General features: G+C 69.0%; 50 protein-coding genes, 2 pseudogenes and 1 riboswitch (1 of these 53 only partly in view). Of the genes and pseudogenes, 32 read left to right on the top strand and 20 right to left on the bottom strand.

The window, feature by feature from the left end:
* The 3 genes from AB0I18_RS02965 to AB0I18_RS02955 all read left to right on the top strand — a co-directional run.
* Positions 1–253, top strand: partial view of an ABC transporter ATP-binding protein gene (locus AB0I18_RS02965; RefSeq protein WP_363103581.1) — the final stretch only. 692 nt of this gene lie to the left of the window's left edge; the window shows 253 of its 945 coding nt (coding positions 693–945); its start codon lies off the left edge, out of view; it ends in the stop codon at positions 251–253.
* Positions 250–1,287 (top strand): ABC transporter permease subunit, encoded by a 1,038-nt coding sequence (locus tag AB0I18_RS02960; protein ID WP_363103580.1) that lies wholly within the window; start codon positions 250–252, stop codon positions 1,285–1,287. Before AB0I18_RS02965 ends, AB0I18_RS02960 begins: the two co-directional genes overlap by 4 nt.
* A 142-nt stretch (positions 1,288–1,429) precedes the next feature.
* Entirely contained in the window at positions 1,430–4,759 is a 3,330-nt protein-coding gene (locus tag AB0I18_RS02955) for a S8 family peptidase (RefSeq protein WP_363103579.1), read from the top strand.
* Positions 4,760–4,781: 22 nt separating this feature from the next.
* Here AB0I18_RS02955 and AB0I18_RS02950 read toward each other — a convergent pair whose 3' ends face one another.
* The 7 genes and pseudogenes from AB0I18_RS02950 to AB0I18_RS02920 all read right to left on the bottom strand — a co-directional run bounded on the left by AB0I18_RS02950 (position 4,782) and on the right by AB0I18_RS02920 (position 8,970).
* Positions 4,782–4,988, bottom strand: a complete 207-nt coding sequence (locus AB0I18_RS02950; protein ID WP_363103578.1) for a DUF397 domain-containing protein — start codon at positions 4,986–4,988, stop codon at positions 4,782–4,784.
* Between the two features lie 8 nt (positions 4,989–4,996).
* Positions 4,997–5,098 (bottom strand): annotated as a pseudogene (locus AB0I18_RS02945) (transcriptional regulator); the annotation flags it as partial.
* Between the two features lie 50 nt (positions 5,099–5,148).
* Positions 5,149–5,706, bottom strand: coding sequence for a hypothetical protein (locus tag AB0I18_RS02940; RefSeq protein WP_363103704.1), 558 nt, complete (start codon positions 5,704–5,706; stop codon positions 5,149–5,151).
* Between the two features lie 88 nt (positions 5,707–5,794).
* Positions 5,795–6,196 carry a hypothetical protein gene (locus AB0I18_RS02935; protein ID WP_363103577.1) on the bottom strand — a complete coding sequence of 134 codons (402 nt, stop codon included), beginning with the start codon at positions 6,194–6,196 and terminating at the stop codon, positions 5,795–5,797.
* A 28-nt stretch (positions 6,197–6,224) separates the two neighbouring features.
* Positions 6,225–7,817, bottom strand: coding sequence for a putative T7SS-secreted protein (locus tag AB0I18_RS02930; protein ID WP_363103576.1), 1,593 nt, complete (start codon positions 7,815–7,817; stop codon positions 6,225–6,227).
* Between the two features lie 89 nt (positions 7,818–7,906).
* On the bottom strand, positions 7,907–8,110 hold the full coding sequence (locus AB0I18_RS02925; protein ID WP_363103575.1) for a DUF397 domain-containing protein: 204 nt from the start codon (positions 8,108–8,110) through the stop codon (positions 7,907–7,909).
* An 8-nt stretch (positions 8,111–8,118) separates the two neighbouring features.
* On the bottom strand, positions 8,119–8,970 hold the full coding sequence (locus AB0I18_RS02920; protein WP_363103574.1) for a helix-turn-helix transcriptional regulator: 852 nt from the start codon (positions 8,968–8,970) through the stop codon (positions 8,119–8,121).
* 236 nt (positions 8,971–9,206) lie between these two features.
* On the opposite strand from AB0I18_RS02920, the gene AB0I18_RS02915 reads away from it, so the two are divergent.
* Positions 9,207–9,623: an ATP-binding protein gene (locus AB0I18_RS02915; protein ID WP_363103573.1), complete on the top strand. Its 417-nt coding sequence runs from the start codon at positions 9,207–9,209 to the stop codon at positions 9,621–9,623.
* An 8-nt stretch (positions 9,624–9,631) separates the two neighbouring features.
* On the opposite strand, the gene AB0I18_RS02910 is transcribed toward AB0I18_RS02915, so the two are convergent.
* Genes AB0I18_RS02910 through AB0I18_RS02895 form a run of 4 tightly spaced genes read right to left on the bottom strand, consistent with a single transcriptional unit; the run spans position 9,632 to position 13,132 of the window.
* Positions 9,632–10,696 carry a hypothetical protein gene (locus AB0I18_RS02910; protein ID WP_363103572.1) on the bottom strand — a complete coding sequence of 355 codons (1,065 nt, stop codon included), beginning with the start codon at positions 10,694–10,696 and terminating at the stop codon, positions 9,632–9,634.
* Between the two features lie 2 nt (positions 10,697–10,698).
* Positions 10,699–11,337: a hypothetical protein gene (locus AB0I18_RS02905; protein WP_363103571.1), complete on the bottom strand. Its 639-nt coding sequence runs from the start codon at positions 11,335–11,337 to the stop codon at positions 10,699–10,701.
* Between the two features lie 44 nt (positions 11,338–11,381).
* Complete coding sequence (locus tag AB0I18_RS02900) at positions 11,382–12,470, bottom strand: hypothetical protein (protein WP_363103570.1); 1,089 nt, start codon at positions 12,468–12,470, stop codon at positions 11,382–11,384.
* Positions 12,470–13,132, bottom strand: a complete 663-nt coding sequence (locus tag AB0I18_RS02895) for a hypothetical protein (RefSeq protein WP_363103569.1) — start codon at positions 13,130–13,132, stop codon at positions 12,470–12,472. The genes AB0I18_RS02900 and AB0I18_RS02895 overlap by 1 nt, the downstream gene beginning before the upstream one ends.
* Before the next feature lie 320 nt (positions 13,133–13,452).
* Between AB0I18_RS02895 and AB0I18_RS02890 the strand changes: the two genes are divergently transcribed.
* From AB0I18_RS02890 to AB0I18_RS02870, 5 genes are all read left to right on the top strand, one after another.
* Positions 13,453–16,464 (top strand): BTAD domain-containing putative transcriptional regulator, encoded by a 3,012-nt coding sequence (locus tag AB0I18_RS02890; protein WP_363103568.1) that lies wholly within the window; start codon positions 13,453–13,455, stop codon positions 16,462–16,464.
* Entirely contained in the window at positions 16,461–17,207 is a 747-nt protein-coding gene (locus AB0I18_RS02885) for an A24 family peptidase (protein WP_363103567.1), read from the top strand. Before AB0I18_RS02890 ends, AB0I18_RS02885 begins: the two co-directional genes overlap by 4 nt.
* Positions 17,208–17,332: 125 nt before the next feature.
* Complete coding sequence (mqnC, locus tag AB0I18_RS02880; RefSeq protein WP_363103566.1) at positions 17,333–18,532, top strand: cyclic dehypoxanthinyl futalosine synthase; 1,200 nt, start codon at positions 17,333–17,335, stop codon at positions 18,530–18,532.
* A 17-nt stretch (positions 18,533–18,549) separates the two neighbouring features.
* On the top strand, positions 18,550–18,999 hold the full coding sequence (locus tag AB0I18_RS02875) for a hypothetical protein (protein WP_363103565.1): 450 nt from the start codon (positions 18,550–18,552) through the stop codon (positions 18,997–18,999).
* Between the two features lie 71 nt (positions 19,000–19,070).
* The gene (locus tag AB0I18_RS02870) at positions 19,071–19,763 is read left to right on the top strand and encodes a demethylmenaquinone methyltransferase (protein ID WP_363103564.1); all 693 of its coding nucleotides are present in this window, start codon (positions 19,071–19,073) and stop codon (positions 19,761–19,763) included.
* Between the two features lie 24 nt (positions 19,764–19,787).
* Here AB0I18_RS02870 and AB0I18_RS02865 read toward each other — a convergent pair whose 3' ends face one another.
* Entirely contained in the window at positions 19,788–20,126 is a 339-nt protein-coding gene (locus AB0I18_RS02865) for a PASTA domain-containing protein (protein ID WP_363103563.1), read from the bottom strand.
* Positions 20,127–20,349: 223 nt separating this feature from the next.
* Positions 20,350–20,856 carry a GNAT family N-acetyltransferase gene (locus tag AB0I18_RS02860; RefSeq protein WP_363103562.1) on the bottom strand — a complete coding sequence of 169 codons (507 nt, stop codon included), beginning with the start codon at positions 20,854–20,856 and terminating at the stop codon, positions 20,350–20,352.
* A 137-nt stretch (positions 20,857–20,993) separates the two neighbouring features.
* Between AB0I18_RS02860 and AB0I18_RS02855 the strand changes: the two genes are divergently transcribed.
* Both AB0I18_RS02855 and AB0I18_RS02850 read left to right on the top strand, forming a co-directional pair.
* Positions 20,994–22,298, top strand: coding sequence for a geranylgeranyl reductase family protein (locus tag AB0I18_RS02855; protein WP_363103561.1), 1,305 nt, complete (start codon positions 20,994–20,996; stop codon positions 22,296–22,298).
* 109 nt (positions 22,299–22,407) lie between these two features.
* Positions 22,408–24,282 (top strand): FAD-dependent oxidoreductase, encoded by a 1,875-nt coding sequence (locus AB0I18_RS02850; RefSeq protein WP_363103560.1) that lies wholly within the window; start codon positions 22,408–22,410, stop codon positions 24,280–24,282.
* Between the two features lie 168 nt (positions 24,283–24,450).
* Here AB0I18_RS02850 and AB0I18_RS02845 read toward each other — a convergent pair whose 3' ends face one another.
* Positions 24,451–25,293, bottom strand: a complete 843-nt coding sequence (locus tag AB0I18_RS02845; protein ID WP_363103559.1) for a C40 family peptidase — start codon at positions 25,291–25,293, stop codon at positions 24,451–24,453.
* Between the two features lie 782 nt (positions 25,294–26,075).
* On the opposite strand from AB0I18_RS02845, the gene AB0I18_RS02840 reads away from it, so the two are divergent.
* The 14 genes from AB0I18_RS02840 (at position 26,076) to nuoN (ending at position 42,216) form a co-directional block, all read left to right on the top strand.
* Entirely contained in the window at positions 26,076–26,435 is a 360-nt protein-coding gene (locus AB0I18_RS02840; protein WP_033319564.1) for an NADH-quinone oxidoreductase subunit A, read from the top strand.
* A gap of 65 nt (positions 26,436–26,500) precedes the next feature.
* The gene (locus AB0I18_RS02835) at positions 26,501–27,055 is read left to right on the top strand and encodes an NADH-quinone oxidoreductase subunit B (RefSeq protein ID WP_018528252.1); all 555 of its coding nucleotides are present in this window, start codon (positions 26,501–26,503) and stop codon (positions 27,053–27,055) included.
* Complete coding sequence (locus AB0I18_RS02830) at positions 27,052–27,792, top strand: NADH-quinone oxidoreductase subunit C (protein WP_363103558.1); 741 nt, start codon at positions 27,052–27,054, stop codon at positions 27,790–27,792. Before AB0I18_RS02835 ends, AB0I18_RS02830 begins: the two co-directional genes overlap by 4 nt.
* Positions 27,789–29,111, top strand: a complete 1,323-nt coding sequence (locus AB0I18_RS02825; protein ID WP_363103557.1) for an NADH-quinone oxidoreductase subunit D — start codon at positions 27,789–27,791, stop codon at positions 29,109–29,111. The genes AB0I18_RS02830 and AB0I18_RS02825 overlap by 4 nt, the downstream gene beginning before the upstream one ends.
* Positions 29,112–29,173: 62 nt before the next feature.
* Positions 29,174–29,998, top strand: a complete 825-nt coding sequence (nuoE, locus tag AB0I18_RS02820) for an NADH-quinone oxidoreductase subunit NuoE (protein WP_363103703.1) — start codon at positions 29,174–29,176, stop codon at positions 29,996–29,998.
* On the top strand, positions 29,998–31,350 hold the full coding sequence (gene nuoF / locus AB0I18_RS02815; RefSeq protein WP_363103556.1) for an NADH-quinone oxidoreductase subunit NuoF: 1,353 nt from the start codon (positions 29,998–30,000) through the stop codon (positions 31,348–31,350). Before nuoE ends, nuoF begins: the two co-directional genes overlap by 1 nt.
* Positions 31,347–33,851 carry an NADH-quinone oxidoreductase subunit G gene (locus AB0I18_RS02810; RefSeq protein WP_363103555.1) on the top strand — a complete coding sequence of 835 codons (2,505 nt, stop codon included), beginning with the start codon at positions 31,347–31,349 and terminating at the stop codon, positions 33,849–33,851. Before nuoF ends, AB0I18_RS02810 begins: the two co-directional genes overlap by 4 nt.
* Positions 33,848–35,236, top strand: coding sequence for an NADH-quinone oxidoreductase subunit NuoH (gene nuoH / locus AB0I18_RS02805; protein ID WP_363103554.1), 1,389 nt, complete (start codon positions 33,848–33,850; stop codon positions 35,234–35,236). The genes AB0I18_RS02810 and nuoH overlap by 4 nt, the downstream gene beginning before the upstream one ends.
* Positions 35,229–35,870 carry an NADH-quinone oxidoreductase subunit NuoI gene (gene nuoI, locus AB0I18_RS02800; protein WP_363103553.1) on the top strand — a complete coding sequence of 214 codons (642 nt, stop codon included), beginning with the start codon at positions 35,229–35,231 and terminating at the stop codon, positions 35,868–35,870. Before nuoH ends, nuoI begins: the two co-directional genes overlap by 8 nt.
* Positions 35,867–36,712, top strand: a complete 846-nt coding sequence (locus AB0I18_RS02795; protein WP_363103552.1) for an NADH-quinone oxidoreductase subunit J — start codon at positions 35,867–35,869, stop codon at positions 36,710–36,712. The genes nuoI and AB0I18_RS02795 overlap by 4 nt, the downstream gene beginning before the upstream one ends.
* The gene (gene nuoK / locus AB0I18_RS02790; protein WP_033319573.1) at positions 36,709–37,008 is read left to right on the top strand and encodes an NADH-quinone oxidoreductase subunit NuoK; all 300 of its coding nucleotides are present in this window, start codon (positions 36,709–36,711) and stop codon (positions 37,006–37,008) included. The genes AB0I18_RS02795 and nuoK overlap by 4 nt, the downstream gene beginning before the upstream one ends.
* A gap of 14 nt (positions 37,009–37,022) precedes the next feature.
* Positions 37,023–38,969: an NADH-quinone oxidoreductase subunit L gene (nuoL, locus tag AB0I18_RS02785; RefSeq protein WP_363103551.1), complete on the top strand. Its 1,947-nt coding sequence runs from the start codon at positions 37,023–37,025 to the stop codon at positions 38,967–38,969.
* Positions 38,970–38,974: 5 nt separating this feature from the next.
* Positions 38,975–40,570 (top strand): NADH-quinone oxidoreductase subunit M, encoded by a 1,596-nt coding sequence (locus tag AB0I18_RS02780; RefSeq protein ID WP_363103550.1) that lies wholly within the window; start codon positions 38,975–38,977, stop codon positions 40,568–40,570.
* Complete coding sequence (gene nuoN, locus AB0I18_RS02775) at positions 40,567–42,216, top strand: NADH-quinone oxidoreductase subunit NuoN (RefSeq protein ID WP_363103549.1); 1,650 nt, start codon at positions 40,567–40,569, stop codon at positions 42,214–42,216. The genes AB0I18_RS02780 and nuoN overlap by 4 nt, the downstream gene beginning before the upstream one ends.
* 74 nt (positions 42,217–42,290) lie before the next feature.
* Here nuoN and AB0I18_RS02770 read toward each other — a convergent pair whose 3' ends face one another.
* Positions 42,291–42,851, bottom strand: coding sequence for a hypothetical protein (locus AB0I18_RS02770; protein ID WP_363103548.1), 561 nt, complete (start codon positions 42,849–42,851; stop codon positions 42,291–42,293).
* A 311-nt stretch (positions 42,852–43,162) separates the two neighbouring features.
* On the opposite strand from AB0I18_RS02770, the gene recQ reads away from it, so the two are divergent.
* Positions 43,163–45,214 carry a DNA helicase RecQ gene (gene recQ / locus AB0I18_RS02765; protein WP_363103547.1) on the top strand — a complete coding sequence of 684 codons (2,052 nt, stop codon included), beginning with the start codon at positions 43,163–43,165 and terminating at the stop codon, positions 45,212–45,214.
* A 55-nt stretch (positions 45,215–45,269) separates the two neighbouring features.
* Here recQ and fahA read toward each other — a convergent pair whose 3' ends face one another.
* Positions 45,270–46,490: a fumarylacetoacetase gene (gene fahA / locus AB0I18_RS02760; protein WP_363103546.1), complete on the bottom strand. Its 1,221-nt coding sequence runs from the start codon at positions 46,488–46,490 to the stop codon at positions 45,270–45,272.
* A gap of 226 nt (positions 46,491–46,716) precedes the next feature.
* Between fahA and AB0I18_RS02755 the strand changes: the two are divergent.
* Positions 46,717–47,520, top strand: a pseudogene (locus AB0I18_RS02755) (HAD family hydrolase); the annotation flags it as partial.
* Positions 47,521–47,647: 127 nt separating this feature from the next.
* On the opposite strand, the gene AB0I18_RS02750 reads toward AB0I18_RS02755, so the two are convergent.
* Positions 47,648–48,424 carry a LysM peptidoglycan-binding domain-containing protein gene (locus tag AB0I18_RS02750; protein WP_363103545.1) on the bottom strand — a complete coding sequence of 259 codons (777 nt, stop codon included), beginning with the start codon at positions 48,422–48,424 and terminating at the stop codon, positions 47,648–47,650.
* A gap of 4 nt (positions 48,425–48,428) precedes the next feature.
* Positions 48,429–48,578: riboswitch (cyclic di-AMP (ydaO/yuaA leader) on the bottom strand.
* Between the two features lie 617 nt (positions 48,579–49,195).
* Here AB0I18_RS02750 and AB0I18_RS02745 point away from each other — a divergent pair.
* The 5 genes from AB0I18_RS02745 to AB0I18_RS02725 all read left to right on the top strand — a co-directional run bounded on the left by AB0I18_RS02745 (position 49,196) and on the right by AB0I18_RS02725 (position 54,778).
* Positions 49,196–50,206, top strand: coding sequence for a polyprenyl synthetase family protein (locus tag AB0I18_RS02745; protein ID WP_363103544.1), 1,011 nt, complete (start codon positions 49,196–49,198; stop codon positions 50,204–50,206).
* Between the two features lie 148 nt (positions 50,207–50,354).
* Positions 50,355–51,311, top strand: coding sequence for a CHRD domain-containing protein (locus AB0I18_RS02740; RefSeq protein WP_363103543.1), 957 nt, complete (start codon positions 50,355–50,357; stop codon positions 51,309–51,311).
* 248 nt (positions 51,312–51,559) lie between these two features.
* The gene (locus tag AB0I18_RS02735; protein ID WP_363103542.1) at positions 51,560–52,783 is read left to right on the top strand and encodes a sigma-E factor regulatory protein RseB domain-containing protein; all 1,224 of its coding nucleotides are present in this window, start codon (positions 51,560–51,562) and stop codon (positions 52,781–52,783) included.
* A 74-nt stretch (positions 52,784–52,857) separates the two neighbouring features.
* Positions 52,858–53,886, top strand: coding sequence for an ABC transporter ATP-binding protein (locus AB0I18_RS02730; RefSeq protein WP_363103541.1), 1,029 nt, complete (start codon positions 52,858–52,860; stop codon positions 53,884–53,886).
* Positions 53,873–54,778 (top strand): ABC transporter permease, encoded by a 906-nt coding sequence (locus tag AB0I18_RS02725; RefSeq protein WP_363103540.1) that lies wholly within the window; start codon positions 53,873–53,875, stop codon positions 54,776–54,778. Before AB0I18_RS02730 ends, AB0I18_RS02725 begins: the two co-directional genes overlap by 14 nt.
* 39 nt (positions 54,779–54,817) lie before the next feature.
* On the opposite strand, the gene AB0I18_RS02720 is transcribed toward AB0I18_RS02725, so the two are convergent.
* The 3 genes from AB0I18_RS02720 to AB0I18_RS02710 form a co-directional block, all read right to left on the bottom strand.
* On the bottom strand, positions 54,818–55,399 hold the full coding sequence (locus AB0I18_RS02720; protein WP_363103539.1) for an NAD(P)H-dependent oxidoreductase: 582 nt from the start codon (positions 55,397–55,399) through the stop codon (positions 54,818–54,820).
* A gap of 177 nt (positions 55,400–55,576) precedes the next feature.
* The gene (locus tag AB0I18_RS02715; RefSeq protein ID WP_363103538.1) at positions 55,577–56,539 is read right to left on the bottom strand and encodes a M28 family metallopeptidase; all 963 of its coding nucleotides are present in this window, start codon (positions 56,537–56,539) and stop codon (positions 55,577–55,579) included.
* 217 nt (positions 56,540–56,756) lie between these two features.
* Positions 56,757–57,306, bottom strand: a 550-nt coding sequence (locus tag AB0I18_RS02710; RefSeq protein WP_363103537.1) for a sigma factor-like helix-turn-helix DNA-binding protein, incomplete at its 5' end; no start/stop codon positions are given.

The raw sequence follows: 57,306 nt of genomic DNA, 5'->3' as shown, positions 1-57,306 counted from the left end.
CCACGCCGTGCTGACCGGGGTCCACTCCGACGGGCGGACGCCCCCGGAGCTGGCGTACCACACGGTGGTCGAAACCCGTACCAGCGGACGGCAGTTCACCTCGCTGGTCCGCCCCGACGGGCCGCTCACCGGCCCCTGGCAGGCGAGCACCCCGAACCTGGAGGAACTCCTGCTCGCCTATCTGCGCTCGCCCGAGGCCCCACCGCTGATCGGTCCCAGCTCCTACGTCGCCCCGCAGGCGGTGGCGGCATGAGCACGATGACCAGCACCGGCAGCACGCCTTCCGGCTCCGGCCGCACCTCCTCCGACTCCGCCCGCGCCGAAGCCGACCGTGGCCGCGGGCTCCGGCTCCGGCTCAGCGGCATGAACTGGCTCGTCTGGCGTCAGCACCGCGCCGCCTACTGGACCCTCCTGGCCGCCTCCGCCATCACCGTCGCGGTGATCGTCTACCAGCGCCAGCAGATGATCACGTACCTCGACGGGTACGGCTATCCCGACCTGAAGTCCGGCTGGGAGGAGAGGTTCGACCAGGGGCCGCTCGACGCGGCCTCCCAACTGCTCGCGCTCCTGCCCGTCCTGATCGGTGTCTTCGTCGGTGCGCCACTGCTCGCCGGCGACCTGGAGAACGGCACCGCCAAGCTCGTCAACGCGCAGTCCGTCAGCCGCGTCCGCTGGCTCACCACCAAGCTCGGTATGACCGCGCTCGTCGTCGTGGTGAGCACCGCGGCGGTCTCCGCGGTGTTCACCTGGTGGTGGTCACCGGTCAAGTCGTCGTCGTACGTTCTGAGTTGGTCCGACGCCGCCGGCTTCGACAGCAGCGGTCCGGTACCCGTGGCGCTCACCCTGTTCACCGTCGTCGGTGGTGTGGCGATCGGCATGCTGCTGCGCCGGACCCTGCTGTCCATGGTCGTCACCCTGGGCTTCGCCGTCGCCGTGCAGGTGGTCTGGTCGTACTTCCGGATGTCCCTCGGGAACGCCATCACGGTCACCACCCACAACGGTGTCGGGAGCAACTCCCAGCCGAACGTGCCCGACTCCGCCTATGTCGTGGACCAGTCCTACCTCACGGCCTCCGGCGACCTAATGGGCTGGGGCAGCTGCAACGAGCAGACGGAGAAGGCTGCCAACGCCTGCCTGGAGAAGGCGCAGGTCGTCGGCTGGTCGTTCGAGTACATCCCGATGTCCCAGATGTCCTCCATGCAGTGGCTCGGCGCCTCGATCCTGCTGGCCCTGACCGCCGGCATCGCGGCATTCGTCATCTTCTGGGGTCGCAAGCGCCTCGTCTGACCATTCGACAGGCGCCTCGTCCGACCCGATCTTCCTCGCAGTCCCAGTGCTCCCTTTCCCACGCGGCCGAGCGGCCACAGCGTCGCTCGGCCGCGCCCTGACGCTGCCTCAGAAATGCCATAAAAGCCATGAAAGGCCTGAGTTGAAGTCGCACAAGCGCAGAAGACGAGCGATCGTCACCGTCCCGTTGGCGACCGCCCTGGCGGCGGCGCTCGGCACCGGTCTGCTGGCGTACACGCCCGACAGCGCGGAAGCCGCCCAGGCCGGGCCCGCTGTCGGCGCGCCCGCGAGGACCGTCACCCTCGTCACCGGCGACAGGGTGACCCTCGACGCCGAGGGCAAGGTCACCGGTGTGGTGGCCGCCGAAGGCCGCGAGGGGATGGCCTTCCGCGTCCAGCAGGCCGCGGGCCACGCGTACGTCCTGCCGCGCGACGCCGAACCGCTGATCGCGAACGGGACCGCCGACCGGCGGCTGTTCGACGTGACGCGACTGGTGAGTGCGCGCTACGACGACGCCCGCCGCTCCGACCTGCCGCTGATCGTCACCTACGACAAGGGCAGGTCCGTATCGGCGAGTACGTTCCGCGGCTCGGGCGCGACCGTCCGGCGGGATCTGCCGAGCATCAACGGCGACGCCGTGCGGGCCCGTAAGTCCGAGGGCTCCGCGCTGTGGGAGACCCTTACCGGCGCGACCGGCTCCGCGAAGGTGAAGAAGATCTGGCTGGACGGCAGGGTCAAGGCGACCCTGGACAAGAGCGTGCCGCAGATCGGTGCGCCCGCGGCGCACGCGGCGGGACACGACGGCAAGGGCGTCAAGGTCGCCGTCCTCGACACCGGCATCGACGCCACCCACCCGGACCTCAAGGACCGTATCGACGCGGTGAAGAACTTCTCCACCGCCGCGGACACCGTCGACCGCGCGGGCCACGGCACGCACGTGGCCTCGACGATCGCGGGCTCCGGAGCCGCGTCCCCCGCGGGCACCAAGTACGCGGGGGTCGCGCCCGGCGCCCGTCTCCTGGTCGGCAAGGTGCTCGACGACGAAGGCTCGGGCGAGGACTCCGGCGTCATCGCGGGCATGCAGTGGGCCGTCGCGCAGGGCGCCGAGGTCGTCAACATGAGCCTGGGCGGCGAGGACGGCCCCGGCCTCGATCCCGTCGAGCAGGCCGTCAACGACCTGTCGGCGACCTCCGACGCCCTGTTCGTCATAGCCGCCGGCAATGAGGGCCCGGGAGAGGGCACCATCGGCACTCCCGGCAGCGCGGCCGCGGCGCTCACCGTCGGCGCGGTCGACCGCCGGGACGCCGTCGCCGAGTTCTCCAGCCGGGGCCCCACGGCAGACGGCTTCCTCAAGCCCGACGTCACCGCGCCGGGCGTGGGCATCGTCGCCGCCAAGGCCGCCGAAGGCGACATGGGAGACCCCGCCGCCGACGGCTATGTCTCCATGAGCGGTACGTCGATGGCGACTCCGCATGTGGCGGGCGCCGCGGCGATACTGGCGCAGAAGTACCCGGGCTGGACCGGCAGGCAGATCAAGGCCGCGCTCACCGCCTCCGCGAAGCCGGCCGCCGCCACCTCCGCGTACACGCAGGGCACCGGCCGGGTGGACGCCGCCAGGGCGATCACTCAGCAGCTCACCAGCAGCCCGACCGCGCTGAGCTTCGGGACGCAGGAGTACCCCCACACCGACGACCAGCCTGTGGCCAAGGACGTCACGTACCGCAACGCGGGCAGTGAGCCGGTCACCCTCGACCTGGCCACCGAGGCGTACGGCGACGACGGAAAGCCCGCCGCCGAGCGCCTGTTCACCGTCTCGCCGCGTCAGCTCGTCGTCCCGGCGGGCGGTGAGGCGACCGCCACCGTGACCGCAGACACCCGCGTGGGCACGGCAGAGGGCAGCTTCGGCGGCTCGGTGACCGCCACGACCGCCGACGGCACGACGACCGCGCGCACCTCCCTGGGCGTGGTCCGCGAGGTCGAGTCGTACGACCTGACCATCAAGCACCTCGACCTCAAGGGCAAGGCCCTCGGTGACGCCTTGACGAGTATCTACGGCCTGGACAACGACATCTGGACGGAGGCCTCCGACGAGAAGGACGGCGCGGTCACCATCCGTCTGCCGAAGGGGCGTTACGCCCTGGAAGGCGTGCTCCGCACCTCCGGTACCGGAGGGTCCGTGCTGCTGTACCCGAAGTTCGCGCTGACCAAGGACACGACCCTGGTCATGGACGCCCGGAAGACGAAGCCCGTCAAGATCACCGTGCCGGACGGCGCGGCCAAGCCCGCGGGCGCGATGTTCTTCTTCCACATCGACGTCAACAACAAGCCGTACACCTCTGTGTACGACGCCCGCTCCTTCGGCAGCATCCGCGTCGGACAGCTCGGCGCCTCGGCGCCGGCCGCCGAGGTGTCCGCGATGTACCACGGCATCTGGACCCGCAAGGCCGTCAACTACCGGCTGGCCTGGAACCGTACGGGTGACCTGTCCGGCTTCACCGAGAACGTGAAGCGCGCCCAGCTCACCAAGGTCAAGGTCGTCGTCGGTACGCCCGTCAAGGGCAAGACCACGACCATCGCCGCCGCACCGCTGATGCACGGCGGCTTCTACAACCAGCACTCGACCGAGGGCCGTCTGCCGCTGACCGGCACCGACTACGTGCTGCCCAACGGGATCAAGTGGTTCTACCAGGCCAGCCAGTTCGGCGCCCCAGACGCCGAGGGCGAGCCGACGTGGGAGAGCACGCAGGCCGGCGTCCCCAGGGCGTACGCGGCGGGCAGGGACCACACCCAGCGCTTCAACATCGGCGTCTTCGGCCCGTCCCTCCCCTCGGGCCCCCTCGCGACCGTCCTCGACCGGCCCGAAGCGGTACGCGTCGGCGACACCTTCACGGCGTACGTCCCGCTGTTCTCCGACGGCGTCGGCAACCTGGGGACCTCCGACCAGACCAAGGCCAGGAGCTCGCTCCACGCCGACGGCGAGAAGATCTTCGCCGTGGACGATGCACTGAACGGCGACTCGTACACGCTTCCCGCCGGCAAGCGCACGTACAAGCTCGACGTGGACGTCTCCCGCGCCGCGGCGCAGGCCGCGGTCAGTACCCGTACGACCGCCACCTGGACCTTCGCCTCGGCGCACGTCTCCGGTGACACTCCCCAGCGGCTGCCGCTGACGGTCGTCCGCTACACGCCCAAGCTGTCGACGGCCAGCACCGCCGAGGCCGGTACGACCCTCACCGTGCCATTCAGCCTCCAAGGCGCGGCCACCAAGGTCGCCACCCTGCGCAAGCTGGCCTTCGCCGTCTCGTACGACGACGGCAGGACCTGGAAGAAGACCACTGCGGCGAACGGCAAGCAGCTCAAACTGCGCAGCCCCGCCAAGCCCGGCCCGGTCTCGCTCCACGCCACCCTCACCGACGCGGACGGCAACACCCTGAACCAGACCGTCCACCGCGCGTACCGCACGACCAAGTAGGCGGCGGGAAGCGTGGGTTGGGCTATGCGGAGGGGGTGACGAAGGCTCCGGAGCGTATGGCGTGGAGGAGGTGGGTGAGGGGGGTGGGGGTGGTCGTGAGGTGGGTGGTGGGGGTGTCGCTTTCGCGGAGGTGGATGGTGGCGGGGTGGGTGGCGGCGAGTTCGACGCAGGCGTTGCCGTCGCCGCCACCGGAGAAGGATGACTTCTGCCAGTTGTCGGGTGTGGTCATGGTGAGCCTCACAGTTCCTTCGCCGGCCGGTGGATGAAGTCGCGCGGACGTGGGGGTTCGAGTGGCGCAGTCTCCACTTTACGGAAGAGCGTTCGAAACGCGTTGAGTTGATGTCGTCGCGGTAGGACTCGAAGAGCTTCTTGGAGTTGTCCACAGCTGACTATACGAAGCGGAACGTACCCGTCACCGCGTCGAAGATGTCGTGGAACGCCTCCGCAAGGTCGAGCACCGGGCTGGCACCGGAGACGAGTACGACCTGGGCGGTGGTTCCCGGGACGGGGATGTACGTCTGGGTCAGCGCCATACGCAGGGTGCGGGTGTCGCCCTGCGCGACGGGGACGTCCTCGACGCCGAACGTGCGGGCGGCCGGGCCTACTTCGGGGATGTCGACGGTCGTGACCTTCCGCCAGGCGTCGCCCTTGCGGCGCGGCGAGATCGTACGAAGACTGTCGGCGATGGCGCGCGGGTCGGTGGACAGGGCCGCCCCCTGCTTGTTCTTCGACCCCAGCACGCTCACGGTGACGGTCGCGGAAAGCGGCACGCCGTCGAAGTTCTCCGCCATGCAACCCAGGTAGATGGCACCGGAGTCGTGGGCGTCCTTGGCCATTTTGCGGAGCAGGTTCGTCAGGTCGGCGCGGTACGGTGTGAGTTCGGGTACCTCGCGGATCCGCTCGTCGACGAGAGAACGGATCGTCGATTCACGCCCCTCGGGGCGGATGTTGAACTCCCACCACGACTCGGGTACGGACAAGGCGATGCCAATGGGCGTGCCGTCGATACCGGCCGATCCGGTCTCTGGCGTCGGCTCACTGGTTCCGGAAGTCAATTCCCGTCACTTCCTCAAGAATGGCGAACAAAGTGTCTTCGTCGAGCTGTGGAACGGTGTAATTGAGGTCCCTGATTCTTTGCAGGAAATCTTCCGGAAGAGCCAGATGGTATTCGGTGACGTAGTGAGGGAGATCGTACCTCCATACCCACTCTCCATCGGTCTTGAGGGAGGCCCCTCCCGCGATCAGAAACTCTTCCGCCGAAAGAACGTCGGCTTCGGCGCCCATCTCGCTGAAGATATCGACCCCGTTGGCGAGGTAGGCGGCGATTTCGTTCTCGTCGGCTTCCCCGCTCTTTCGTACGAATCCACGGATGGATTCGTCGTTCTTGATCCCCCACTGAGCCGACTGCTCGCGAAAGAATCCAACTGTCCGAATCATTGAATTTCCCTGCGCCTAGGATGTTTCATCACAGAATCGGCAGAAAGGTCCGCCAGGTTCCGTTGTCGCGGATGGTCGGGGTGAAGGGGCCGTTGCCGATGGGCGGAACTCCTACAGCGTTGGTGGGTGCCCGCACCGTGGTGCCGAGTATGTTCGCCATCTCTTGGGCAGGGGCGATTCCGTTGGGCGGTATTGCACCGGAATGGCAGGATAGCAAGCGCACCGGGCCACCGTCGTAGCCAGGCGACCTACGGATGGCGTCCGCGACCTGATGGGGGTTGACTGTTTCTCCGGCCGCCCTGAAGCCGGACAGGTTCTCGTTTCCGGCCAAGAACCTCCCGTCCCGCATTCCGTGAATCACCGCGTCGTGGTGTCCGGGCAGCCGCTGTGCCACTTCGAAGTTCCGCAGCGTGGCACCGTCGTAGCCGATCGCGGAAATCCTGTCCCCGTGGTAGATCGGCATTCCTGAGTGGAGGGCGTCGTCACCGGGATGCCTGGGCGGGGCGGGGATCTTGGAGCCGGTTCGTTCGGGATGCCCTTTGCCCATGGTCCGCAGGAAAAGGGACTTGAGGCCCTGGCCGCCACTTCTGATGCTGTCGGCCAGGTTCTTCAGCCCGCCGCCGATGCCCTGCAGCGCTCCGCCGCCCAGGGCCTTGAGCCCTCCGGCCTTCCACAGCTTGCCCATCTTGGCGAGGCTGGTGAGGCCCTTGGTGGCGGGGATGCAGTCCAGGACCGCCCAGACCAGGTCGCCCCAGCCCGCCGTGCCGTTGGCCATCTTTCTTATCGTGTCGGCGAGGACGACGAGGGCGGCGGCGAAGACGAGCCAGCCCAGCGGGCCGCCGACGATCATCACGATGATGCCGACGACCAGGACGACCCACTTGCAGACCGTGACGATCTCGTCCCAGTTGTCGGAGACCCAGTCGCCGACCTCTTCCCACCAGTGGCGGTTGGGGATGCCGGCGTCGGAGGCTTCCTCCAGCTTCTTGACCGTGCGCTGGGCGGCCTCCTCACGCAGCCCCTTCGCCTGGCTGGCGAGCCGCTTGGCCGCGTCCAGCGCGTTCTGCGCGGCGTCGACGTCCCGCTGGGCGGAGGTCTGCTGCTCCTGGGCGTGCTGGGCGTTGCGGGTGGCCCGGCGGACCTCGGCCTCGTCCGGCTTGGGCACGTTCTTGCCGGGGTTCTTGTCCGGGTCGTACGCGTCCGTCTTCGCGGTGGCGGTGCGGACCCAGTCGTTCGCGCCCGTCAGCGCGGTCGTCGCGGTGGACAGGTCCTCGCGGGCCGCCCGGCCGTCGCGCAGCGCCTTGTCCGCCTTGGTCTGAGCGTCCTCCAGGTCCGGCCAGTAGGAGGCCAGGGCGTCGCCCGCCAGGTCGTAGGACTTCTTGAGCTTCTTCAGCTTGCCCGGGACGTCCTCGAACTCCGCGGTGAACACGTCGGCCGTCTTGCCCGCCCAGGCCAGGACCGCGTCCTCGTTCGCCATGCCCTTGACGTCCCGCAGGACCTGGCCGACATCGTCCGCGAAGTCGTGCAGGCTCCCGGCGAGTTTCCGCACCCGTTGCGGGTCGCCCGGCGTCGGGTCCTTTTCCAGGTCGAGTATGTGCCAGTCCGTCGGCCTGTGCGACACGTATCCCCCGTAACACCTGCAACGTGTGTGTCAGTACGTACGGGTGAACGTATCGCACGGTCTGTTGCGTGGGGGTTATGGGTTATCGGCTACGCGGAGGGCGTGGTGAGGGCTCCGGAGCGTATGGCGTGGAGGAGGTGGGTGAGGGGGGTGGGGGTGGTCGTGAGGTGGGTGGTGGGGGTTTCGCTTTCGCGGAGGTGGAGCGTGACGGGGGTGGCGGCGAGTTCGACGCAGTTGTTGCCGTCGCCGCTTCCAGAGAAGGACGACTTCTGCCAGTTGAGGTGGGTGGTCACGGCGCGCCTCACAGTTCCTTCGCCAGCTTGTGGATGAAGTCACGCGAACGTGGGGGTTCGAGTGACGCAGCCTTCACTTTACGGAAGAGCGTTCGAAATGCGCCGAGTTGGGCTTCGGAGCCGATGAAGCCTGCGCCGTGGGGTGCGTCGCGTACCGCGGTGTCCAACTTGGGTACGGTACCGCCCGCGTACATCATGGCGTTTGTGGCTCCGGCGAAGCCGTCCAGGTCGAAGGGGATGACGCGCACGGTGATGTGGTCTGCTTCGGAGAGCTCCAGGACGCGGCTGAGCTGGGTCCTTGTGGCGGTTCGGTCGCCGACCCGGATGCGCAGTGCCGCTTCGTGGATCACCGCCTCGTACGGGATGGGTGCGGGCTCTTTGATGATCACTTTGCGTTCCATTCGATGCTGGACACGCAACTCAAGCTCACCTTCCGGGACTTCGGGGACGCGGTACGAGAAGACGTCGCGGGCATAGTCCTCCGTCTGAAAAAGCCCGGGTACGTGCAGGAACTCCACGTCGAGCCGGTACGTGGCGTGGTGCTCCAACTCGGCAATGTCCAGGAATGGTGTGGGCAGCAGGCCCCGATACTCCTCCCACCATCCGCGCGTACGGTCGGTTGCCATCGCCACGAGTGCTTCGATCAGCTCCTGGTCCGTGCATGCGTAGTTGGCGGCAAGACGGCGGACGGTGTTCTCGCTCATGCCAACGACGCCGGACTCGATCTGGCTCAGCCGTGCGGAGTCGGTTCCCAGTGCCGCGGCGGCCTCGCGACCCTTCAGTCCTGCGGCCTCGCGGAGCCTTTGCAGTTCGGCCCCGAGACGCATCTGACGTGCGGTGGGCTGCCGCCTCCGTGTCATGGGCCCTCTCCTCGTCTCAACGGCCTTGGAACGGTGCCCCGTTCGGAGGCAGATTACGGCAGCGGGTTGCGGGAGACCAATTTTGGTCTCTACTGTCAGTGACGCGACGCACACGCTGCGGAACCCCGGGGTCCCGGAAGTGCACCACTCCGTCATGCCATGACGGCTGCGGCAGAGCCATCGCCCGCCATCCGCCGCGATTCCTCAACCACCCTCATGTCAAACGGAGTTCACGCATGCTCGGTTCAAATGATGAGCCCTGGCAGTACACGCTCCACATCCCGCACGACCCCCGCGCCGTCACCGTCTGCCGCCGCACCCTCCGCCTGATCCTCACCATGCATGGCCTGATCCGTCTCACCGACGTGGCCGAACTGCTGGCAACGGAGCTGATCTCCAACGCCGTACGCCACACGAAGGGCCCCGCCGCTCTACGCCTGCACTGGCGGGACGGAGTCCTGCGCATCGGTGCGTGGGACGCGAACCCCGAACCACCCCCGCCGCCACTGGAGTTGGCGCACGCCGTCGACGCGGAGGCGGGTCGAGGCCTGGCCCTCGTCCGGGCCTGCGCCGACGACTGGGGCTGGCATCCGCTGCGGCAAGGCGGCGACAGGGGCAAGTACGTCTGGTGCGACCTGGGCGGCGTCGCGTAACCGCTCGGTCAGCGGTTGATCGACTGGATCTCCTGGACGTTCATGTCCTGGGTGGTCTCGAAAACGCCGTCGGGCTGGTCGCCGCCCGCACCGCCCGTGCCTTCCCAGGTGATCTGCCAGGTCACGGAGGCCTTCAGTTCGTACGGGGCACCGGCCGTGGCGCGGAGGTACCTGATTCCGCAGGGCGGGGTCTTCTCGGCATCGCCCTTCTCGTACGGGGTGCCGATGGAGCCGTCGTCGTTGATCTCGCAGTCACCGGAGGCGGGGTACGTCTCCGCGTCCTCCGTGCCCGGTTCCAGGTGGAGGGCGACCGGCTTGGCCGTGGTCTCGGCCCAGAGGTTGGTGTTGGGCAACTCGGCGCGGACCTTGACCTCCTGGAACGTGCCCTTGTCCAGCCACACCCAAGTGGGCAGGTTGACCGTGGACTTGCCCTCCGGCTTCAACTCGATCTCGGTGTCGGGGACCTTGACCTTGTCGTAGGCGTACCCGGCGAGGGTCTCGGGCGTCGGGGCGTTCGGCACGTCAGGGATCTCGCCGGCGTCCTGCCAGAACATGATGCGGCCGCAGTCCCAGGACTCGGGGTCGCTCTTGTCCGGGGCGACGCTGCGCCAGAAGTAGCCGTCCTTGCCGATGTTGTAGTCCTTGTAACCCTCGGCGACGCTGATCTCGTCGTCGAAATTACGATCCGGCTTGCCGTCCTGGTAGTGGTCGGTCCACAGGCCCTTGCCGATCCAGGACTCGTGGATGCCGACGTCGCCGACGCCGTCCGTCTTGTCCACGAACCCCTTGAGCTGCTCGCCCGTGAAGATCGGCTCGTACCAGCAGGCCGGGGGCTCCCAGTTCGTGTCCACCGGCGCGAGGCTGCCCCGCTTGCCCCCGGTGGGACCGCTCACCTGACGGACCTTGATCTGCGACTGGGTGGCCGAGGCGTAGAGGTCCTTGCCTTCGGCGCCGCCGCTCGCTTCTCCTTCATGCCCCGGCTCGCCGAGGGCGAGGGCAGGGGACGGTGCCACGGCGGCCGTCAGTACCAGTGGGACGAGCAGGCCTCGGAGGAGGTGCCGAGTCGTGTGCATCGTCAGCACCCTCCTGCTTCCGTCTCGACCGTCTCGGTCTTCCAGACGCCGCTCGATTCCTTTCCGAGGCTCGTCCGGTACTGCACCTTCGGTGACTCACCCTTCGGGGTGCCGGCTGTCTCGCCGGACTTGAGGTCCTTGCTGTAGCCCTTGCTCTCGTCGACGCAGTAGAAGAGCGTGGCGCGTGTCTTGGTCTTGCCGAGGTAGGTGATCTCGGGGTCGTAGACCTTGACCTCGCCGATGATCGTCAACCCCTTGTAGCCCTTGACCCACGCGGAGCCGGTGCTCATCGCCGCCCGCCCGCTGTAGAAGGCGAGGTAGTCGGCCTCGGGATCGCTCTCGATGATGGCGGCGTACGACGCCCGGAGCCGTTCCTTGCCGTCGTTCAGGGCGGTCTGGAGGTCGGGATCGCTATTCGTCCAGCCCTCGAAGCCCGCCCGGAAGCTCTTCGGCAACTTGATGGCCGGTCGTTTCGCGTCCGATGCGGCGGACGCCGAAGCCGACGGGCTGCTCGACGATCCCTGGTCCGCCCCCTTGATGTCATCCGTCGTCGAATCGTCACCCCCGCCGCAAGCGGTGAGCAGAAGCGCCGACGTTACGGCGAACGCGGCGGCGGCAGTGGTCACGGTGTGGCGGGCCACGGGCGTACTCCCCCTGTGTAAGGCGTGTGCAACAGAGAACGAAGCTAGCGGTTGATCGACTGGATCTCTTGGACGTTCATGTTCTGGGTGGTCTCGAAGGTGCCGTCGGGGAGGTCGCCGCCGGTGCCGCCACTGCCGTCCCAGGTGATCTGCCAGGTCACGGAGGCCGTCAGCTCGTACGGCTCTCCGTCGGTGGCACGCAGGTAACTGATGCCGCACGGCGGGGTCTTGCCGGCGTCGCCGGTCTTGTACGGGATGCCGATGGAGCCGTCGTCGTTGATCTCGCAGTCACCGGAGGCGGGAAAGGTCTCCGCGTCCTCCGTACCCGGGTTCAGGTGCAGCGCGACCGGCTTCGCCGTCGTCTCCGCCCAGAGGTTGGTGTTGGGCAACTCGGCGCGGACCTTGACCTCCTGGAACGTCCCTTTGTCCAGCCATACCCAAGTCGGCGCGTTCACCGTGGATTTGGCTTCCGGCTTCAGCTCGATCTCGGTGTCGGGGACCTTCACCTTGTCGTAGGCGTACTCGGCGAGGGTTTCCGGTGTCGGGGCGTTCGGTACGTCGGGAACCTCGCCGGCGTTCTGCCAGAACATGACGCGTTCGCAGCCGTACGAGTCCGGGTCGGCGAGGTCGCGGGCCACGCCGCGCCAGAAGTAGCCGTTCTTGCCGGTGTTGTAGTCGTCGTAGCCTGCTACGGGGTCGAGGGCGCCGTCCTTGTAGCTGTAGGCGTCCTTCTTGTCCCGGTAGTGGTCCGTCCACAGCTTCTGGCCGCCCCAGGAGGTGTGGGGGCTGACGTGTCCCAGAGGGTTGCCTCCCTCCGAGAACGCCTTGAGCTGTTCCGGTGTGAAGACGGGCTCGTACCAGCAGGGCGGGGGCTCCCAGGTCACGTCCGTCGACGAGATGCTGCCCCTGTTGCCGCCGGTCGGGCCGCTGATCTGGGTGACCTTGATCCGGGAGTACGTGACGGAGGCGGACACCTCCTGGTCGTTCGCGTTGCCCGAAGGGGCGGCGGGAGGAGCCGAGGGGGTGGTCGTGTCCCCAGGAGTGCCGTTGGCGTGAGCGACGCCACCGGTGCACAACACCGCGGCCGCGCCCACGGAGGCACCCCAGCGCACCGTTCGTCGTGAAGGTGCCATCACCGGCACTCCTTCGCCTTGCCGACGACCTCCGTGTTCCCGGCTTTCCAGACCTTGGAGGAGCCGGACGGGGGGACCATGAGCAGCCGCCACGTCTGGTAGCTGTCCAGGTTCTCCTTGGTGTAGAGGATCTTCCCGGTCTTGATTTCCTTGCTGTAGAACTTGGCCTGGTTCCTGCAGAACGTGACGAGGACACCCTTGCCGTCATTCAGGGTGGTGACGTCTTCGTCGTAGTACCTGTCCGTCCCGTTGACGGTCCAGCCGCCCTTCGTCCAGGCCTCGATCTGCGACTTGGCGTACTGCGCGGCCGGTCCACCGGAGTAGAACTGGTACGCCGGGTCGTCCGGGTCCTGCTGGGCGATGCCGTGCTTCAGCGCCCGGATGTAGTTCTGCGCATCGGCAAGCGCCGCCGCGTGCTTCGCGTCGGACGGCTTGTCGAAGTCGAAGACCAGGTCGAGGTCCTTCGGCAACGAGAGGTCGGGCTGGTCCGCGCTGGCCTTCGAAGCCGAGGCCGAAGCCGACGGGCTGCTGCTCGACGCGTCCTTGTCCGCCCCCTTGATGTCATCCGAAGACGAATCGTCACCCCCGCCGCAGGCAGTGAGCAGAAGCGCCGACGTTACGGCGAACGCGGCAGCGGCGGTGGTCACGGTGTGGCGGGCCACGGGCGTACTCCCCCTGTGTAAGGCGTGTGCAACAGAGAACGAAGCTATCAGGGGGGAGTAGAGGGGATCGGGGCGGCGATCGGGGATTGTGTGGGGATCGTGAGATGTGTGACGTGACAGTTGCGAAGGGCGTTGGATGCAGGTGGGGCACGGCCTGCGCGCGGGTGGACAACTCGTGGCTTAGGGGGCGTTCGGTGCGGAAGCGGTCGAGGTGACGGGCCTCACCCCCTGCCTGACCTTCGACTCTCTTCATAAGATCTCGGTAGGCTCAGCGCACCCCCAGCCTTCCCTCCCTCCACATCGACACCAGGACACCCGCCATGGCGCGACGCACCACTTCCAACCAGACGGGAAGCTCGCCGGGTCCGAGGAATCGGACGCCGCAGCCCCTGCCCCGGCGCCGCCGGTCGTTCGGGGACTTCGTCAAGGCGTTCGTCGCCTTCGTCGCGCTGCTCGTGCTGCTCATCGGTGTGCCCGGGGCGCTCGCGACACAGATCGGGTGGCCGTTTCCCTCCGGCGCGCCGAAGCTGGAGTGGCTGCAGAACGAGATCACCGTCGACACGTTCATCAACACACTGACCGTTGTCGTCTGGTTCGCCTGGGCCCAGTTCACCGCCTGCGTGCTCGTCGAGATGAAGGCCGCGCTGTCGGGCGTCGGGATGCCGAACCGGGTACCCGGCGCCGGCCCCAGCCAGCTGCTCGCGCGGCAGCTCGTCGCGGCGCTGCTGCTGGTCGGTGCGACCGCGGCGAGCTTCACGCCGGGGCTCTCGCAGCTGGGGCAGCAGATGGACGGGAACCAGCGGCCGACCGTCGCGGCGGCCGCGCAGCAGACGCCGGGCGGGCTGCTGGGGCAACAGCAGGAGCAGGCGGCCGCCACATCCGCCGCACTGGCCGAGCAGGCCGCCAACGCCGCCGCGCAGGCGGAGGCCGGGGGCGGCGCCCAGGCGTCCGACGACGACACGAAGTTCTACCGGATCCAGCCGCCCGAGGGCCGTCACCACGACTCCCTGTGGGAGGTCGCCGAGCGCCACCTCGGCGACGGCCGACGCTACAAGGAGATCTACCAGCTCAACAAGGACCGTACGCAGCCCGACGGTTCGAAGCTCTCCGAGGCCAGCCTCATCCGGCCCGGCTGGATCATGGAGATGCCCGGCGACGCCCGCGGCGGCGAACTCGTGGAGATGCCGGACGAGGCTCCGAAGGTCTCCGAGGAAGTCCAGCGGCAGATCTCCGACTACGCCAAGACCGGCAGCGGGGGCCAGCAGGGGAGTGGACAGCAGGGGAGCGGGCAGCAGGGCGGCGGGTCGGGGTCCGTCGACCGTGACACCGCCCACATCAGTCTTCCCGAGCAGCGGCCCGCCCCTGACCAGGGGAACCAGCAGGGGGAGCAAGGACAGCAGGAGCAGGCCGGACCCGCCGCCGGAGAGGGCAGTGACTTCGGGCTGCCCCAGGCACTCCTCGGCGCTCCCCTCCTCGCCGCCGGTCTCCTCGGCGCCCTCGGCCGGCGTCGTCGTCAGGCGCTGTGGCAGTCCGCGCTCGGTTCCGTCGGTGGGCGGCGGCGCGGTATGGAGCCGCCGACGCCCACGGGTGCGGCCGCCGACGCGCAGGACGCGCTGATGGTGGGGGCCGACCCCGAAGGCGTACGGCTGCTCGACCTGTCGCTGCGCGGGCTCGCCGCGTCGCTCGCGGGCGAGTCGCGGCCGCTGCCGACCGTGTACGCGGCCTGGATGAGCGGCAACGGCGACCTGCACCTCCAGCTCGCCCAGCCCGCCGGAAAGCCGCCCGCGCCCTGGCAGTTGGGGCAGGACCAGACGTTCTGGATGCTGGCCCGCGCCGACGCCGAGCGGTACGAGGAGGTGAACACGGCCGCTCCGTACCCGGGGCTCGTCAGCCTCGGCACGATGGACGACTCGCGGCTGCTGCTCAACCTGGAGGCCGTGCCCGGCATCGTGTCGCTGAGCGGGCGCGAGCAGGACCGGGCGGGCGTGTTCGCCTCCGTGGCCGCCGAGTTGGCCACCAACGGATGGTCCGACCGCATGACGATCACGCTCGTCGGCTTCGGCGAGGACCTGACCCCCCTCGCGCCCAACCGGCTGCGCCATCTCGACGACGTAGAGGCGCTCGTCGAGACCATGGAGGCCGAGACCCGGCAGCGGCGCGGGGCACTGGGAGCGGCCGGGCATGATTCGGTTCTCACCGGGCGTACGGGTCCTGCCCAGCACACCCGTTGGGCCCCGCACCTCGTCCTGCTCGCCGCCGAGCCGGCCGCCGACGACGCCGTCAAGCTCGCCGAACTGGCCGCCGACGCGGGCCGGTTGGGCATCGGGTACCTCGTCGGTACGCAGTCGGGCGATCTGCCGGGGGCCGCCTGGGAGATGGAGATCACCAGCGAGGGCAAGCTGCTCGCGCCGCTCCTCGGGCTCGAACTCGACGCGCAGCTCCTGCCGGTGGCCCAGCAGCGGGCCGTCGTCGAGCTGTTCGTCGAGGCCGACCCGGACGCCGAGCGCGACAACCGCCGCCCGGCCTCCACCCCGCCGTTCCTCGTCGACATCAGCGAGCAGGGGCGGCCTGCGGTGTACGCGCGGCTCGTGGGCCCGTACGAGATCATCGGCCTCGACATGCCGGACGGTGAGCGCAGCCCGCTGCTGCACGAGGCGCTGGCGCTGCTGCTGCTGCACCGTGAAGGCGTGCATCCCCGGGTGCTGTCCTCCGCGCTCTGGCCGCGCGGGGTGACGGATGACGTGCGGGACGCGCTGGTCGAGCGGCTTCGCGGCTGGCTGGGCGCCGACCCGGACGGCACGCCGCGGCTGGGCACCGACACCACCGGGCGGCTCACGCTCGCCAAGTCCGTCGTGTCCGACCTGGATGTGCTGCGCTCGCTGTACCACGAGGCCACGCAGGGGCGCGGGACCAACAGCCGGGCCGTACGCGGGCGTCTGCTGACCGACGCGCTGGTGCTGGTGCGCGGGCCCTTGCTGGCCGAGCGGCCCACGGGACGGTACGGGTGGCTGACCCACGAGATCATCGACGCCCAACTGCCGCTGCTCGTCGCGGACATCGGGCTCGCCCTCTCCGCGTTCCACCTGGAGAAGAACCGGGCGGAGAAGGCCATCGAGGCGCTCAACGCCGCGCTGGGCTCCGCGCCGGCGGACGAGCGGCTGTGGAACGAGCTGCTGCGGGCCACGCACGCCACCGCTGACAGCGACCGCCTGAAGCGGCTCGCGGCGGACCTGGTGTCGCGCAGCGGGGCCCGCGGGCTCCCGCCCCGGACCGAGGCCCTGCTGGACGAGCTGCTGCCCGCTTGGCGCAGCGGCGTGGCCGCAGTGGGATGAGCGGCCTCCTGGATTCACTGGGCCTCCTGCTGATCGTCGGCGCCGTCCTCTGGGGCGGCGCCGTCGGGCTCTTCGTTCCCCGTGTCGCCCACCGTTTCTCCGTGGCGCCCGAGGAGGCCTGGCAGACGCGGTGCCCCGACGGGCACCCCATCGCGCGCTGGCTGGGCCCGGCCCGCTGCCGGGAGTGCGGGGGGCGTGCGTACGGCCCCAGCACCCCCCTTGTCGCCCTCGCCACCGCCCTCGTCTGCGGAGCCCTCGCGGCGGCGACCGGCACCCGCCCCGAGCTGGGCGCCTGGCTGCTGCTCGCGCCCCTCGGCGTACTCCTGGCCGTCGTCGACTTCACGGTCCAACGGCTGCCCGACGTGCTGACCCTGTCCCTGGCCGGAGCCGCCCTCGTCCTGCTCGCGGGCGCCGCGGCGGCCCCCGAGCACGCCGGTGACTGGCCGACCGCCCTGTACGGAGCCCTCGCCCTCGGCGGCGGCTACTTCGTCCTCTTCCTCATCAACCCCAACGGCATGGGTTTCGGCGACGTAAAGCTCGCGCTCGGGCTCGGCGCCGTCCTCGGCTGGTACGGCTGGGGGTCGGTGCTGCTCGGCACCTTCGCCGGGTTCCTGTTCGGAGGGTTGTACGGGCTGGGGCTCGTCGTCGTCCGCAGGGCCGGACGCAAGACTTCGATCCCCTTCGGCCCCTTCCTGATCGCGGGCGCCTTCGTGGGCCTGCTCGTGGGGGCGTACGCGGCCTGACAGAGCGGTCGTACACGCGGTCGTACACAGCGACGGAACCCGTACACGGCCTGACGTCAAGTGATCGGCGACGCTGGCGTACGCTGGATCAGTCCGTCCACACCCTTATGAAAGGGACCGTCCCGGTGACCGAGAAGGCCGACCTTCAGTCCGTCCTCGACCGTGCCGCCGAGGGTGGGCGGATCACCCCGGAAGAGGCGCTCGACCTCTACCGGGACGCCCCGCTGCACGCGCTGGGCGCCGCCGCCGACGCCGTACGGCGACGGAGGTACGCGGGCACCGAGCACATCGCCACGTACATCATCGAGCGCAACATCAACTACACGAACGTCTGCGTCACGGCGTGCAAGTTCTGCGCCTTCTACGCGGCTCCCAAGGACACCGCCAAGGGCTGGACCCGCGACCTCGACGACATCCTGCGCCGCTGCGCGGAGACCGTCGAGCTGGGCGGCACGCAGATCATGTTCCAGGGCGGGCACCACCCGGACTACGGCGTCGAGTACTACGAGGAGCACTTCGCCGCGATCAAGGCCGCGTACCCGCAGCTCGTCATCCACAGCCTGGGGGCGAGCGAGGTCGAGCACATGGCCCGTATCTCCAAGGTGAGTGTGGACGAGGCCATCTCGCGCATCCACGCCGCCGGGCTCGACTCCTTCGCCGGCGCCGGCGCCGAACTCCTCCCCGCGCGGCCGCGCAAGGCGATCGCCCCGCTGAAGGAGAGCGGCGAGCGCTGGCTGGAGATCATGGAGACCGCGCACGGTCTCGGCGTCGAGTCGACGTCCACCATGCTCATGGGCACCGGCGAGACCAACGCCGAGCGCATCGAGCACCTGCGGATGATCCGTGACGTACAGGACCGGACGGGCGGCTTCCGCGCCTTCATCCCGTACACGTACCAGCCCGAGAACAACCACCTCAAGGGCCGTACGCACGCGACGCTCTTCGAGTACCTGCGGATGATCGCCATCGCGCGGCTGTTCATGGACAACATCGCCCACATCCAGGGTTCGTGGCTCACCACCGGCAAGGAGGTCGGCCAGCTGTCGCTGCACTACGGCGCCGACGACCTCGGTTCGATCATGCTTGAGGAGAACGTCGTCTCGTCGGCCGGTGCCAAGCACCGCTCCAACCGCATGGAGATCATCGACCTGATCCGCAAGGCGGGCCGCGTCCCGGCCCAGCGGGCGACGACGTACGAGCACCTGGTCGTCCACGACGACCCGGCGAACGACCCCGTCGACGAGCGGGTCCAGTCGCACATCTCCTCCACGGCGATCGCGGGCGGGACGGCCCACCCCGAGCTGAAGCTGCTTGCTTCCAACTGAGGCGGTACGAGTCCGAGTTGGAGACGATTCACGTCGCTGACGAGGTGCGTCTCGTCTGGGGCCGAGGAGAGCCCATCAAGGACGGCGCGGTCCTCGTGGGGCGGGACCGGGTCGGTGCTGTCGGGACGTTCGCGGAGATCCGGGAGCGGTTTCCCGACGCCCGGGTACGGCGATGGCCCGGCGTGCTCGGCCCCGCCCTCGTTCACGAAGGCCCACTCCCGGACGCGCCGACCCCGCGTGAACGCGTGCACGCCGTGCTGAAACTGGGTGCGGTGGCTGTGCTGGAGGAGCATATGGACGGCCCCGGGCTCTGGGCGGCGGCCGACCGCAACGATGTGGTCGTACTCCCGCGCGCCCGGGCCACGGCCATCGTCGATGTGGGCCGCGCGGACCTCGCCGTGTTCGACAGCGACGGCACCTGCATCGCGACGGTGTGCGCCGGCCGCTTGGTGCATCGGCGCCGCTGAGCTTTTCGGCGGTCCTCAGCTCGCGGCCGGGTGCTGCCGAGCCGTCCGGTCCGTACTGCCACAATGGGCCCGTGACCCGCGCATCCCTGAACAAGCAGCCGCACGAAGTCGCCTCGATGTTCGACGACGTGGCGGAACGGTACGACCTGACGAACGACGTGCTGTCGCTCGGCCAGGACCGGGTGTGGCGCAAGGAGGTCGCGAAGGCGGTCGACGCGCGACCGGCCCAGAAGGTCCTGGACCTGGCCGCCGGGACGGCCACGTCTTCCCTGCCCTTCGCGCGCACGGGTGCGTACGTCGTCCCCTGCGACTTCTCCATCGGGATGCTCAGGGTCGGCAAGAAGAACCACCCCTGGCTGCCGCTGACCGCGGGCGACGCCACCAGGCTCCCGTTCAAGGACGACACCTTCGACGCGGTGACGATCTCCTTCGGGCTGCGGAACGTACAGGACACGGACGCGGCGCTGCGCGAGCTGTACCGGGTGACCAAGCCCGGCGGCCGCGTCGTGATCTGCGAGTTCTCGCATCCGACCTGGGCGCCCTTCCGCACGGTCTACACCGAGTACCTGATGCGCGCCCTGCCGCCGGTGGCCCGTGCGGTGTCCTCCAACCCCGACGCGTACGTCTATCTCGCCGAGTCCATCCGCGCCTGGCCCGACCAGCCCGCCCTCGCCGCCCGCCTGCGCGAGGCCGGCTGGTCGAAGGTCGCCTGGCGCAACCTCACGGGCGGGATCGTGGCGCTGCACCGGGGTTTCAAGCACTGACCGGTTCCTACTGACCGGTTCGGCTCACCTGAGGACCGCGAACGGGTCGCCCGGTGGGTCGAGTTCGCGCTGCAGCCCGCCCGACGGCGGCCGCGGCAGCCGCGGTTCGCGCACGCCCGCGCCTCCGCCGCCCTCACCCTCGCCGAGGTCGAACCACACGGTGACGACAGCACCGCGCGGCACCTCGGAGCCGGGCAGCGGGTACTGGCGTACGACGTAGTCGACGACGGTGAGGTCGAAGTCGGGCCGGTCGGGGGCGGCGAGCAGCACCCCGCGCGTCTCGGCCGTCTCGCGCGCGTCCACGGCCATCAGACCGACGAGCCGCGGTACGCGCACTTCGGGTGTCTTGGGTGTTATGCGCACAGACGTCACCCCCAGCGGTACCGGCAGGGTAAGCCCTGCCGGGCCCCGCCGGAAGTCGTCGGGGATCCGGCCCGGGCCCGCCGCGAACCCGCCGGACGCTCGGCCGGAAGTCGTCAGAGGCTCGGCCGGTAGCCGTCAGAGGATCAGTCGTAAGCGGTCAGAGAACCATCCGGAAGCCGTCAGGAAACCAGTCGGAGGCCGCGAGAGAACCGGTCGGAAGCGGTCAGAGGACCAGCCGGAAGCAGTGTCCGAGCTGGTCCGAATTCGGCGACGTGAACGTCTCGACGAGTTCCATGCCGAGGCGTCCGGTCACCGCGATGGAGCGTTCGTTGCGCGAGTTCACCATCGCCACCACGCTGCGTACGCCCGTCCCCCGCACCCGTTCCAGCGTGGTCCGCGCCGCCGCGGTGACGTATCCCTTGCCCCAGTGGTCCCGGCCGAGCCGCCAGCCGATCTCGATCTCGCCCTTCGGGCCCCACTCGTGCGGCCACGGCTGGGCGCCGGTGAATCCGATGACCTGCCCCTCCTCGTCGAGCATGGTCCAGAAGCAGAAGCCGTACTCGGCGTCGTGCCGGCGCTGCCGGGCGGTCAACTCCTCGTAGACGGACAGCTCGGACGACTTGCCGCCGTGGAACTCCATCACATCCGGGTGATCGAACGCCCGGTGCCAGGCGAAAGCGTCCTCATCGGTGGGGACGCGCAGGTGTACCACGGGGAGAGCTTGTTTCACGGGGCAGCCCTTCATCCAGGTGATCCGTACCGCTGCATAGACTGCCCATGTCCCGTGCCCGTCAGCACGCGGATTTCGAGACTTCGCGCTTCGAGCCTTCGAGATTTCGAGCCTTCGAGAACTGGGGAGACCCCGCCGTGACCGAGTCCCAGCCCCTCTCCGAACACACCGCCGATGTGATCGTCGTCGGGGCCGGGCCAGCCGGTTCCACCACGGCCTACTACCTGGCCAAGGCCGGACTTGATGTCCTGCTCCTGGAAAAGACCGCGTTTCCGCGGGAAAAAGTGTGCGGTGACGGGCTGACGCCCCGCGCCACCAAACAGCTCGTCTCCATGGGAATCGACATCTCGGAGGAGGCGGGCTGGCTCCGGAACAAGGGGCTCCGCATCATCGGCGGCGGCGTCCGCCTCCAGCTGGACTGGCCGGATCTCGCCGCCTACCCCGACTACGGACTCGTACGCAAGCGCGACGACTTCGACGAGCAGCTGGCCCGGCAGGCGCAGAAGGCGGGCGCGCGGCTGTACGAGCGCTGCAACGTCGGCGCCCCCGTCATCGACGACCGTACGGGCCGCATCACGGGCGTCAGGGCGAAGCTCGGTGACGTCGACTCCAAGGAGAAGCGCGAAGTCACCTTCCACGCGCCCCTGGTCGTCGCGGCCGACGGCAACTCGACCCGGCTCTCCCTGGCGATGGGCCTGCACCGCCGCGAGGACCGTCCGATGGGCGTCGCGGTGCGTACGTACTTCACGTCCCCGCGTCACGAGGACGACTACCTGGAGTCCTGGCTGGAGCTGTGGGACCGCCGCGGCCCCGGCGAGGACCGTCTGCTGCCCGGCTACGGCTGGATCTTCGGCATGGGCGACGGTACGTCGAATGTCGGCCTCGGGGTCCTGAACACCTCCAACTCCTTCAAGGAGCTGGACTGGCGCGAGGTTCTCAAGGCCTGGTGCGCCTCGATGCCCGAGGACTGGGGCTACACCCCGGACAACATGACGATCCCGATCCGCGGCGCCGCCCTTCCGATGGCCTTCAACCGCCAGCCGCACTACACCAAGGGCCTGCTGCTCGTCGGCGACGCGGGCGGCATGGTGAACCCGTTCAACGGCGAGGGCATCGCCTACGCCATGGAGTCCGGCCAGATCGCCGCCGACGTCATCGTCCAGGCGCACGCCCGCTCGACCCCCGCCCAGCGTGAACTCGCCCTCCAGCGCTACCCGAAGGTCCTCAAGGACACCTACGGCGGCTACTACACGCTCGGCCGCGCCTTCGTGAAGCTCATCGGCAACCCGAAGGTCATGAAGATCGCGGCACAGCGGGGCCTCACCCACCCCATGCTGATGAAGTTCACGCTGAAGATGCTCGCCAACCTGACCGACCCGACGGGCGGCGACGCGATGGACCGCATCATCAACGGCCTGAGCAAGGTGGCCCCGAAGGCGTAGACGGGCCTTGGCCACGAGCACCGCGTTCACGAACACCGTGTGAGAGTGCTGTGGGTGGCCGGTTCGGTCCCTTTCACCTCATCGCGGCTCTCTCTACCCTGCCGTATCCATGACAACAGAACACATGGAACCTCAGCAGGAGCACACGGGTCACAGAGACCTCACGGGTCACACGCGCAGACGGTTCCTCGCCGGAACCGGCGGAGCCGTCGGCGCGGCCGCGTTAGGGACGGCTGCGGCGGTCGGGACGGCGGAGAGCGCGGCCGCCGCCGCAGGGGCCCCTGGGGCGGCAGGGGCGGCCGGGAAGCGTGTCGCCGTCCTCGGCGGTGGCGTGTCCGGCCTGAGCGCCGCGCAGGAACTCGCCGAGCGGGGCTACGCCGTGACCGTCTACGAGTACTACGACGTCCTCGGCGGCAAGGCCCGCTCGATGGACGTCCCCGGCACGGCCTCCGGAGGCCGCAAACCGCTACCCGGCGAACACGGCTTCCGGTTCTTCCCCGGTTTCTACCGGAACCTTCCCGACACCCTGCGCCGCATCCCGTTCCCCGGCAACGCGAACGGCGTCCACGACAACCTCCGCGGCGGCACCGAGGCCCTCTTCGCCCGCGAGGCGGGCCGGCCCGACCTCCACTTCCCGCTGCGCCGCCTGACCACCCCGCCCCGGCCGGTGGACCTCACCCCGTCCTGGATCCGCGACCAGGTGCTGAGCGTCCTCGACCTCGGCACCCGGCTGCCGGCGCACGAGGCCGCGTACTTCGCCGACCGCCTCCTGGTCCACCTCACCAGCTGCGACGCGCGCCGTGAGGACGACTGGGAGAAGACCGCCTGGTGGGACTTCATCCGGGCCGAGGAGATGAGCGAGGAGTACCAGATGCTCCTCGGCATCGGACAGACCCGCAACCTCGTCGCCACCCGCGCCCAGGAGGCCTCCACCCGCACGGTCGGCCGCATCATCATCGAGGCCCTGATGCTGTGGGGGCTCCTCGGCCGCGGCATGGACGGCGACGCGGACGTCGACCGCGTCCTGAACGCCCCCACCAGCGAGGCCTGGATCGACCCCTGGGTCGCTCATCTGCGCTCACTCGGCGTGGAGTTCGTCCTCGAAACCCAGGTGAACGACATCGTGTACGAGGGCGGGAGGGTCAGCGGCGTACGCGTGTCCGCGCCGGACGGCGGTGAGGCCCGTACCGTCACCGCCGACCACTACGTCTCCGCCCTGCCCGTCGAGCACGCCCGCCGGACGTGGGGCCCGGCCCTGCGCGCCGCCGATCCCCAGCTGGCGAAGTGCGACGCGCTGAAGACGGACTGGATGGTCGGGATCATGTTCTACCTGCGCACCCCGACGCCGGTGGTGCACGGGCACATCAACTGCCTCGACTCGCCCTGGGCGGTGACCGGAATCGGGCAGGCCCAGTTCTGGGACGTACGGGACTTTTCGCGCGACTACGGGGACGGCCAGGCGCGCGACTGCCTCTCCGTGATCATCTCCGAGTGGGACCTGCCCGGGATCCTGTACGGCAAGACGGCGCGGGAGTGCACCCGCGAGGAGATCGTCGCCGAGTGCTGGGCCCAGCTGAAGGACGGCCTGAACGACGCGGGCAAGACCACGCTGACCGACGACGACCGGCTCGGCTGGTTCATGGACCCGGCGGTGACGGGCCTCGGCGGCCCCGACCCGCAGAACCGCGAGCAGCTCCTGATCCACCCGACGGGCACGCTCTACAACCGCCCGTCCGCCCGCACGGCGGTGCCGAACTTCTTCCTCGCCGGCGACTTCGTCCGTACGGATGTGGACCTCGCGACGATGGAGGGCGCCAACGAGTCGGCCCGGCTCGCCGTCAACGCGCTACTGGACGCGGACGATTCGGGCGCCGAGCGCTGTGAGATCTGGGAACTCTTCCGCCCGCCGGAGATGGAGCCGCTGAAGCGGGTGGACGAGGTCCGCTACAAGCTCGGGTTGCCCAACACGTTCGACCTGGGCTGAGACCGCTCGAACCGAGGCCGTCCGGGCTGAGGCCGCCCGGACCGGGGCGGCCCCGACCGAGGCGGCCCGGACCGAGACCGCGCTTGAGGGCCGCTTCCCTCGCTGGGGAAGCGGCCCGTCAAAAGCACTCAGCACTCAGCACTCAGCACTCAAAACGCTGACCGGAGGTCAGAGCACGCGCACCGCGCCGCTCGCCGGGTAGCCCGACAGGTCCTGGATGACGACGCCCTTCGAGGGGTTCGCGGCGTCCAGGTACTTGCCGCCACCGATGTACACGCCCGTGTGGTACGCCGAGCCCTTGCCACCCCAGTACAGGATGTCGCCGACCTGGATGTTGTCCAGCGAGACCGGCGTACCGGCCATCGACTGGTCCTGGGAGACGCGCGGCAGATCCACGCCGACCTGCTTGAACGCGGCCTGCACCAGGGAAGAGCAGTCCCAGGCGTTGGGACCGGTGGCGCCCATGACGTACGCGTCGCCGACCTGCGCGTTGAGGAAGGCGATCACGGTGCCGACACTGCCGCTCGCGGGAGCGGGCACGTCGGTGTCGGTGCTGGTGCTGGTGGAGGGCGCCGCGAGGGACACCCGCTCCGAGGACCGGGTGGCGCGCTCGGCAGCGGCCTTACGGGCGTCCTCGGCCTTCTCCTTGGCCTCCGCCTTCTTCTTGGCGTCCGCGAGGTCCGCCTTGGCCTGCTTGGCGGCCTTGGCGGCGGCAGCGTCGCGCTCGGCCCGAAGCTCGTAGTCGACGGCGGCCTGCTGGGTGACCTCCGCGGACTCCGCGACCTGAGCGGCTATGTCACCCGTGAGGGCCGACAGCTGCATGGTCTGGGTCGTCGACTCGGCGGCGTTCGCCGATCCGGACGCACCGGCCACTGCCAGGGTGCTGAGGACGCCACCGGCAACTCCGGCGCGCATCGCGAGCGTCGAACTGCTGCGAGGCCGGGGTTTCCGGTGGCTGCGTATGTGAGCGGTGTGGGACATGAGTACAACCGGTATCAGGGGCTCCTCCATACCTTCAAGAAACGTGTGGTGCGCCACAATTGTTCAATGGGTCGCCAGAATCCCGGGCGTGGCGTTCCTTATTGACGCCGTAACGGGCATTGCGGACACCGCCCAACCGGCCTGTGATCAAGGCCTTTTCGCGTTACGTCCGAATTGCCCACCGCCTAGCACCCGTTGAGGCCGGTGGCCAAGCCCGGCTTATTCGACCCCGCCGCGGTGTGACGCAGGTCACGGAACGGCGACCGTGACCCTCGCGTCCCTCGCGCCCGGGTCGGAGTCGAGTCGAGGTTGTGTACCGCTCGTGAACGGATGCACGCACCTCCGCCGTCCACACCTGACACCCCAACTCCCCCCGAAGTGTGAACGAGTTCCTCTATCAAGCACCGACGTCCAACACCAATTTGCCTTGGGCGACGACCCCTTGATATTGCGCCGAACCCCGGGACCAGCGAAAACGAGCGAAAATGTCACCTCTGGTGATCACTCGGACGCCTCTCGTACGAAGATCGAAGCTCATCAGACTTCATGATCCTCGGCCGGGTGGTGGAGATCACAAAGGCGTTGTCGTACCCCGTGTCGCAGATCACAGACCGGCAGGCATAAGATGCGGGGCAGTTGGGCTTGTGACCTGCTTCACATGTACGCGATCTTCGTGGAGCCGCACGGGGCTTGTCGGCCCCATGAGGTTCATGGGGTTCGCGAAGCAGGAGCAACGCCTGATGCAACTTCCCTCGGCCCGAGGCCGGGGGGACGCCCATGCAGTCAATGCCGACTGAGAGGAGCGAGGAGCGGTGAACGCCTATGCGCCCATCCTCGTACTGGGAGCCCTCGGGGCAGGCTTTGCGATCTTCTCCGTGGTCATGGCCACGCTTATCGGTCCAAAGCGATACAACCGGGCCAAGCTCGAGGCCTACGAGTGCGGTATCGAGCCGACCCCCACGCCGGCCGGCGGCGGGCGGTTCCCGATCAAGTACTACCTGACGGCGATGCTCTTCATCATCTTCGATATCGAGATCGTCTTCCTCTATCCCTGGGCCGTCACCTTCGACGCACTCGGGGTTTTCGGGCTCGTGGAGATGTTGCTCTTCGTGCTCACCGTCTTCGTCGCGTACGCGTACGTGTGGCGGCGGGGCGGCCTGGAATGGGACTGAACCCGCATGGGACTGAACCCCGCAAGGGACTGAGCCCCGTCTAGGGGACAGAGGAGCCACTGAGCATGGGACTCGAAGAAAAGCTGCCGAGCGGTTTCCTGCTGACCACCGTCGAGCAGGCCGCGGGGTGGGTGCGCAAGTCGTCCGTCTTTCCCGCCACCTTCGGCCTCGCCTGCTGCGCCATCGAGATGATGACGACGGGCGCGGGCCGCTACGACCTGGCGCGCTTCGGCATGGAGGTCTTCCGCGGCTCGCCGCGCCAGGCCGACCTGATGATCGTCGCCGGGCGCGTCAGCCAGAAGATGGCGCCGGTTCTGAGGCAGGTCTACGACCAGATGCCGAACCCCAAGTGGGTGATCTCCATGGGGGTTTGCGCCTCGTCGGGCGGCATGTTCAACAACTACGCGATCGTGCAGGGCGTCGATCACATCGTCCCTGTCGATATCTATCTGCCCGGCTGTCCGCCGCGGCCCGAGATGCTGATGGACGCGATTCTCAAGCTCCACCAGAAGATCCAGTCCTCGAAGCTCGGCGTGAACGCCGAGGAGGCGGCCCGCGAGGCGGAGGAAGCGGCGCTCAAGGCGCTTCCCACCATCGAGATGAAGGGCCTGCTGCGGTGAGTGACGCGAACGGCAACGGGGTCAACCCCGAGAAGGACCTCGGCGCCGACAACCTCCCGGGTCAGCGCGGCGAGGGCGGCGAGGAGATCCGCGTCCAGCGCGGCATGTTCGGCGCCAACAACGGCGGGGACACCTCCGGCTACGGCGGCCTGGTCCGCTCGGTCCGGCTGCCGGGACCGGCCTCCCGCCCGTACGGCGGCTGGTTCGACGAGGTCGCCGACGAGCTGGAGGGCGCCCTGGAGGAACTGGGCCTCGTCCCCGAGAACGCGATCGAGAAGACGGTCGTCGACCGCGACGAGATGACCTTCCACGTCGAACGCGAGCACCTGCTCCGCGTCGCCCAGACCCTGCGCGACGACCCGGCCCTGCGCTTCGAGCTCTGCACGGGCGTCAGCGGAGTCCACTACCCGCAGGACAAGGGCCGCGAGCTGCACGCCGTCTACCACCTGCGCTCGATCACCCACAACCGGCTGATCCGCCTCGAAGTCAGTGCCCCGGACAGCGAGCCGCACATCCCGTCCCTGGTCTCCGTCTACCCGACGAACGACTGGCACGAGCGCGAGACGTACGACTTCTTCGGCATCGTCTTCGACGGCCATCCGGCGCTGACGCGGATCATGATGCCGGACGACTGGCAGGGCTTTCCGCAGCGCAAGGACTATCCCCTCGGCGGCATCCCCGTCGAGTACAAGGGCGCCCAGATCCCGGCTCCGGACCAGCGGAGGTCGTACTCATGAGCACGCAGTCAGCATCGGCCCGCGAGACGACCGAAGGGACCGTGTACACGGTCACCGGCGGCGACTGGGACGAGGTCGTCCAGACCGCGGCCAGGACCGACGACGAGCGCATCGTCGTCAACATGGGCCCTCAGCACCCGTCCACGCACGGCGTGCTCCGGCTCATCCTGGAGATCGACGGCGAGACCGTCACCGAGGCCCGCTGCGGCATCGGCTACCTCCACACCGGCATCGAGAAGAACCTCGAGTACCGCACGTGGACACAGGGCACGACCTTCGTGACGCGCATGGACTACCTGACGTCCTTCTTCAACGAGACCGCGTACTGCCTCGCCGTCGAGAAGCTCCTCGGCATCGAGGACCAGGTCCCGGACCGCGCGACCCTCATCCGGGTGCTTCTGATGGAGCTGAACCGGCTCTCCTCGCACCTGGTGTGCATCGCCACCGGCGGCATGGAACTCGGCGCCACCACGATCATGATCTACGGCTTCCGCGATCGTGAACTCGTTCTCGACATCTACGAGCTGATCACCGGCCTGCGCATGAACCACGCGTACATCCGGCCCGGCGGCCTCGCCCAGGACCTGCCCCCGGGCGCGGTGGACCAGGTCCGCGAGTTCGTGAAGAAGATGAAGAAGAACCTTCCCGAGTACGACAAGCTCGCCACCGGGAACCCCATCTTCAAGGCCCGCATGCAGAACGTCGGCTACCTCGACCTGGCCGGCTGCATGGCCCTCGGCGCCACCGGCCCGGTCCTCCGCTCGGCCGGCCTGCCGCACGACCTGCGCAAGGCCCAGCCGTACTGCGGCTACGAGACGTTCGACTTCGACGTGCCGACCACCGACACCTGCGACTCGTACGGGCGCTTCCTCATCCGACTTGAGGAGATGCGCCAGTCGCTGCGGATCGTCGAGCAGTGCCTGGACCGGCTGCAGCCCGGTCCGGTCATGGTCGCCGACAAGAAGATCGCCTGGCCCGCCCAGCTGGCGCTCGGCCCCGACGGCCTCGGCAACTCGCTCGACCACATCAAGCAGATCATGGGCACCTCCATGGAGGCCCTGATCCACCACTTCAAGCTGGTGACGGAAGGCTTCCGGGTCCCGCCCGGCCAGACGTACGCCGCTGTCGAGTCGCCCAAGGGCGAGCTCGGGGTGCACGCCGTGTCCGACGGAGGCACCCGCCCCTACCGGGTCCACTACCGCGACCCGTCCTTCACCAACCTGCAGGCCATGGCGGCGATGTGCGAGGGCGGCCAGGTCGCCGACGTCATCGTCGCCGTCGCGTCCATCGACCCCGTGATGGGAGGCGTCGACCGGTGACCACCACTCCTTCCGAGCAGGGCGTACAAGGCGTGCAGGGGGCACAGGGCGTCAGCCTGGGCATGCCCCAACTGCCCGCGCCCGGCTACCCGGACGACGTTCGAGCCCGGCTCGAAGCGGACGCGCGCGAGGTCATCGCCCGCTACCCGGACTCCCGGTCCGCCCTCCTTCCGTTGCTGCATCTCGTGCAGGCGGAGGAGGGCCATGTGACGCGCACCGGGCAGCGGTTCTGCGCGGAGATGCTCGACCTGACCACGGCCGAGGTCACCGCGGTCGCCACCTTCTACTCCATGTACCGGCGCAAGCCCTCCGGTGACTACCAGGTGGGGGTCTGCACCAACACCCTGTGCGCGGTCATGGGCGGCGACGCGATCTTCGACGCCCTCCAGGACCACCTCGGTGTCGGCAACGGCGAGACCACCGACGACGGCAAGGTCACCCTGGAGCACATCGAGTGCAACGCGGCCTGCGACTTCGCGCCGGTCGTGATGGTCAACTGGGAGTTCTTCGACAACCAGACCGTGGCGAGCGCGAAGAGCCTCGTCGACGACCTGCGCGCGGGAACACAGGTCGAGCCGACGCGCGGCGCCCCCCTCTGCACGTTCAAGGACACCGCCCGCATCCTGGCGGGCTTCCCCGACGAGCGCCCCGGCGCGGTCGAGGCGAGTGGCGGCGCCGGTCACGCCTCGCTGATCGGTCTCCTGCTGGCCAAGGGGGAGACGGCCCCCGCGCGCGTGGTGCACCCGCGAGGTTCCGGCGCTCCCCGGGACGAGCCGCCGCACGACCCGTCACCGACCGAGCACCTCAGTTCGCACGACGCGCCGCAGGACACGTCGGCCTCCGACCCCGCCCACCCGGCCGGGCCCGTTGCCGAGGAGGGGGAGTGATGACCTTGGCACCCGAGATCAACCACGACACCAGCCCCGAGAAGCTGCTCTCACCGGTGCTGTCGGCCTTCTGGGACGAGGAGAAGTCCTGGACGCTGGATGTCTACCGGAGGCACGACGGGTACGAGGGCCTGCGCAAGGCGCTCGCCATGACGCCGGACGACCTCATCGCGTACGTGAAGGACGCCGGTCTGCGCGGCCGCGGCGGCGCGGGATTCCCTACGGGAATGAAGTGGCAGTTCATTCCCCAGGGTGATGGAAAGCCGCACTATCTAGTTGTCAACGCCGACGAATCAGAGCCGGGCACCTGTAAGGACATCCCGCTTCTGTTCGCGAACCCGCATAGCCTCATCGAGGGCATTGTCATCGCCTGTTATGCGATCCGGTCCTCGCATGCCTTCATTTATCTGCGCGGTGAAGTGGTCCCCGTGCTGCGGCGGTTGCACGAGGCCGTGCGTGAGGCCTACGCGGCGGGCTACCTGGGCGAGAACATCCTGGGCAGCGGACTCGACCTCCAGCTCACCGTGCACGCGGGCGCGGGCGCGTACATCTGTGGTGAGGAGACCGCACTGCTCGACTCGCTCGAAGGCCGCCGTGGGCAGCCGCGACTCCGTCCCCCTTTCCCTGCCGTCGCGGGCCTCTATGCGTGCCCAACTGTTGTAAATAACGTCGAGTCGATCGCGTCAGTTCCCGCGATTCTCCACAAAGGCAAAGAATGGTTTCGGTCGATGGGCAGCGAGAAGTCCCCGGGCTTCACGCTCTACTCGCTCAGCGGCCATGTCACCAACCCGGGCCAGTACGAGGCCCCGCTCGGCATCACCCTTCGCCAGCTCCTCGACATGAGCGGCGGCATCCGGAAGGGGCACCGCCTCAAGTTCTGGACGCCGGGCGGCTCTTCGACCCCGATGTTCACCGAGGAGCACCTCGACGTCCCTCTTGACTACGAGGGAGTGGGTGCCGCGGGTTCCATGCTCGGCACGAAAGCACTCCAGTGCTTCGACGAGACGACCTGCGTCGTCCGGGCGGTCACCCGGTGGACCGAGTTCTACGCCCACGAATCCTGCGGCAAGTGCACGCCCTGCCGCGAGGGGACGTACTGGCTCGTGCAGTTGCTGCGCGACATCGAGGCCGGCAAGGGCGTCATGTCCGACCTCGACAAGCTGAACGACATCGCCGACAACATCAACGGCAAGTCGTTCTGCGCCCTCGGCGACGGCGCCGCCTCGCCGATCTTCTCCTCCCTCAAGTACTTCCGTGAGGAGTACGAGGAGCACATCACGGGCCGCGGCTGCCCCTTCGACCCGGCCAAGTCGACGGTCTGGGCGGACAAGCACACGGAGGTGAACGCATGACAGTGACCACCAGCGCTCCCTCCGGGGGCGGGGAGGCGGCGGTGCCGCCGGAGAATCTCGTCTCGCTGACCATCGACGGCATCGAGATCAGCGTGCCCAAGGGCACTCTGGTCATCCGCGCCGCCGAACAACTCGGCGTCGAGATCCCCCGCTTCTGCGACCATCCCCTCCTCGACCCGGCCGGCGCCTGCCGCCAGTGCATCGTCGAGGTCGAGGGCCAGCGCAAGCCCATGGCCTCCTGCACGATCACCTGTACGGACGGGATGGTCGTCAAGACGCATCTCACCTCTCCGGTGGCCGAGAAGGCCCAGCACGGTGTGATGGAGCTGCTGCTCATCAACCACCCGCTGGACTGCCCGGTCTGCGACAAGGGCGGCGAATGCCCCCTGCAGAACCAGGCCATGTCGCACGGCAACGCCGAGTCCCGCTTCGAGGGCAAGAAGCGGACGTTCGAGAAGCCCGTGCCGATCTCGACCCAGGTGCTGCTCGACCGCGAGCGGTGCGTGCTGTGCGCCCGGTGCACCCGGTTCTCGAACCAGATCGCGGGCGACCCGATGATCGAGCTGCTGGAGCGGGGCGCGCTCCAGCAGGTCGGCACCGGAGAGGGCGACCCCTTCGAGTCGTACTTCTCCGGGAACACCATCCAGATCTGCCCGGTGGGCGCGCTGACCTCGGCCGCGTACCGCTTCCGCTCCCGCCCCTTCGACCTCGTGTCGTCGCGCTCGGTGTGCGAGCACTGCTCCGGAGGCTGCGCCACCCGCACCGACCACCGGCGCGGCAAGGTCATGCGGCGCCTCGCGGCTCCCGACCCCGAGGTCAACGAGGAGTGGATGTGCGACAAGGGGCGGTTCGGCTTCCGGTACGCGCAGCAGCGGGACCGGTTCACGACGCCGCTGGTACGGGGCGAGTCCGGTGAGCTGGAGCCCGCCTCCTGGCCCGAGGCTCTGGAGGCCGCGGCTCAGGGGCTCCTGGCGGCGCGCTCCAGGGCCGGTGTGCTGACCGGCGGGCGCCTCACCGTCGAGGACGCCTACGCGTACAGCAAGTTCGCGCGCGTGGCTCTCGACACGAACGACATCGACTTCCGCGCGCGCGTGCACAGCGGCGAGGAGGCCGACTTCCTGGCCGCCCGGGTCGCCGGACGCGGACGGGACCTCGACGGTACGGGCGTCACGTACACCTCCCTGGAGAAGGCACCCGCCGTCCTGATCGTCGGGTTCGAGTCCGAGGAGGAGGCGCCCGGCGTCTTCCTGCGGCTGCGCAAGGCCTGGCGCGGACACGGACAGCAGACGTTCTCCCTGGCCACCCACTCGACCCGCGGCCTGGAGAAGGCGGGCGGCACGCTGCTGCCGGCAGCACCCGGCACCGAGACCGAGTGGCTGGACGCCCTCGCCTCCGGGGTCGGCCTGGAGGGCGACGGAGCGAAGGCCGCCGAGGCGCTGCGCGCCGAAGGCGCCGTGATCGTCGTCGGCGAGCGGATGGCCTCCGTGGCGGGCGGGCTCACCGCCGCCGTACGGGCCTCGTCCGCGACCGGCGCCCAGCTGGTGTGGATTCCACGCCGGGCCGGGGAGCGCGGCGCCGTCGAGGCGGGGGCACTGCCCTCGCTGCTGCCCGGCGGGCGTCCGGCCACCGACCCGCGCGCGCGGGACGAGGTCGCCGCCGCCTGGGGGATCGCCGAACTCCCGCACCGCTACGGCCGCGACACCGGACAGATCGTCGAGGCCGCCGCCACCGGCGAACTCTCCGCGCTCGTCGTGGCGGGCGTCGAGGTCGCCGACCTCCCCGAACCGGCACGCGCGCGTGAAGCACTCTCCGAAGTGGGCTTCCTGGTGTCGCTCGAACTGCGTCCCAGCGAGGTCACCGAGCACGCGGACGTCGTACTCCCCGTCGCCGCGGTCGCCGAGAAGTCGGGCACCTTCCTCAACTGGGAAGGCCGGGCACGCCTCTTCGAGGCCGCCCTCAAGCCCGATCACATGACCCGCCGACTGGCGCCCACCGACGCACGCGTGCTGCAGATGCTCGCCGACGCCATGGACGTCCACCTGGGGCTGCCCGATCTGCGCACCGCGCGCGTGGAGCTCGACCGGCTCGGCGCCTGGGACGGGGCGCGAGCCACCGAGCCCCTGGAAACCGCGGCCGTGCTGCCGCGGCCCGCCGCCGGTGAGGCCGTGCTCGCGGGACACCGGCTGCTGCTCGACCAGGGCCGCCTCCAGGAGGGCGACGAGGCGCTCGCCGGGACCCGGCACGCCGCACGCGCGCGTGTGTCGCCCGCCACGGCCGCCGAGGCGGGCGTCAAGGACGGCGACGCGCTGGCCGTGACCGGCCCCGCCGGAGTCGTCGAACTCCCGCTGCAGATCACCGAGATGCCCGACCGCGTGGTCTGGCTCCCGCTGAACTCCGCCGGGGGAGGCGTCGCCTCGGACACGGGCGCGCTGCCCGGCGCACTCGTCCGCATCGGCCCGGCGACGCTCGCCACCGAGGCTCCCAAGGAGGTGGAGGCATGACCCCGAACCTCGCCGCGCCCGTGTACCTGGCCGCGGAGGACCTCTCCATGTTCGGCCGCGACCCCTGGTGGCTGGTCGTCGTCAAGGCGGTCTTCTGCTTCGCCTTCCTGATGATCACCGTGCTCTTCTCGATCGTCTGGGAGCGCAAGGTCGTCGCTTGGATGCAGTTGCGCATCGGCCCCAACCGGCACGGCCCCTGGGGCATGCTCCAGTCGCTCGCCGACGGCATCAAGCTGATGCTCAAGGAAGACCTCATCGTCAAACGCGCGGACAAGGTGGTCTACGTCCTCGCGCCGATCATCGCCGCGATCCCGGCCTTCATGGCGATCGCCGTGATCCCCTTCGGGCCGGCCGGCAACGAGGTCTCGATCTTCGGCCAGCGCACCACGATGCAGCTCACCGATCTTCCGATCGCGATGCTCTACATCCTGGCGGTCGCCTCGGTGGGCATCTACGGGATCGTGCTGGCGGGCTGGTCCTCCGGGTCCACGTATCCGCTGCTCGGCGGTCTGCGCTCGTGCGCGCAGATGATCTCGTACGAGATCGCCATGGGCGCCGCCTTCGCGTCGGTGTTCCTCTACTCCGGGTCCATGTCGACCTCGGAGATCGTCGCCCAGCAGCAGGACCGCTGGTACATCCTGCTGCTGCCGGTGTCGTTCCTGATCTACATCGTGACGATGATCGGCGAGACCAACCGCGCCCCCTTCGACATGCCGGAGTCCGAGGGCGATCTGGTCGGCGGCTTCAACACCGAGTACTCGTCCATCAAGTTCGCGCTGTTCATGCTCGCCGAGTACGTGAACATGGTGACCGTCTCGGCGGTCTCCGTGACGCTCTTCCTGGGCGGCTGGCGGGCACCCTGGCCGGTCAGCACCTTCTGGGAGGGTGCGAACCACGGCTGGTGGCCGATGCTCTGGTTCGTCATCAAGGTGCAGCTGCTGCTGTTCTTCTTCATCTGGCTGCGCGGCACGCTGCCGCGCGTGCGCTACGACCAGCTGATGAAGCTCGGCTGGAAGGTCCTCATTCCGGTCTCCGTGGTGTGGCTGATGGCCGTCGCGACCGTACGGACGCTGCGGAACGAGAACTACGACTTCGCCGACATCGCGTTGTACGTGGCAGGCGGCGTCATCGTGCTGCTGCTGCTCTCCTTCCTCGTCGACATGTACCGCGACCGGGAGACGTCGAAGGAGGCGCCGCCCGAACCCGTCGTCTTCGACCCGATGGCGGGCGGATTCCCCGTACCGCCACTGCCGGGACAGGAGCTTCCGCCGGTGCCGCGGCGAAGCCCGCGCCGGGAGCGGGAGTTGATTGTCAGTGGTGGCGCGGATACTGCCAGTGACGGACCCGATGGACCTCGTGACGGAAAGGAGGCGTCCGATGGCTGATGAGCAGAAGGAGACCAAACCCGGTTTCCAGAACCCCGTCGCAGGCTTCGGCGTGACCTTCAAGGCCATGTTCAAGAAGAGGCTGACCGAGCAGTATCCGGAGCAGCAGAAGACCACCGCCCCGCGGTTCCACGGCCGGCACCAGCTCAACCGCCATCCGGACGGCCTGGAGAAGTGCATCGGCTGCGAGTTGTGCGCCTGGGCCTGTCCCGCGGACGCCATCTACGTGGAGGGCGCGGACAACACCGAGGAGGAGCGCTACTCCCCGGGCGAGCGGTACGGCCGCGTCTACCAGATCAACTACGCCCGCTGCATCCTGTGCGGTCTGTGCATCGAGGCGTGCCCCACGCGCGCGTTGACGATGACCAACGAGTTCGAGCTGGCCGACAGCAGCCGCGCCAACCTCATCTACACCAAGGAGCAGCTGCTCTCCGGCCTCGAAGAGGGCATGGTCGACAGCCCGCACTCGATCTTCCCGGGGACCGACGAACAGGACTACTACCGGGGGCTGGTCACGGAGGCCGCGCCCGGTACGGAGCGTCAGGTCGCCCTCTCCAAGGGCGAGGTCCCGCAGGAGGCCGCTTCGACCTTCGGTGCGGACGAGCCGGCGTCGGGGAAGGTGATCGGCCGATGACGGATCTCGCGGCCCACTCCACCTCCGCTGTCCACTCGACGCTCGCCGCCTACTCCACGTCCACGGGAGAGGCCTTCCAGTTCTGGATCCTCGGCACCGTCGCCGTGATCGGCGCCCTGTGCACCGTCTTCATGAAGAAGGCCGTGCACAGCGCGCTCTGCCTCGCCGGGACCATGATCATCTTGGCGGTGTTCTACCTCGCCAACGGCGCGTACTTCCTGGGCATCGTGCAGGTCGTCGTCTACACCGGCGCGATCATGATGCTGTTCCTCTTCGTGGTCATGCTCGTCGGTGTCACCGCGGCGGACTCCCTGAAGGAGACCATCAAGGGCCAGCGCTGGCTGGCCCTGCTGTGCGGCCTCGGCTTCGGGATCCTGCTGTGCGCGGGCATCGGCAACGCGTCGCTGTCGGAGTTCAACGGCCTCGCCCAGGCCAACGCCGGGGGCAACGTGGAGGGTCTGGCGGCCCTCATCTTCACGAAGTACGTCTTCGCCTTCGAGATCACCGGCGCCCTGCTCATCACGGCCGCCGTCGGCGCCATGGTGCTCACCCACCGCGAGCGCACCGAGCGGGCCAAGACCCAGCGCGAGATGGCCGAGGAGCGCGTGCGGGAAGGCAAGCAGCTGCCGCCGCTGCCCGCGCCCGGCGTCTACGCCCGGCACAACGCGGTCGACATCGCGGGTCTCCTCCCGGACGGCACCCCGTCCGAGCTCACCGTCATCAAGACGCTGCGCGACCGCGGCCAGATCCGTGACGTGTCGCACGAAGCGATCAAGGACCTGAAGGCGTTGGAGCAGCGCTCGGAGGATCGGCTCGGCCGGGAAGAGGAGGCCACGAAGTGAACCCCGTCAACTACCTCTACCTCGCCGCCCTGTTGTTCACGATCGGCGCCAGCGGCGTGCTGATCAGGCGAAACGCGATCGTGGTGTTCATGTGTGTCGAGCTGATGCTCAACGCCTGCAACCTCGCGCTCGTCGCCTTCTCCCGGATGCACGGCAATCTCGACGGCCAGATCATCGCCTTCTTCACGATGGTCGTCGCCGCCGCGGAGGTCGTGGTCGGGCTCGCGATCATCGTGTCGCTGTTCCGTTCCCGCCACTCGGCCTCGGTCGACGACGCCAGCCTGATGAAGCTGTAAGGGGTCGCTGAATCGTGGAGAACCTGATTGCGCTGCTTGTCGCGGCGCCTCTGCTCGGAGCGGCCGTACTGCTGTGCGGCGGCCGACGGCTCGATGCCGTCGGCCACTGGATCGGCACGGTCCTCGCGTCCGCCTCCTTCGTGATCGGCGCGATCCTCTTCGCCGACATGCTGGGCAAGGACGAGGAGCACCGGGCCATCGCCCAGCACCTGTTCAGCTGGATCCCCGTCGAGGGCTTCCAGGCGGACGTCGCCTTCCAGCTCGACCAGCTGTCGATGACGTTCGTGCTCCTGATCACCGGTGTCGGCTCGCTCATCCACCTGTACTCGATCGGGTACATGGAGCACGACGAGCGGCGCCGCCGCTTCTTCGGCTATCTGAACCTGTTCCTCGCGGCGATGCTGCTGCTCGTCCTCGCCGACAACTACCTGCTGCTGTACGTCGGCTGGGAGGGCGTCGGCCTCGCCTCGTACCTCCTGATCGGCTTCTGGCAGCACAAGCCCAGCGCCGCCACCGCCGCGAAGAAGGCCTTCCTGGTCAACCGCGTCGGTGACATGGGTCTTTCGATCGCCATCATGCTGATGTTCACCACCTTCGGGACCTTCGCCTTCGGGCCGGTCCTGGAGGCCACCGGGGACACCGGCGAGGGCAAGCTCACCGCCATCGGCCTGATGCTGCTGCTCGCCGCCTGCGGCAAGTCCGCCCAGGTGCCACTGCAATCCTGGCTCGGGGACGCGATGGAGGGCCCGACTCCGGTCTCGGCCCTCATCCACGCCGCGACCATGGTGACCGCGGGCGTCTACCTGATCGTCCGCTCCGGGGAGATCTTCAACGCCGCGCCCGACGCCCAGCTGGCCGTCACCGTCGTCGGTGCGGTCACGCTCCTCTTCGGTGCGATCGTCGGTTGCGCCAAGGACGACATCAAGAAGGCACTCGCCGGTTCGACGATGTCGCAGATCGGCTACATGATCCTCGCCGCGGGCCTCGGCCCCATCGGCTACGTCTTCGCGATCATGCACCTGGTGACGCACGGCTTCTTCAAGGCCGGGCTCTTCCTCGGCGCCGGTTCGGTCATGCACGGCATGAACGACGAGGTGGACATGAGGAAGTACGGCGGCCTCAGGAAGTACATGCCGGTCACCTTCGTGACCTTCGGCCTCGGCTACCTCGCCATCATCGGCTTCCCGGGTCTGTCCGGTTTCTTCTCCAAGGACAAGATCATCGAGGCGGCCTTCGCCAAGGGCGGCACCGAGGGCTGGATCCTCGGCAGCGTCGCTCTGCTGGGCGCGGCGATCACGGCGTTCTACATGACGCGCGTGATGCTGATGACGTTCTTCGGAGAGGAGCGTTGGCGGAACCGACCCACCGCCTCCCCGGCCGAACCGAGCGTGGAGCCGGCCGCCGAACACCACGGCGCCCACGCGGAGCCGCACCCGCACGAGTCCCCGAAATCCATGACGATCCCCATGATCGTGCTGGCCTTCGGATCGGTCTTCGCGGGCGGGTTCTTCGGCATCGGCGACCGGTTCATCCACTGGCTGGAGCCGGTCACCGAGCACGCGCACGGACACCCGCCGATCAGCGCGACGACGGTCACGCTCTCCACGGTGGCCGTGATGGTCGTCGGCGTCGGCCTCGCCTACCTCCAGTACGGGCGCCGTCCCGTCCCGGTGGTCGCCCCGCGCGGCTCCCTGCTCACCCGGGCCGCCCGGCGCGACCTCCTCCAGGACGACTTCAACCACGTCGTCCTCGTACGAGGCGGAGAGCACCTCACACGCTCCCTGGTGTACGTCGACCACTCCCTGGTCGACGGGGTCGTCAACGGCTCGGCGGCCTCGATGGGCGGCCTCTCCGGACGGCTCCGCAAGCTGCAGAACGGCTACGCGCGGTCGTACGCGGTCTCGATGTTCGGCGGTGCTGCGATCCTCATCGCCGCGACCCTGTTGATGAGGGCGGTCTGATACCGATGTCCTTTCCTCTGCTGACAGCGACGGCGGTCCTCCCGGCGCTCGGGGCGATCGCCACGGCCGCCGTGCCGGCCGCGCGCCGCACCGCCGCCAAATGGCTGGCGCTGCTCGTCTCGCTCGCCACGCTGGTCCTCGCCGTGGTCGTCCTGGTCCGTTTCGACCCCGACGGCGACCGCTACCAACTCACCGAATCGCATGCCTGGATCGCGGACTTCGGTGTGCGGTACGAGCTGGGTGTGGACGGCATCGGGGTGGCGCTGGTCGCACTGACCGCGCTGCTGATCCCGTTCGTGATCCTCGCGGGCTGGCACGACGCCGACCCGCAGGAAACCGGTGCCGAGTCCCTCGGCAGCTTCGCCGCGGGGAGGTGGCGGCCGACGCAGGGCTTCTTCGCCCTGATCCTCGCCGTCGAGGCGATGGTGATCATCTCCTTCGAGGCCACCGACGTCTTCCTCTTCTACATCTTCTTCGAAGCCATGCTCATCCCGATGTACTTCCTCATCGGCGGCTTCGGAGACCGCGCCCACGCGGGCTCGGACGAGCACGCGGCGACCCAGCGTTCCTACGCCGCCGTGAAGTTCCTCCTCTACAACCTGGCCGGCGGCCTGATCATGCTCGCCGCGGTGATCGGGCTCTACGTAGTGGCCGGAAACTTCTCGCTCCAGCAGATCGCCGAGGCCCGGGCCAACGGCACACTGGACATGGCGACCAACACCGAGCGATGGCTCTTCCTTGGCTTCTTCTTCGCCTTCGCGGTGAAGGCGCCCCTGTGGCCACTGCACACCTGGCTGCCCAACGCGATGGGGGAGGCGACAGCCCCGGTCGCCGTACTGATCACGGCGGTGGTCGACAAGGTCGGCACCTTCGCGATGCTCCGCTTCTGCCTCCAGCTCTTCCCGGAGGCGTCGAAGTGGGCGACGCCGGTCATCCTCGTACTCGCCCTGATCAGCATCATCTACGGGGCGCTGCTCGCGGTCGGCCAGCGTGACATCAAGCGGCTGGTGGCGTACGCGTCGATCTCGCACTTCGGGTTCATCATCATGGGCATCTTCGCGATGACCAGCCAGGGCCAGTCGGGCGCGACGCTCTACATGGTCAACCACGGGATCTCGACCGCCGCGCTGATGCTGGTGGCGGGCTTCCTGATCTCGCGGCGCGGCTCGCGCCTGATCGCCGACTACGGAGGGGTGCAGAAAGTCGCCCCGGTGCTGGCAGGCACCTTCCTGGTGGGCAGCCTGGCGACACTGTCCCTGCCGGGTCTCGCACCGTTCGTGAGTGAGTTCCTGGTCCTGGTCGGCACGTTCGCGCGCTACCCGGCGATCGGGATCATCGCCACCTTCGGCATCGTCCTCGCCGCGCTCTACACACTCGTCCTCTACCAGCGGACGATGACGGGCCCGGTGAAGCCGGAGGTCTCCGCGATGCCCGACCTCAGGGTGCGGGAACTCGCGGTGGTCGCCCCGCTGATCGCCCTGCTGATCGTCCTGGGCGTCTACCCGAAGCCGCTCACCGACATCGTCGATCCGGCGGTCAAGCAGACCATGTCCGACGTCCAGAAGAAGGACCCCCAGCCCGAGGTGGAGGCGGCCAAGTGAGCGCAGTAGCCGTCCACAGCCTGTGGACAACGGCGGCCGAGCCGATCAACAAGATCGACGCGCCGAAGATCGAATACGGGCAGCTGTCGCCCACCCTGATCGTCATCGGCGCGGCGATCATCGGGGTGCTGATCGAGGCATTCGTGCCACGCAAGTCCCGCTATTACGTCCAGGTGTTCGTCTCCGTCGTCGCCCTCGCCGCAGCCTTCGCCGCGGTCGTGGGGCTCGCGGCGAGCGGATACGGCACCACGAAGGCCGGCATCGCGGCGATGGGCGCCATCGCGGTCGACGGGCCCGCGCTCTTCCTGCAGGGCACGATCCTGCTGGCGGGCATCCTCGGCGTGTTCACGTTCGCCGAGCGGCGCCTCGACCCCGTGGCGCACGGAAACCGCGTCGACTCGTTCGCGGCGCAGGCCGCGTCCGTGCCGGGCAGCGACAGTGAGAAGGCCGCGGTCAAGGCAGGGTTCGCCACGACCGAGGTGTTCCCGCTGCTGCTCTTCGCGATCGGCGGCATGCTGATCTTCCCGGCGGCCAACGACCTGCTGACACTGTTCATCGCCCTGGAAGTCTTCTCACTGCCGCTCTACCTCCTCTGCGCCGTGGCCCGCCGCAAGCGGATCATGTCGCAGGAGGCTGCGGTCAAGTACTTCCTGCTCGGCGCCTTCGCCTCCGCGTTCACCCTCTTCGGCATCGCCCTGCTGTACGGCTACGCCGGCTCGGTGTCGTACGCGACGATCGCACAGGTCGTCGACGGCACGATCGAGACGGTGAACCCGGCACTCGCCGACACCATGGGCAACGACGCACTGCTGCTCATCGGCGCCGCCATGGTTGTGATGGGTCTGCTGTTCAAGGTCGGCGCGGTGCCGTTCCACATGTGGACCCCGGACGTCTACCAGGGCGCCCCGACCCCGGTGACCGGCTTCATGGCCGCCGCGACCAAGGTGGCCGCCTTCGGCGCGCTGCTGCGCCTGCTGTACGTCGTGCTGCCGGGCCTGCGCTGGGACTGGCGGCCGGTGATGATGGGCGTCGCGGTCGTCACCATGCTGGGCGGCGCGATCGTCGCGATCACCCAGACCGACATCAAGCGACTGCTGGCGTACTCGTCGATCGCGCACGCGGGCTTCATCCTCGCGGGTGTCATCGCGACGACGCCGGACGGTGTCTCGTCCGTGCTCTTCTACCTGGCCGCGTACTCGTTCGTGACGATCGGGGCGTTCTCGATCGTCACCCTCGTACGGGACGCGGGCGGCGAGGCCACGCATCTGTCCAAGTGGGCCGGTCTCGGGCGCAGGTCACCGCTGGTGGCGGCGGTGTTCGCGATCTTCCTGCTGGCCTTCGCGGGCATCCCGCTGACCTCCGGCTTCGCCGGGAAGTTCGCCGTGTTCAAGGCGGCGGCCGAGGGAGGCGCGGGCGCGCTGGTCGTGGTCGGTGTGATCTCGTCGGCCATCGCGGCGTTCTTCTACATCCGGGTGATCGTGCTCATGTTCTTCAGCGAGCCGCGCCCGGAGGGACCGACGGTCGCCGTGCCGTCGCCGCTGACCATGACGGCGATCGGCGTGGGAGTGGCGGTCACGCTGGTGCTCGGCGTGGCGCCGCAGTACTTCCTGGACCTGGCCGGGCAGGCGGGGGTCTTCGTCCGCTGACCCCGTGCTCTTCGGGCCCCGGTTCCTGTGGGAGCCGGGGCCCGAGGCGTGCTCGGCGAGCACTCAAGGCATGCTCACCGCTTCGGGGCCGGCGTGGCCTTCGGGCACTTCACCCTGGGGTTCCAGGGGGCGAACAGTCCCTTGGGGTTCTTCTTGTGGAGCCAGGCGTGCAGCTCGTAGTGGACCGGCATCCCGGGGGCGTGGCCGGGCATCGGGCCGTCGAAGGGCACGCCGAACATGCTGGGCCGGTCGCCGTCGGTCCCGAGTTTCTGATCGGCGTCCGCGACGATCCACTCCACCGCGACGAGGTTGCGCTCGCCGTGGTGCCCGTCCTCGTACAGGAGCGCGGCGGGCTTGCGCGGGTCGACCGAACCGAACAGGGACTCCTTGACGTAGTGGTAGCCCATGCCGCCCAGCTTCGGGTCGGCGACGCACTCCGTCGGGACGTAGCCGTCCTTGAGAGCGTTCGGCTCCCAGTGGTACTTGGCGGTCGCGACGTACGTCTTCGCCAGTTCGGCGACCACCTTCGGGTCGTGGCCGTGAGGGCCGTCCCCCGCTCGGGCGGGCGCGGCGGCGAGTGAGAGCGAGGCGACGATCGCGGTGGCGAGGACAGCCTTGAGGGGACGAGCGGGCATGGTGGGGACTCCTAGCGACGGGCAGGGGCGCACGGAAACGGCGCCGATCAGTGGGTGGGCCCGTAAGGGCCGATCTGCGGGCGGGCCTCCCCTGATCCCGCCCTCAGCAGCCTGCCCCGGGCCGTCCGGGCCCGCGACGCGAAGGCGCCCAATGGGCTGAACACCGCAACGTTCGGCAGACGTGGCGGCTCAGCCTGTGGATAACTCTGAGGCTGTCGGTGCGGACCCCTATCGTGGACGCAGTGGTCGAGGCACGACGTACGGGGGACAGGGCAATGAGCGGGCTGGGCGGGACAGGCGGGACGGGTGTGATGACGGAAGAGGACAGGGCCGCGGGGCTTGCCGAGCAGGCCGTGGGGCCGGGCGGAGACGGGCCCGCGGGGTTCGCCGGGAGCGAGGCGCGGGGCACGCTCCACCGCGTCTTCGGGTACGAGTCGTTCCGCGGCGAGCAGGAAGCCGTCATCGAGCACGTGGTGGCCGGCGGTGACGCCGTCGTCCTCATGCCGACCGGCGCGGGCAAGTCGCTCTGCTACCAGATCCCGGCGATGGTCAGACCCGGTACGGGCGTCGTGGTCTCCCCCCTCATCGCGCTGATGCAGGACCAGGTGGACGCGCTGCGGGCGCTCGGCGTGCGCGCCGGGTTCATGAACTCCACGCAGGACTTCGACGAGCGGCGCGTGGTCGAGGCCGAGTTCCTCGCGGGCGAGCTCGACCTGATCTACCTCGCGCCCGAGCGGCTGCGCCTGGAGTCCACCCTCGACCTCCTCTCGCGCGGCAAGATCTCCGTCTTCGCGATCGACGAGGCGCACTGTGTGTCCCAGTGGGGCCACGACTTCCGTCCCGACTACCTGGCGCTGTCCCTGCTGGGCCAGCGCTGGCCCGAGGTACCGCGGATCGCGCTGACCGCGACGGCCACGCACGCCACGCACCAGGAGATCACCCAGCGCCTGGGCATGCCGGACGCCCGTCACTTCGTGGCGAGCTTCGACCGGCCCAACATCCAGTACCGGATCGTGCCGAAGGCCGACCCCAAGAAGCAGCTGCTGTCCTTCCTCAAGGAGGAGCACGCGGGCGACGCGGGCATCGTGTACTGCCTCTCGCGCAACTCGGTGGAGAAGACAGCCGAGTTCCTCTCCCGCAACGGCATCGCGGCGGTGCCGTACCACGCGGGCCTGGACGCGGGCACGCGCGCCGCCCACCAGTCACGGTTCCTGCGCGAGGACGGCCTGGTGGTGTGCGCGACCATCGCCTTCGGCATGGGCATCGACAAGCCCGACGTACGGTTCGTCGCCCACCTCGATCTGCCGAAGTCGGTCGAGGGCTACTACCAGGAGACGGGCCGCGCGGGCCGCGACGGACTGCCCTCCACGGCATGGATGGCCTACGGCCTGAACGACGTCATACAGCAGCGCAAGATGATCCAGTCGAGCGAGGGAGACGAGGCGTTCCGGCGTCGCGCGTCCGCGCACCTTGAGGCGATGCTCGCGCTGTGCGAGACCGTCCAGTGCCGACGCGGCCAGCTGCTCGCCTACTTCGGTCAGGACGCCGAGGCCCCGGCCTGTGGGAACTGCGACACCTGTCTCCTCCCGCCCGAGACCTGGGACGGCACGGTCGCGGCCCAGAAGGTGCTGTCCACGGTGGTGCGGTTGCAGCGTGAGCGGGGGCAGAAGTTCGGGGCCGTCCAGATCGTCGACATCCTGCTCGGGCGCAGGAGTGCCAAGGTCATACAGTTCGACCACGACCAGCTGTCCGTGTTCGGCATCGGCGAGGAGCTGGCCGAGGGCGAATGGCGCGGTGTCGTACGGCAGTTGCTGGCCCAGGGGCTCCTCGCGGTCGAGGGCGAGTACGGGACGCTGGTGCTGACCGAGGCGAGCGGGACGGTGCTGCGGCGCGAGCGGGAGGTGCCGCTGCGCAAGGAGCCGCCGAAGCCGGTGACGTCCCGGTCTTCCGCCGGTTCCGGCCGGGGCGAGCGCAAGGCCAAGGCCGCCGCGGCCGAGCTTCCCTCGGAGCTGCTCCCCGCCTTCGAGGCCCTGCGGGCCTGGCGCGCGGGACAGGCCAAGGAACAGGGCGTCCCGGCGTACGTCATCTTCCACGACGCCACGCTGCGGGAGATCGCCACGGTGTGGCCCGCCTCGGTCGCGGAGCTTGGCGGTATCAGCGGGATCGGCGAGAAGAAGCTCGTGACCTACGGGGACGGCGTGATCGAGGTGCTTGCCGCCTTGGACCGGCCTTCCGGAGGAGCGGAGGGGACTGCCGTCGGCGACGGGGCGGTGGCGGTCCCGGCGGCTCCCCGGAATGACGACGAACCGGCGCTGGACTGGCCCGAGATGGAGGCGGAGCCGGAGCCGGACGACTGGATGTAGCGCCGGTGGCCGAACCGCCACCGGCCGACGGTGAGGCACCGGCCGGTGGACGAGGTCAGGACCCCGCGCCCGTGGCGATCTGCCCCGTCACCTCGCCCAGTCCCACCCGCGTGCCGTTCGGTCCCGGTGCCCAGGCCGTCAGCGTCACCACGTCGCCGTCTTCCAGGAACGTCCGCTTGCCGTCGGGGAGTTCGAGGGTGTCCCGGCCGTTCCAGGTCAGCTCCAGGAGTGAGCCTCGTTCGCGCTCCGAGGTCCCGCTCACCGTTCCCGACCCGTACAGATCGCCCGTACGCAGCGACGCCCCGTTCACCGTCATATGGGCCAGCTGCTGGGCGGCCGTCCAGTACATGGTGGAGAAGGGGGGCTCGGAGACGACGTGGCCGTTGACGGCGACGGAGATGCGCAGGTCGTAGCCGCTGGGTTCCTCGGCGGAGTCGTCCAGGTAGGGGAGGAGGGGGTGGGTGCGTGACGGCGGCGGGACGCGGGCGTCCTCCAGGGCGTCCAGGGGCGTGATCCACGCCGACACCGAGGTGGCGAAGGACTTGCCGAGGAAGGGGCCGAGGGGGACGTACTCCCAGGCCTGGAGGTCGCGCGCGGACCAGTCGTTGAGGAGACAGAGGCCGAAGACGTGGTCGCGGAAGTCGCCGAGTGGTACCGGTGTGCCCATCGCGGAGGGCTTGCCGACCACGAAGCCGACCTCCGCCTCGATGTCCAGCCGGACGGAGGGGCCGAAGACCGGCGCCGGATCGGTCGGGGCCTTGCGCTGGCCCGAGGGGCGTACGACCTCGGTCCCGGAGACCACCACGGTGCCCGACCGGCCGTGATAACCGATGGGCAGGTGCTTCCAGTTGGGGGTGAGGGAGTCGGCGGCGTCGGGACGGAAGATCTGGCCGACGTTACGGGCGTGGTTCTCGGAGGCGTAGAAGTCGACGTAGTCGGCGACGTCGAAGGGGAGGTGGAGCGTCACTTCGGAGAGCGGGTGCAGCAGGGGCGCGACGGTCTCGCGGTGGGCCGGCACCGTCACCCAGGCGGTGAGCGCGCGCCGCACGTCCGACCATGCCGTACGGCCCGCCGCGAGCAGCGGATTCAGCGAGGGACGGGCGAGCAGGGCGGCGTATGGGGAGCCGAGCTCCAGGGCCGCGGCGCCCGCGTCCAGCACGTGGTCGCCCAGTCGGACCCCGACGCTCCGCCGGTCCGAGTCGCCGAGGGAGAAGACGCCGTACGGAAGATTGTGCGGGCCGAAGGGATCGCCCTCGGGGACATCGAAGGGGGGCATCGTGTGCTGCCTCGCTTTCCGTGTGGGTGGGGCACACGTTACGGGGGAGTTGCAGCTCTTGGGCAGTGTCCAAAGTGTTCGAAATTGATCGGGTAAGTCACTTCGGACTGCTCCCGCCCCGGCCCCGTGCTGTGCCGCCCTGCCAGTGCCAGGGTGACTGACGAGATACCGGACGACGTCCGGTTCCCGTCGAGTCGATGGGCCGTTCGATCCGTATTCTCTGATCATGGCCGCACTGACTGAATATTCACTCATCGCCACTGACCTGGACGGAACGCTGCTGCGCGGCGACGACACCCTCTCCGACCGGTCACGGGCCGCGCTGGCGATGGCGGTCGGGCGGGGTGCCAGGCATCTCGTGGTGACGGGCCGGCCGACGCCACGCGTACGGCCGTTGCTCGACGAGCTGGGCAGTCAGGGGCTCGCGGTGTGCGCGCAGGGGGCGCAGTTGTACGACGCCGGGGCCGACCGGATGGTGTGGTCGGTCACCTTGGACCGGGAGTTGGCCGAGACGGCGCTCGGCAAGATCGAGGCGGAGGTCGGGCAGGTGTACGCGGCCGTGGACCAGGACGGTGTCGACGGCCTCACCCTCATCGAGCCGGGGTACGAGATGCCGCACCCGACGCTCCCGGCGGTACGGGTCCCGCGCCGGGACGACCTCTGGACGGAGCCGATCAGCAAGGTTCTCCTGCGTCATCCCCGGCTGACCGACGACGGACTGGCGGCGGCGGCGGTCGGAGCGGTCGGTTCCCTCGCCTCCGTCACGATGTCCGGCCCCGGTACCGTCGAACTCCAGCCACGTGGAGTGACCAAGGCGACCGGCCTCGCCCTGGCGGCCGAATACCTCGGCCTGCCCCCCTCCGCCACGATCGCCTTCGGGGACATGCCGAACGACATCCCGATGTTCGAGTGGGCGGCCTACGGTGTCGCGATGGCCAACGCGCACCCCGAACTCAGGGCGGTGGCCGACGAGGTGACCCTGTCGAACGAGGAGGACGGGGTCGCGGTGGTGCTGGAGAAGCTGTTCCCCGGCCCACGCATTCACCCGCAGATTCGCTCACAGGGCCACCCGCAGGGCCCGTCGTACGAGCACTCGCAGGTCCGCCCGCCGGCTGTGCACGGGCTCCTCGGGCTCCACGGGCAGTCGGCCGGTCCGCTCAGTAGGCCCCGTTGACGTTGTCGATCGAGCCGTACCTCGCGGCGGCGTAGTTGCAGGCCGCCGTGATGTTCGCGACCGGGTCGAAGGGATCCAGCGACGTGCCCGACACGTGGTAGGCGGCGAAGGTGGGGGCGATGACCTGCAGGAGCCCCTTGGACGGAGTTCCGGCCACGGCGTTGGAGTCCCAGTTGTTGATGGCGGTCGGGTTTCCCGACGACTCGCGCATGACGTTGCGGTAGATGCCGTCGTAGGAGCCCGGGATCCCCTTCTGGGCCATGACGTCCAGTGCTTCCTTGATCCAGCCGTCGAGGTCGTTCGTGTACGTCTTCGCGGCGGCGGGGGTGACGGTGGACGCCGCGGGCTTGGTGGTCGTCGCAGCGGTGGTCGTGTTCGCCGGGTCCGCTGACGTCCCGGAGTTCTTCGTGCCGACCGTCAGAGTGAGGCCCGGGTGAATCAGGGCCGGGTCGTCGCCTATGACGGCGCGGTTGGCCTCGTACAGCTTCTTCCAGCCGCCGCTCGTGGAGTGCTCTCGCGCGATCCTGGACAGGGTGTCGCCCGCGGAGACCTTGTGCGTGACGAGCGCGACCTGCGGGGTTGCGGCTTGTGCCGCCTGGGCGACCTGTGTCACCTGGGCGACCTGCGTCGGCTGTGCGGCGTGGGCGCCGGTCGCGCCGACGATCGGGAGTGCGAGCGCGGCTCCGCCCGTTCCCGCGGCGACGACACCACGGGTGAGGGGACGGGATTTCGGGCGACGGTGCTTACCTCGTGCGGCCATGCTGAATTCCTCTCCGGCGCCTGCGAGGTGAGCTGTCGGGTTCGGGCGGGAGTTGCCCGGCCGCACAGTGCACGCGGCTTCACCCCTAGCCGTTCCGGCATTCGGATCGGCGACTTACCTGGGTCCCCCGCTCCTGCCGTAGCGCGTGGGTGGATGGGTTCCGGGCGGCGGCAGGATTCGGCGGTCCGTCCGGATCGACGTGAACGTATGCGAGAGCACATGGCGGGAACAAGACCTGAAGTGGCGGCTCGATTCACCTGACCTCGTCGTAGCGAGGGTGAAATCGCCCGATTGTTCCGGAGCGCAATGTTCAACTTGCTTTATGCAAAGGGGGAGTCGGTAAGCGCGACATCGCGCCTGATTCGCACCGACGTGACTCATTTCACGTGCTGAAAGCGCAACCGGGCGCAACCGAGTGCGAACAAAGTGGCATTGAAGGTAATTCAGGCATTACGCCCTGGTGGCCATGGGGTGGGAGCAAAAGATGTCGGTTACTGCGAAAGCTCCTACTTTAGGGTCGTATCAATAGATCAAGAACATATCTTCCTTGATTTCGCCGACCCGGTCCGGACCCAGGGGCAAAAGGGGCCAGGCGGAGCGTGTCCGGCAGGGGGATGGGAAGTGGCGGGCGGGCGCTCACCGTGATCGAAAGACGACCGGATACGCTGACTTGAGTGCCAGCAGCGACACATCGACAAACACCTACAGCACCTAGCGCACCCAGAGCATCCAGAGACCGCCGTTGAGAGCGTCAGCAGACAGGAGACCCTCGTGACCGTCGTCGGGCCGTTCGGGCTGAGCGTGCGGGACCAGGCTCTCGAAGCCGATGTCCAGGCTGGCTTGGTGGCTGTCGAGGAGGGGCTGCTCGAAGCCACCAAGAGCGAGGTCCCGTTCATCACGGAGGCCGCGCAGCACCTCGTACGCGCGGGCGGGAAGCGGTTCCGGCCGCTGCTCGTGATGCTCGCCGCGCAGTTCGGCGATCCGTACGCGCCGGGAATCGTGCCCTCGGCCGTGGTCGTCGAGCTGACCCATCTGGCCACGCTGTACCACGACGACGTGATGGACGAGGCGGACGTGCGCCGCGGGGTGCCCAGCGCCAACACCCGCTGGGGCAACTCGGTGGCGGTCCTCACCGGAGACTTCCTCTTCGCGCGCGCCTCGCAGATCCTGGCCGACCTCGGACCCGAGGCCGTACGAATCCAGGCGGAGGCGTTCGAGCGGCTGGTCACCGGCCAGATCCTGGAGACGGCCGGGCCTCGTGACGGGCGCGACCCGATCGACCACTACATGGACGTGCTGGGCGGCAAGACCGGCTCGCTGATCGCGGTGGCGGGACGATTCGGCGCGATGATGTCGGGAGCCGACGAGACGGTCGTCGACGTGCTGACGCAGTACGGCGAGCGGCTGGGCGTCGCCTTCCAGCTCGCCGACGACGTGCTGGACATCGCGAGCGACTCGCACGAGTCCGGCAAGACGCCCGGCACCGACCTGCGCGAGGGCATTCCCACGCTGCCCGTGCTGCGGTTGCGTGAGCGCGTGGAGCGGCTCGGTCTTGCCGAGGACATCGCGCTGTCCGAACTGCTCGGTTCCGACCTGACGGACGACGCCCGGCATGCGGAGGCGCTGGCCAGGCTGCGGGTGCACCCCGCTCTGGAGCAGGCCCGCCACGACACCGTGCGCTACGCGGAGGACGCCCGCGCCACCCTCGTACCGCTCCCGGAGTGCGACGCGAAGGCGGCGCTGGTGGAACTGTGCGACGCGGTGGTGCACCGGGCGGGCTGACCCGGCCGTTCTCCTCCCTCGCCGCCTGCTCGCAAAATGTGACACAGGTCACATAATTGGATTGAGTTCAGGCTCGAATACGTTCCGTATTGCTCCGCGGAAGCTGGCGCAGGGGGTGTCGGCGGAATTACGGGGAGAAAACAGAATCATGGGGACGATCGTTACGTTCGCACGGCGTCGTAAGAGCCTGGTCATGGCCGCTGTCGCGGTGGCCGCCGCGGCCGGGGTCGCCGCCTCCGCCATCCCGGCGGTCGCCGACAGCGGCAGCGACGGGCTCACCGAGGACAGTGGCGGCACCATCCTCGCCGCGAGCCTGAACGCCGCGAACGAGGTGCCGGTGCAGGGCGGCCCCGCCGTCGGCGACCGGGACGGTGCGGCGCTCGAGTTCGTGAAGGTCGAGGGGGACACGGTGTCCGTCGCGGTCAAGTGGCGCGGCACCGGCAAGCCGACCCTGCTCCACATCCACCAGGGCGCCAAGGGCGTCAACGGCGGCGTCAAGGTCGACTTCACCAAGCTGCTGGACAACGCCAAGGGCCGCACGGTCACCGGCACGGTCAAGGTGAAGGATGCCGCGCTGCTCAGCCAGTTGACGGCCGACCCGGGCAGTTTCTACGCCAATCTGCACACCGCCGAGTTCCCGGGTGGAGCCGTCCGCGGCCAGCTCCACAAGGTCACCACGAACTTCGACTTCCGGCACGCGCTCAACAACTTCCAGGCCCCGGTCATCAAGGGCAAGCAGATCTACGAGTGCAAGAAGGCGGACGACGGCACCACGGCCTTCGCGCAGCGTGATGTGCGCGCCGTGCTCGCCGGCTCCATCGCGCACTCGTTCGTGAAGCCCAACTCCGGTACTCCGCAGTGGATCGCGCCGGACCGCAGCGCGGTCACCGGCTCGGTGATCTCCAGGACCCCGAACGGCGACAAGAACATCCCTGAACTGGACCTCAGGGCCACGCAGTCCGGCAAGCACCGGGGGCTGCTCGCGGGCACCGCGGAGATCCTGCGGCTGAACACCGTGGGCGGGGTGGCTCCGGCCGGCGCCTGCGATGCGGGGTCGATCGTGGGCGTGCCGTACCAGGCGGACTATGTGTTCGTGAACCGGTGATCCACCGGCGTTGAACAGCATTTCGGACGGCGTCTTCCCCGCGCGACCCCTACGGGTCGGGGGAGGCGCCGTCCACTCATGTCATACCCCAGCAGTACGCGGAGTTGGCTCCGAGGTCTGACGCTTTCCGGTGGCCGATTTGGTCAGATTGGACACACCACTTCACAGGAGTTCGGGTGACAATGGCGGCCAGGGGTGGACGAGTGCGAGGACGGTCAGCCGCCGCCGACAACGGAGGTAGGGCACACATGGCACCGTACGAATCCGACGACAACACGAACGACGACCTGCGCACCGGCCGAAGCAAGGCCGCGCGGTACGTCGTCCCGGTCGCGGTGGTGGGGTTGGCCGCGGCGACCATCGGGCTGGTCCCGGCGTTCGCGGGCTCCGGCGACCCAGACCTGCCGAAGGTCACCGCGCAGCAGCTCATAGAGAAGATCGCCGCATCGGACGTACAGCAGCTGTCCGGCACGGTGAAGATCAGTACGGACCTGGGCCTGCCCGACCTCGGCGGTCTGGAGAGCAGCCTCGGCGGGCTGGGCGGGGGCGACGAGTCGGGCTCGTCCGCCGAGCCGTCGTCGAAGCTGATGGAGCTGGCGTCCGGTACGCACACGGTCCGGGTCGCGGCCGACGGCGAGGGCAGGCAGAAGCTGTCGCTGCTCGACAAGGCCTCCGAGTACAGCGTGATCCACAACGGCGACGAGGTGTGGGCGTACGACAGCGCGTCGAACGAGGCCTACCACACGAAGGACACCTCCTCAGGCTCCGCCGAAAAGGGCGAAAGGGGCGAGAAGGGGAAGTCCGAGGACATGCCGGCCACTCCCAAGGAGCTGGCCGACGAGGCGCTGAAGGCGGCCGACGACACGACGTCCGTGACCGTCGACGGCACGATGCGGGTCGCGGGCCGCGACGCCTACAAGCTGCTGATCGAGCCGAAGCAGTCCGGCTCGACGGTGGGCGCGATCACGGTCGCCGTGGACGAGAAGACCGGTCTGCCGCTTAAGTTCACGCTGACCCCGGCGAGCGGTGGCGCGGCTGTCGTGGACGCGGGCTTCACCCAGGTCAACTTCGCCAAGCCGGCCGCGTCCACCTTCGACTTCAGCCCGCCGAAGGGCACGAAGGTCACCGAGGGCGACGAGCTCAAGTCCGGGGACAAGGCGGACAGGGCGCGACCCGAGGGTAGCGAGGACCTGGGCAAGGAGTTCGAGGGTCTCAACGTCATCGGTGAGGGCTGGAGCTCCATAGCCCAGTTCGACACCGGCGGCGGCGAGGGCCTGCCGTCGGAGGGCTCCGGCGCCGGCGACGCGGGCCGCTTCCTCGACTCGCTGGGCGACCAGGTGACCGGCAAGTTCGGCTCGGGCACGGTCTTCTCGACCCGCCTGGTCAACGCGCTGATCACGGACGACGGCAAGGTGTACGCGGGTGCGGTCACCAAGGACGCCCTGGTGAAGGCGGCCAACGAGGCGAAGTAGGTCTCTCGTGGCCGCGTAGTCCCCAGGGGCAGTAGCCCCCTGGGGCATACGGGTAAGACGGATTGAGGGAGTCGATGGCGGAACTGTCCACCGCGGACGGGGATATGGCGTCCAGGGATGACACCGTGGACGCGGGCGAATCGGCGGGCGCGAGCGAAACGGCGGGCACGGGCGACACCGTGATCGCCACCCGCGCGCTCACCAAGCGCTTCCGCGGCGGACAGCTCGCCGTCGACGGCCTCGATCTGACCGTCCCGGCGGGCAGCGTCTTCGGCTTCCTCGGGCCGAACGGCTCGGGCAAGACGACCACCATCAGAATGCTGATGGGCCTGATCGAGCCGACTTCCGGCTCGGCGCGCGTACTGGGGCAGCCCATGCCCCGTGCCACCCGCACCGTGCTGCCGCACGTGGGCGCGCTCATCGAGGGCCCCGCGCTGTACGGCTTCCTCTCCGGCCGCGACAACCTCCTGCGGTACGACGCCGCCGACCCGACCGCCGACCCGCGCACCCGGCGTACGCGTGTCGCGGCGGCCCTCGACCGCGTCGGGCTGACGGCCGCCGCGGGCAAGAAGGCGAAGGCGTACTCGCTGGGAATGAAGCAGCGGCTCGGCCTCGCGGCCGCTCTGCTGCAGCCCCGGCGGCTGCTCGTGCTGGACGAGCCGACCAATGGGCTCGATCCGCAGGGCATGCGGGAAATCCGTTCGCTGGTGCGGGAGTTGGCGTCGGACGGCACGACCGTGTTCCTGTCCTCGCATCTGCTCGACGAGATCGAGCAGGTGTGCACGCACGTCGCGGTGATGGCGCAGGGCCGGCTGATCACCCAGGGGCCGGTGGCCGAGTTCGCGGCGAGCGCGCGCGGCCGGCTCGTCGTGACGACGCCGGACCAGGGCGACGCGGCCCGGGTGCTGAAGGAGCAGGGCGTGGCCGACGTCGTGGTCGCCGAGGACCGGGTGACCGGCGAACCGCCGGACCGCGATCTGGCGGAGGTGAACGCGGCACTGGTGATCGCGGGCGTCCGCGTACGGGGCTTCGGGCTCGAACGGGCTTCGCTGGAGGACGCGTTCGTGGCACTCACGGGGGAGGGATTCGATGTCGCGGGCTGAGGTCGCCGAACCGTCGGCCGAGGCCGCGAAGGCCGTCGGCGCACGGGCGCCGAGCCCGCTGTGGACCTTCGGCCTGCTGCGCAGCGAGCTGGGGACCACACTTCGGCGGTGGCGGACGATCGCGCTGCTCGGGGTACTGGCCGCGGTGCCGGTGCTGGTCGGGATCGCCGTGAAGATCGAGACGAGCGACGGGTCCTCGGCCGGAGGCGGCGGTGGCGAGGGCCCGGCCTTCATCGCGCAGATCACCAACAACGGTCTTTTCCTGGTGTTCACGGCCCTGGCCGCCACCCTGCCGTTCTTCCTGCCGATGGCGGTCGGCGTCATCGCGGGGGACGCGATAGCGGGCGAGGCGAACGCGGGGACGCTGCGCTATCTGCTGGTCGCACCGGCGGGGCGGACGCGACTGCTGATCACCAAGTACGCGACCACGCTGGCCTTCTGTGTCATCGCGACGCTGGTCGTGGCGACCTCGGCGCTCATCGTGGGGGCGCTGCTGTTCCCGCTGGGCGAGCTGACGACGATCTCCGGTACGCGGATCAGCTTCGGCGAGGGGCTGGGACGGGCACTGCTGATCGCGCTGCTCGTCGCCGCGTCACTGATCGGGCTCGCGGCGCTCGGCCTGTTCGTCTCGACGGTGACGAACAGCGGGATCGCGGCGATGGCGACGACCGTCGGCCTGCTCATCACCGTGCAGATCCTCGACCAGATACCCCAGCTCCACGCGATCCAGCCGTACTTCTTCTCGCACTACTGGCTGTCCTTCGCCGACGCCATGCGCGATCCCCTCTACTGGGACGACGTGATCCGCAACCTGGAACTCCAGGCGCTGTACGCGGCGGTGTTCGGCACGGCGGCGTGGGCACGGTTCACGAACAAGGACATCTCGGCCTGAGGCTCGGGCTCGGCCTGAGGCTCGCACTCGGGCTCGGCTTCAGTTCTCGTAGGGGAAACGGGCGAGCGGGGGCTCCTGGGCGAAGAACGTCTTGGCGCGGGCCAGGGCGGCGGAGTCGGTCAGCACGTCTCCGGGCTTGCTGCCGTTGCCGAGGAGGACTCCTCCGAAGCGCATCCCCATATACGCGGCCGAGTGGTTGAGCGTGCCGACGAGGGGCTCGGCGACCTCTTCCTCCTCGTGTGCGAGGGCCGTGACACCCCACAGGGTGCGCCCGGCCATCGTCTTCTTGAAGTCGAGGCCGGGGGTGCGCAGCCACCCGGACCAGTGGTCGAGGTAGCGCTTGGTGTGCGCGGACACGGAGTACCAGTACAGCGGCGAGGCGATGACGAGGTCCGTCGCCGCGAGCGTGGCGTCGAGGAGTGTCGCCGTGGTGTCGCCGGCCGGCCGGACATGGTCGCTGTCGTGGCGCAGGTCCGCGAAGTCGGGCATCGGGTACTCGGCGAGGCTCAGCCAGCGTTGGGTGACGCCGGCCGGCAGCTGTTCCGCGGCCTTGCGGGCCAGCAGCTCGGTGTTGCCGTTGTTGCGGCTGCTGCCCAGGAGGAAGAGGAAGTGTCGGCTCATAAGAAGCTCCCGGATACAGGGCGTACGACGACTACTTGCGCGAGCACTATATGCACACGCAAGTAGTCGTGGCTACCCCGACAGGCGAGCCGCCCTACGAGGACAGTTCCTGAGGGGGCGGCTTCCTGTGAGGGGGCAGTGGCCGACGGGGGAGGCTTCCTACCGGGGCGCGGCCTCCTACGAGGACAGCTCCCACACGGCGTGCGCCAGGGCGTCGCTGTTCCGGTCCAGTGCGGTGTCGTTGATGTTCGACGTCGTGTCGCACGAGGAGTGGTAGCAGCGGTCGAACGGCTGGCCCGCCGTGCCGCCCCACTTGGCCGCCTGGGCCGCGGACTTGGTGTTGCTCGCGCCGGTGAAGAGGCCGCCGACGGGGACGCCCGCGCTCTTGAAGGGGGCGTGGTCGGAGCGGCCGTCGCCCTCGGTCTCGATCTCGGTGGCGATGCCGAGGCCGGTGTAGAAGTCCTTGAAGGTCTTCTCGATGGCCGGGTCGTCGTCGTAGACGAAGTAGCCGGGGTTGGGTGACCCGATCATGTCGAAGTTGAGATAGCCGCTGATCTTCGCGCGGTCGGCGGCGGAGAGGTTGTTGACGTGGTGGCGCGAGCCGACCAGGCCCAGCTCCTCCGCTCCCCACCAGGCGAAACGCAGATGTTTGGTGGGCTGGTACTGGGCGCGGGACACAGCGAGCGCGGCCTCCAGTACGGCCGCCGATCCCGAGCCGTTGTCGTTGATGCCGGCTCCCGACGCGACGCTGTCGAGGTGTGAGCCCGCCATGACGACCTGGTTGGTGTCGCCGCCGGGCCAGTCGGCGATCAGGTTGTAGCCGGTGCGGCCGGAGGACGTGAACTGCTGGACGGCAGTGGTGAATCCGGCGGCGTCCAACTTGGCCTTCACATAGTCCAGGGAGGCCTTGTAGCCGGCGCGGCCGTGCGCCCGGTTGCCGCCGTTGGCGGTGGCTATGGACTGCAGCTGCGTGAGATGGGCCTTGACGTTGGCCACGGGTATGTCGGGCGCGGCGGCCACCCGAACAGGTGCGGCATCCATGGGTGCGGGTGCCGCGTCGGCTGTCGCGCTCGTGGTGAGGAGTGCGGCGACCGCTATGACCGCGGCACCAGTGGCACGTCCGGGAACAGAGAGCTTCATGTGGGGGGCTCCTGATTCCTTGCGGGAATGGGTGCCTGATGGTGAAGCTGTGGCTGACGTACCGTCAAGAGCGCAATCCGGTCACGGGTGTTCGTATAGCGGATCGCGGGAGATCGCCCTGGCCGCCCTGGCCGCCCTGGCCGGCTTGGTCGGCTTGGTCGGTTTGGCTGGTCGGTCGACCAGCCAAGCCGAAGGTGGCGGCTGATGCTCATCGCATTCAGTGGCTCACGGTGGTTTCCCGCTGGACGCGCGACAGCTTCTCGGGATTGCGCACGAAGTAGAGTCCGGTGATCAGGCCGTCGTCGATCCGTACCGCAACGACGCCGTCGATCTCCCCGTTGAGCCGGACGATCAGAGCCGGGCAGCCGTTGATCTGCGCCGGTTCGACCGACCCCTCGCCGCCGATCCTGGGCAGGCCGGCCGCCAGCAGGCGAGCCACCTGGTCGGCCCCCACGACAGGCTGCAGCACGGCCTGCTTGACTCCGCCACCGTCGGCCAAGAAGACGACATCCGGCGCGAGTCGGTCGAACAGGCCCTGCAGATCGCCCGTCTCGACCGCTCGTTGGAACGCTTCGAGCGCGCCTCGGCTCTCGGCCGCCGAAACGACCGCGCGAGGTCGGCGGGCCGCGACATGGACCCGTGCCCGATGGGCGATCTGGCGGACCGCGGCCGGGCTCTTGTCGACGGCTTCCGCGATCTCGTCGTACTCCAGGGCGAACACCTCACGCAGTACGAACACCGCCCGCTCGGTCGGCGCGAGCGTCTCC

It is taken from the genome of Streptomyces sp. NPDC050704 (assembly GCF_040654355.1).
Lineage (GTDB): Bacteria > Actinomycetota > Actinomycetes > Streptomycetales > Streptomycetaceae > Streptomyces.
The sequence above is the reverse complement of the archived record's forward strand: the minus strand, read 5'-3'. Positions and strand labels throughout refer to the sequence as shown.

What these genes read in the sequence shown, in the direction of transcription:
- AB0I18_RS02850 (WP_363103560.1), top strand. Translation starts at nt 22,408, where the DNA reads ATGACAACAGAACACATGGAACCTCAGCAGGAGCACACGGGTCACAGA.
- nuoI (WP_363103553.1), top strand. Translation starts at nt 35,229, where the DNA reads ATGGCTGATGAGCAGAAGGAGACCAAACCCGGTTTCCAGAACCCCGTC.
- nuoE (WP_363103703.1), top strand. Translation starts at nt 29,174, where the DNA reads ATGCCCCAACTGCCCGCGCCCGGCTACCCGGACGACGTTCGAGCCCGG.
- AB0I18_RS02915 (WP_363103573.1), top strand. Translation starts at nt 9,207, where the DNA reads ATGCTCGGTTCAAATGATGAGCCCTGGCAGTACACGCTCCACATCCCG.
- AB0I18_RS02730 (WP_363103541.1), top strand. Translation starts at nt 52,858, where the DNA reads ATGGCGGAACTGTCCACCGCGGACGGGGATATGGCGTCCAGGGATGAC.
- AB0I18_RS02935 (WP_363103577.1), bottom strand. Translation starts at nt 6,196, where the DNA reads ATGATTCGGACAGTTGGATTCTTTCGCGAGCAGTCGGCTCAGTGGGGG.
- AB0I18_RS02910 (WP_363103572.1), bottom strand. Translation starts at nt 10,696, where the DNA reads ATGCACACGACTCGGCACCTCCTCCGAGGCCTGCTCGTCCCACTGGTA.
- AB0I18_RS02795 (WP_363103552.1), top strand. Translation starts at nt 35,867, where the DNA reads ATGACGGATCTCGCGGCCCACTCCACCTCCGCTGTCCACTCGACGCTC.
- AB0I18_RS02920 (WP_363103574.1), bottom strand. Translation starts at nt 8,970, where the DNA reads ATGACACGGAGGCGGCAGCCCACCGCACGTCAGATGCGTCTCGGGGCC.
- AB0I18_RS02770 (WP_363103548.1), bottom strand. Translation starts at nt 42,851, where the DNA reads ATGCCCGCTCGTCCCCTCAAGGCTGTCCTCGCCACCGCGATCGTCGCC.
- AB0I18_RS02890 (WP_363103568.1), top strand. Translation starts at nt 13,453, where the DNA reads ATGGCGCGACGCACCACTTCCAACCAGACGGGAAGCTCGCCGGGTCCG.
- AB0I18_RS02835 (WP_018528252.1), top strand. Translation starts at nt 26,501, where the DNA reads ATGGGACTCGAAGAAAAGCTGCCGAGCGGTTTCCTGCTGACCACCGTC.
- AB0I18_RS02750 (WP_363103545.1), bottom strand. Translation starts at nt 48,424, where the DNA reads ATGGCCGCACGAGGTAAGCACCGTCGCCCGAAATCCCGTCCCCTCACC.
- AB0I18_RS02715 (WP_363103538.1), bottom strand. Translation starts at nt 56,539, where the DNA reads ATGAAGCTCTCTGTTCCCGGACGTGCCACTGGTGCCGCGGTCATAGCG.
- nuoF (WP_363103556.1), top strand. Translation starts at nt 29,998, where the DNA reads ATGACCTTGGCACCCGAGATCAACCACGACACCAGCCCCGAGAAGCTG.
- AB0I18_RS02720 (WP_363103539.1), bottom strand. Translation starts at nt 55,399, where the DNA reads ATGAGCCGACACTTCCTCTTCCTCCTGGGCAGCAGCCGCAACAACGGC.
- AB0I18_RS02780 (WP_363103550.1), top strand. Translation starts at nt 38,975, where the DNA reads ATGTCCTTTCCTCTGCTGACAGCGACGGCGGTCCTCCCGGCGCTCGGG.
- AB0I18_RS02900 (WP_363103570.1), bottom strand. Translation starts at nt 12,470, where the DNA reads ATGGCACCTTCACGACGAACGGTGCGCTGGGGTGCCTCCGTGGGCGCG.
- AB0I18_RS02740 (WP_363103543.1), top strand. Translation starts at nt 50,355, where the DNA reads ATGGGGACGATCGTTACGTTCGCACGGCGTCGTAAGAGCCTGGTCATG.
- AB0I18_RS02725 (WP_363103540.1), top strand. Translation starts at nt 53,873, where the DNA reads ATGTCGCGGGCTGAGGTCGCCGAACCGTCGGCCGAGGCCGCGAAGGCC.
- AB0I18_RS02845 (WP_363103559.1), bottom strand. Translation starts at nt 25,293, where the DNA reads ATGGAGGAGCCCCTGATACCGGTTGTACTCATGTCCCACACCGCTCAC.
- AB0I18_RS02960 (WP_363103580.1), top strand. Translation starts at nt 250, where the DNA reads ATGAGCACGATGACCAGCACCGGCAGCACGCCTTCCGGCTCCGGCCGC.
- AB0I18_RS02950 (WP_363103578.1), bottom strand. Translation starts at nt 4,988, where the DNA reads ATGACCACACCCGACAACTGGCAGAAGTCATCCTTCTCCGGTGGCGGC.
- AB0I18_RS02735 (WP_363103542.1), top strand. Translation starts at nt 51,560, where the DNA reads ATGGCACCGTACGAATCCGACGACAACACGAACGACGACCTGCGCACC.
- nuoH (WP_363103554.1), top strand. Translation starts at nt 33,848, where the DNA reads ATGACCCCGAACCTCGCCGCGCCCGTGTACCTGGCCGCGGAGGACCTC.
- AB0I18_RS02825 (WP_363103557.1), top strand. Translation starts at nt 27,789, where the DNA reads ATGAGCACGCAGTCAGCATCGGCCCGCGAGACGACCGAAGGGACCGTG.
- fahA (WP_363103546.1), bottom strand. Translation starts at nt 46,490, where the DNA reads ATGCCCCCCTTCGATGTCCCCGAGGGCGATCCCTTCGGCCCGCACAAT.
- AB0I18_RS02810 (WP_363103555.1), top strand. Translation starts at nt 31,347, where the DNA reads ATGACAGTGACCACCAGCGCTCCCTCCGGGGGCGGGGAGGCGGCGGTG.
- AB0I18_RS02885 (WP_363103567.1), top strand. Translation starts at nt 16,461, where the DNA reads ATGAGCGGCCTCCTGGATTCACTGGGCCTCCTGCTGATCGTCGGCGCC.
- recQ (WP_363103547.1), top strand. Translation starts at nt 43,163, where the DNA reads ATGACGGAAGAGGACAGGGCCGCGGGGCTTGCCGAGCAGGCCGTGGGG.